This window comes from Curtobacterium sp. MCBA15_013 (assembly GCF_001865095.1).
Lineage (GTDB): Bacteria > Actinomycetota > Actinomycetes > Actinomycetales > Microbacteriaceae > Curtobacterium.
This window is the reverse complement of the sequence record NZ_MJGQ01000010.1, coordinates 153,916-202,634: the sequence shown is the minus strand read 5'-3', so window position 1 is coordinate 202,634 and position 48,719 is coordinate 153,916. Positions and strand designations below refer to the sequence as shown.

Below are 48,719 nucleotides of genomic sequence, written 5' to 3'. Positions count from 1 at the left end.
GCGTGGTTCCGACGGACTTTGGTTGTGCGAGCGCGCCGAGCGGGCCAGCGCGCGCCAGCGCGCCTACGCCGCGTCGAGCGCCAGGCGCTCGCGCACCACGGCCGCGAGCTCCTCGGCGATCCGCTCGGCATCGGCCTGGGAGGCCGCCTCGACCATGACCCGCACGACGGGCTCGGTGCCGGACGGCCGGAGCAGCACGCGCCCCGCGTCCCCGAGTGCGGCGGTCGCAGCGGCGACGGCGTCCTGCACGCCCTGGTCGGCCAGACCGTGCCGGTCCACCCCGCGCACGTTCACGAGCACCTGCGGGAACACCGTCATGCACGACGCGAGCTTCTCGAGCGTCTTGCCCGTCCGGGCCATCTCGGCGACGAGGTGCAACCCGGTGAGGATGCCGTCGCCGGTGGTCGCGAACTCGTTGAAGATGATGTGGCCGGACTGCTCGCCGCCGAGCGAGTACCCGCCCTCGGTCATCTTCTCGAGGACGTAGCGGTCGCCGACACCGGTCTCGAGCATCGTGATGCCCGCGTCCGCCATGGCCCGCTTCAGCCCGAGGTTCGACATGACCGTCGCGACGAGGGTGTCGGACGCCAGGCGCCCGCGCTCCTGCAGCGAGAGCGCGAGGATCGCCATGATCTGGTCGCCGTCGATCGCGTTGCCGGCGGCGTCGACCGCGAGGCAGCGGTCCGCGTCACCGTCGTGGGCGATGCCGACGTCCGCACCGTGCGAGAGCACCGCGCGGGCGAGGTTGTCGATGTGGGTGGAACCGACACCGTCGTTGATGTTCATGCCGTCCGGGTCGGCACCGATCAGGGTCACGCGGGCCCCGGCGTTGACGAACACCTCGGGCGAGACACCCGCGGCGGCGCCGTTCGCGCAGTCGAGCACGACGTGGATGCCGTCGAGCCGGTGCGGCAGCGTGCCGAGCAGGTGGACGACGTAGCGGTCCTCGGCGTCGGCGAACCGGGTGATCCGGCCGACGTCGCCACCGGTGGGGGTCGGTGCGGAGTGGTCGTGCATGGCCGCTTCGATGCGGTCCTCGACCTCGTCCGGGAGCTTCCGGCCGCCCGTGGCGAAGAACTTGATCCCGTTGTCGGGAGCGGGGTTGTGCGACGCGGAGATCATCACGCCGAAGTCGGCGTCGATGTCCGCGACGAGGAACGCCGCAGCGGGGGTGGGGATGACCCCGGCGTCGAGTACGTCGACGCCGGCGGAGGCGAGCCCGGCCGCGACCGCGGCACCGAGGAACTCGCCGGAGACGCGCGGGTCGCGCGCGAGGACCGCACGAGGGCGCGGTCGACCGGACGCCCGGCGGGCGTCCGCGTGGTGTCCGTGTGTGAGGACGGCCGCGCTCGCCTGGGCAAGACCCAGTGCGAGCGCGGCCGTCAGCTCGCCGTTGGCGAGACCACGAACCCCGTCGGTACCGAACAGACGCGGCATTGCGATCTTCAGCCGGTGACGACTAGCGCTTCGAGAACTGCGAAGCCTTGCGGGCCTTCTTGAGACCGGCCTTCTTGCGCTCGATGACGCGGGCGTCGCGGGTGAGGAAGCCGGCCTTCTTGAGGGTGGCGCGGTTGTTCTCGCGGTCGATCTCGTTCAGCGAACGGGCGATGGCGAGACGGAGCGCACCAGCCTGACCCGAGGGGCCACCACCGGTGATGCGGGCGACGACGTCGTAGGCGCCGAGCAGCTCGAGCACCTTGAACGGGTCGTTGATGAGCTGCTGGTGCAGCTTGTTCGGGAAGTAGTCCTCGAGCGAGCGGCCGTTCACGACGAACGAGCCGGAGCCCGGGACGAGACGGACGCGTGCGATGGCCTCCTTGCGGCGCCCGACGGCACCGCCCGAGACGTTGAGGATCTGACGGGGAGCGGCCTCGGAAGCGGCGGGTGCGCTCTCCGTGGTGAAGCTCTCCGGGGTCTGGTCGAGGGAGTCAGCGATCTGAGCCATGAGTTTTACCTAGTCCTTGGAAGTCGTCGTGGCCGGAACTACTGTGCGACCTGGTCGAAGGTGTACGCCTTGGGCTGCTGCGCCGAGTGCGGGTGCTCCGCGCCGGCGTAGACCTTCAGCTTCTTGAGCTGCTCGCGACCGAGGGTGTTCTTCGGGAGCATGCCGCGGATCGCCTTCTCGACGGCGCGGGTCGGGTGCTTCTCGAGCATCTCCGGGTAGGAGGTCGCCGTGAGGCCGCCCGGGTACCCCGAGTGGCGGTAGTAGACCTTCTTCGCGAGCTTCGAACCGGTCAGGGCGACCTTGTCGGCGTTCACGATGATGACGTAGTCACCCATGTCCATGTGCTGGGCGAAGGTGGCCTTGTGCTTGCCGCGCAGGAGCGCCGCGGCGTGGGTGGCGAGGCGGCCGAGGACGACGTCGGTCGCGTCGATGACGATCCAGTCGTGCTGGACGTCTGCCGGCTTCGGGGAGAACGTACGAGTCACAGTGGTGCTGCTTTCGTGTCGAGGTGAGGAGTCCGTGAATCCCGCTCCGGTGGGTGTTCACGTGGGAGAACCCGTGTGAACGGCCCGGTGGAGGGCTCATCTGACTGTCCGGCGCACAGAGCGCGCAGACCAAGGTGAGAGCCTACCCGACGCACGTGACGGCGGTCAAACGGAGACAGGACGGACGGGAGGCGCGGTGCCGGCTGGCACCGCGCCTCCCGTCCGGTGCAGCGAACGTCAGCCGAAGAGGCTCCGCAACCACGCGAGCAGGGCGGCGAGCGCCGCCAGCGCGTCCGCGACCGGACCGCCGTGGCCCGGGTTCCCGCCGTGTCCGGGGTCGCCGCCGTGGCCGGGGTCCCCGCCTCCCGGGGTGCCGACTCCCGGCAGGTCGATGCCCACCACGACCGGGTCGTGGTCGCTCGCCCGGTACACGTCGTCCTGGTACAGGTCCGTGACGTTGTAGTCGTACCGGCTGTACTCGAGGCCCACAGACTCGACCGAGTTGATGTTCCAGATGTCCACGCCGGTGACGGTCTCCAGTGCAGCAGGGGACGCGAACACGTGGTCGAGCGACCCGCTCAGCCCGCTGAAGACGTACGACCACTCGGACGCGTCCTCGGTCGGGCCGAGGTCCGTGTAGCCGGCGTCCTCGAGGGCGACGACCGGGTCCTCCTCGCTGTAGGCGTTGAAGTCGCCGAGCATGAACACCTTGTCGGTCCGCGCCTGGCGCTGCATCGCGGTCGAGAACGTCACGAGCGCCTTCGCCTGCTCGACGCGCGAGTGGTTCGACGCACCCTGCCCGTCGCCCTGGTCGGCGTCGACGCCCTCGCCCGAGCCCTTCGACTTGAAGTGGTTGGCGATGACCAGGAAGGTGTCCTTCGCGCTCGGCTTCTGCGCGCCCTTGCCCTTGCCGGGCTTCGCGACGACCGGGGCGAAGGCCTGCGCGAGCGGCTGGCGGGCGTTCGTGAAGGCCGTCGAGTCGGTGAGGATCGTCGACGAGCCGACCGGCTGCACGCGGTCCTTCTTGTAGATGAGCGCGAGGCGGATGACGTCCTCGCTCGACGGGAGCTTCGACGGGGACCCCGCGTAGGCCCAGGTGTCCTTGCCGGTCGCGGCGTTGAGCGCGGCCACGAGGGTCGCCACGGCCGCGTCACGGTCCTGGCCGAAGCGCGCCGAGTTCTCGATCTCCTCGAGGGAGACGACGTCGGCGCCGAGGCCGTTGATCGCCTTGACGATCTTCACCTGCTGGCGGGCGAGGTCGTCGGCGTTCGCGGCACCGCGGGCGTCGCAGCCACCCCGGACGGTCACCGGGTCGCCGTCGCGGTCGGTGTAGTAGGTGCAGCCGGTGAGCTGGTCGCCGGTCGTCGGGAAGTAGTTCAGGACGTTGAACCCGGCGAGGCGGATGTCACCGCCGACGTTCTCCGGCGCGGCGGTGCGGACGTCCGAGAACGACGCCGGCAGGTCGGCAGCCGGGGTGGCGCCGGTGATCGGCGACGTCGGCTGGAACTTCCACGAGTCGTTCCGGTAGTCGAGGACGACCGGCTCGCGGAAGGTCGCCGCGGCACCGACCGTGACCGGGCCCTGCGTGAGCCACGACACCGGGATCGACTGGTTCGCCGCGCTGAGGAAGTTCGTGCTCGCTCCGTCGTCGAGGACGACCTTGCGCGCCGCGTTGTCCGCGGTCACGGCGGCGGCCTCGGCACTGCCCGGACGGGCGACCTCGGTCGGCTGGAGCAGGCGCCGCTTCCCCGATGCGAGCACGACCTCGCCGTACTGGTTCGTCGTGTAGTTGTCCGCGACGGTGTAGTCGCCCTGCGGCGCCACGAGCATGCTCTCGAGCGACTCGCGCTGTGCGTCGGTGCGCGAGAAGGTCAGCGTGGCCGGGACCGGCTGGACGACCCCCGCGGCGGGGAGCTTCGTCAGGCCGGACGCGGTGGGCACGGTCAGCTCGGTCAGGCCGTTGAACTCGGACACCGTGCCGGTGAGGCGCACCGCGTCCCCGATCGCCACGCTGCCGACGGTCGCCGACGAGTAGACGAAGACGGCGTCGGAGGCGGTGTGCGTCCCGAGGTCGAGCGCGCCGCCGGTGCCGGCGGTCTGGACCGTGTAGCCGTTGAAGCCGCCGGTGGCGTACACCGCGGTGACGACGCCGTCGGTCGTGACGGTCTTCCCGGCGTACGGCGAGGCGTCGCCGGTGCCCTGCAGCTGCGCGATCGTGACCCGTTCGGCCGGGGTCGTGCCGCCGTCACCGGGGTCGGTGGGGTCCGTGGGGTCGGTCGGGTCCGTCGGCTGCGTGGTCTCGCCCGCGGCGTTCTCCGGCGTGACGGTCGTCGTCACCCGGAAGTCGGCGGCGTTCGAGTCGGTGTCGGTCGTGCCCTGACGGGTGAGCGCGTCCGGGACGGCGTTCGCCGTGCCGGTCGGTGCGACCGCGGTCTCGAAGGTGTTCGACGTGCCGTAGCCGAGCAGGTCGACGACGCCGGGGGTGCCCGTCGTCACGGCGCCGGCGGGGAGTGTCAGCGCCGTCACCTGGTCGGCGAGGACGAGGGTGCCGGTCGACCCGGAGGGGTTCAGCCCGGTGACGGCGTCCGGCTCGGGCAGCGCCTCGCCGTTCGTGCCGTTCGAGCCCATCTGCACGAGGTAGGTGCCGTGTGCGGGCACGGAGCCGGCGAGCTTGCCGACCGAGGGCGCTCCGGTACCGGTCGCCGCGCGGTACTGCACCGACCAGCCGTCGACGCTGACGGGGCTGTCGGTGGGGTTGCCGAGTTCGACGAACTTGTTCGTGAAGGGCTGGTTCGCGCTGCCGCCCTTGAGGTAGGCCTCGGCGATGACGAGCCCGGAGCCCTGGGGGTTCGCGGTGGCCGTGGAGACGGAGACGAGCGGAGCGGCGACGAGCGCGGCTGCAGCGGTGGCGCACAGCAGAGTGCGCCCGACGGATCTGTGCATGGTCGCACGGTACCGACCTGCGGGGCCCCTCAGGTTTCCGGCGGGTGAACGATCCGTTCCACCCCTGATCGGGGTGCAGGCGGCGGCGGTGCGCGGTGCCCGGGGATCAGGACCCGATCGGCCGCCAGGTGGACCCGACGCGGTGCACGGCCGGCCCGTGTCCGGGGAGCAGGACGTCCGGGATCGGCAGCGCCCGCGCGGACTCGAGCGCTCGTTCCTGGTCGGCCGTGAAGAACGACGTGATCATGCGCGGCCGCGGCTCCCACGACGACGGCTGCGTGTCGTGCCGGCTGACGACGGCGTCCCCGGTGACGATCGCGTTCGCGGCGGGCAGCAAGTAGGCCGTGGACCCGTCGGTGTGCCCGGTGGCCGGCAGCGGCGCGATCGCCCGACCGACGAAGTCCGCACCCGTGAACGCGCGGGCGGTCGGCACCGCGGTGGGTCGCAGCGCGTCGGAGCGCACTGCGCGGGCGAGCCACCGGAGGACCCGGGGCGCTGCCAGTCGTCCGCCGATCTCGGCCGGCGTCACCTGCTGCCGCGCGGGTCCGCGCACGTTGTCGAGCTCGTCGGCGTGGGCGAGCACCTCGACGTGCGGGTACCGCTCGAGGATCCCGGGGATGCCGCCGACGTGGTCGACGTGCCCGTGCGTGACGTACACCCGGCGCAGGTCGTCGAGCTCGTGGCCGGCGTACCGCACGGTGTCGAGCACGAGGTCGGTGTCGGCCGGGTAGCCGGCGTCGATCAGTGCGACACCGTCCTCCTCGGCGAGGACCACCCAGTTCGAGACGGGCCCCTCGACGAACACCACCCCGGGTGCGACGGACACGACGGAGCGGGGTTCGCGGGAGGTCATCCCCCGACGGTACCGCCGTCGTCGGGCGCTCCGCGTCGCGCGCGGGTCTGCGACGCGCGCGCCGCGAGGTCGTCGTCGGCCGGGTACCCGACCTCGGTCAGGGTGAGGCCCTTCGCCGGCGCGACCTTGAACTCGCTCGTCCGCGCCTCGGCGACCCGCAGTTCCTCGAGCCGGTCGGCGCCGAACCGGCCCTCGCCGACGGCGATCGTCGCCCCCACCATCGCGCGCACCATCGAGTGGCAGAAGGCGTCGGCCTGGAGGCGCGCCACCAGCACGCCGTCCGGCTCGCGGTCCCAGCGGAACTCTTGCAGCGTCCGGATGGTCGTCGCCCCCTCGCGCGGCTTGCAGAACGTCGCGAAGTCGTGCAGCCCCAGCAGCCGCAGCGCACCGCGCTCCATCGCCGCCGGGTCCAACCGCGTCGGGTGCCAGACCGTGTGCCCCCGTCGACGTGGATCGCGCCAGGCGTCGGCGTCCGCGATCCGGTACGAGTAGCGGCGCCACAGCGGCGAGAACCGGGCGTCGAACCCCTCCGGCGCGACCGAGGCCCGGGTGACGACGACGTCCCCCTCCGGCGCCGCGATGCCGTTCACGCGCTTGACGAGCCCGTCCAACGGCGAGCGCCCCGACCCCCGCTTGGCGGCCAGCGCGTCCCACTGCGCCGACGTGAGGTCGAGGTGGGCGACCTGCCCGGTGGCGTGCACGCCCGCGTCGGTGCGCCCGGCCACGGTGAGCAGCGGCGGCTCGCCCCACCGGGTGAAGACGGTGGCGAGCGCGGCCTCGAGCGCGCCCTGCACGGTCCGGAGACCCGGCTGCCGGGCCCACCCGGAGAACGCCGCACCGTCGTACGCGATGTCCAGCCGCAGCCGCACGCCGCCACCGTCACCGCCGCCCTGCGGGCCCGCCGTCTCGTCCACTAGGCCACCGTACCGGGGCCGGACCGCGCCTCCTGGCCCCCGTGCTGACACGCGCCCCGCCCCGGTGTCAGTGCGACGTCAGTGCCGCGTGAGCGGGCCGCGGCACCATCGTCCTCGACATCGACGAACCACGTCGAGTCACCACGAAAGGACCTGCGCGAATGACCACCACACCGCTCGCGGTCGAGGCCACCGGCCTCGTGAAGACCTTCGGGACGAACCGCGCAGTGGACGGTGTCGACCTCCGCGTGGAGGCTGGCACGGTCTACGGCGTGCTCGGCCCCAACGGCGCCGGCAAGACCACCACCATCTCCATGCTCGCGACGCTGCTCAAGGCGGACGCCGGCGAGGCCCGCATCTTCGGACGGGACGTCCGCCGTGAGGCGCAGGCCGTCCGCTCCCTCATCGGCGTGACCGGCCAGTACGCGAGCGTCGACGAGACGCTCAGCGCGACCGAGAACCTCGTCATCTTCTCGCGCCTGCTCGGCCTGGGCCGCGCCGAGTCGAAGCGGAAGGCCGCCGAGCTGCTCGAGCGCTTCGGGCTGACCGAGGCTGCGTCGCGTCCGTTGAAGAACTTCTCCGGGGGCATGCGTCGGCGTCTCGACCTCGCCGCGAGCCTCATCGCACAGCCGCCGCTGCTCTTCCTCGACGAGCCCACGACGGGTCTCGACCCCCGCACCCGCGCCCAGATGTGGGACACGATCCGGGAGCTCGTCGCGACCGGCTCCACCGTCCTGCTGACGACGCAGTACCTCGACGAGGCCGACCAGCTGGCCGACCGCATCGCCGTGATCGACCACGGCCGCGTCGTCGCCGAGGGCACGGGCGACGAGCTGAAGGCGTCCATCGGGTCGAGCTCGCTCCAGCTCCGGCTGGCCGACCCGCTCCGACTCGACGCCGCCCGCACCATCGTGCGGAACAGCCTCGGCGTCGACGCGGTGGCCAGCCCCGAGGGCTCGCGCCTCACCGCGCCGATGTCCGACCCGGACCGCGTGACCGACCTGCTCGTGTCGTTCCGCGACGCCGGCATCTCCCTCGCCGAGATGAGCGTGCAGAAGCCCACGCTCGACGAGGTCTTCCTGCAAATTACCGGCGAAGCGGTGGTCGCTGACGCGTCCGCCGCCGCCGAATGGAGCATCGCATGACCACCATCGCCCCCACCCCCACCTCGGCGCCACGGGTCGCCCCTCGCCCCGGCATCGGCGGCTCCGGACTCGGCGCGACCGTCCGGCAGTCCTTCACGATGGCGTACCGCGGCCTGGTGAAGGTCCGTCGCACGCCCGAGCAGCTGTTCGACGTGACGCTCATGCCGATCGTCTTCACCGTGATGTTCACGTACATCTTCGGCGGCGCGATCGCCGGCGACGTGTCCAGCTACCTGCCCGTCATCATCCCCGGCATCCTCGTGCAGACGAACATCACGTCCTCGATCGTCACCGGCGTCCAGCTCCGCGAGGACATGGACAAGGGCGTGTTCGACCGATTCAAGTCCCTGCCGATCGCCCGCATCGCGCCGCTCGCCGGTGCGCTGCTCGCCGACACGGTCCGGTACGCGATCGCCACCGCCATCACGTTCACGGTCGGCATCATCATGGGCCTCCGTCCCGAGGGCGGTGCCGCGGCGGTCGTGCTGGCCGGCGTGCTCGTCATCGTCGTCGCCTGGTCGATCAGCTGGATCTTCGCCTACTTCGGCGTGGTCGCTCGCACCGCGTCGAGCGTCTCCGGGATCGCCAACCTGGTGCTCTTCCCGCTGACGTTCCTGTCGAACGCGTTCGTCCCCACGGACACCCTGCCCGGCTGGCTGCGCTGGTTCACCGAGGTCAACCCGATCTCGCACCTCATCACCGCCGTCCGCGAGCTGATCAACCACGGCGCCGTCACGGGTGACCTCTGGATCAGCCTGCTCGGTGCCGCCGTGGTGGTCGCCGTGTTCGCGCCGCTGACGGTCCGCGCCTACATGCGGAAGGCGTAGCGGAGGTCCTCCAGCAGCGCCCTCGCCCGCGCGACGGCCTCGGTCCGGTCCCATCCGGCCGAGGCCGTCTCGGCGTCCGCGACGCGGGCCTCGCCGAGCGCGTCGACGAGGAGCGGTCGGAGCCGTCCGTGGGCGAGCACCGCGAAGTCCTGCCGGGTGCCGAACCGCATCGCGGCACCCCAGCACCGGGCCGCCTCGGCCGGACGGTCGCTGCGCGCCGCCGCGACCGCGAGTCCCGCCAGCGTCGTGCCGATGACGGGCAGGTCGAGCCACCACGGATGGACGCGGATCATCACGAGTGCGGCCTTCCGGATGCGGCGAGCGACCGCGCGTTCGTCGGCCTGGAGGCGCGGTGCGGCTCCGTCGGGCGCGCCGAGCGCCGCCTCGTCGACCGCTGCGATCCGCGCCGCGCCCGCCATCACGGTCCAGTGCGGTGTCGCCTTCCGGTGCGGCAGCACCCAGTCCCACGCGGCCGTGTACTGCGCGGCGGCAGCGTCGAGGTCGCCCTCGAACCGGAGGCACTCCGCGCCGATCGCGACCGCGAGCACGCCGATCTGGGAGCGGTCGCCGTCGAAGCCGCCCCGCCCCGCGACCGGTCGGTGCTGCAGCTCGGCGGCGATCGACCGGGCGGTGTCCACGGCGCCGGTCGCGGCCGAGCAGAGCCCGACGGTCCAGCCGATCTCGTACAGGTCGTCCTCGGCGCCGAAGCGCTCGAGCTGCTCACGGGCGCGGTCGGCGTTCGCGAGGGCGTCCGCGTACCGGCCGGTCTGGGCGAGGAGCTGCGTCATGGTGACGGCCACGGTGCCGATCGTCCACGCGTCGGCGGTGCGCTCCGCGAGCGTCTGCGCCCGGGTGGCGTACCGGAGGGCCGCCGCGAACTCGCCGTCGTTCTCGGCGAGGGGCGCGCTGAGCATGTTGGCGGTGCCGGCCACGCCCTCGTCGGGATCGTCGCGGAGGCGCGCGAGGAGCGCGGTGCCCGCCGCCGGACGCCCGAGCGTCAGGAGCAGGGCCGCCTGTGCGTCGAGCACCGGGAACCCCGTCGTCCCGATGCGGCGGAGGCGCCGGAGCGTGGAGATCGCCCACGCGGCGGTCCGGCGGTCGTCGAACGCCGAGGAGGCCCCGGCGACGACGAGTCCGACGTGCACCGCGGCGACGTCCTCGGCCGCGGGCGGACCCGAGCGCAGCACCGCGACCACGTCCGACGCGATCGCGGTGACCTCGCCGTGGGCGCCCCGGAGCGTCCAGTAGGCCCCGAGGGCGGCGAAGACGTGCGCGGTCGCCGAGGCGTCGTCGGCGCGGAGGCTCCAGCGGAGCAGGGTCACGAGGTTGTCGGCCTCGCGCTGGACCTCGTGGAAGCGGTCGAGCTGCTCCGGGCCGGTGAGCGTGAAGAGGTTCCTGGCGGCGGCGAAGTCCCGCCCCCAGCGGATCATCGCCGTGCGCACGGCCTCGGTGGCGCCGCGTTCGTCGAGCCGTGCGGCCCCGAACTCGCGGACGGTCTCGAGCAAGCGGTAGCGGACCGGCTCCCCCTCGACCTCGACGAGCTGCACGAGGGACTGCTCGACGAGTTCGGCGAGGTCGTCGAGCGCATCGTCCCGGCGGTCCGGCGCGGCCACGGCCTCGACGGCGTCGACCGCCAGGCCGTCCGGGAACAGTGCCAGGCGGGTCAGGAGGTCCTGCGCGCCCGCGTCGAGCAGGCGCCAGCTCCACTCGATGACCGCCAGGAGCGTGCGGTGCCGCTCCGGGGCGCTGCGGTCGCCGCCGCGGAGCAGCGCGAACCGGTCGTCGAGCCGGCGCTCGATCTCGTCGATGCTCATCCCCCGGATCCGCGCCGCGGCCAGCTCGATCGCGAGCGGCGACCCGTCGAGCCGCGTGCAGATGCGGCGGACGGTGTCCACGGGCAGCACGGCCCCGGGTCGGGCGGCCCGGGCGCGCTCGGTGAACAGCCGGACCGCGGCCCCGTCTGCCTCGACTGGGAGGGGCGCGAGGGGCGCCACGACCTCGCCGGCGATCGCGAGCGGTGCGCGCGAGGTCGTGAGGATCCGGAGGTCGGGGATGCTCGCGAGCAGGTCGGCGGCGAACCCGGCGACGTCACCGACGAGGTGCTCGCAGTTGTCCAGGACGAGGACCGTCGGGGCCTCCCCGAGCGCCCGCCCCACCCGCGCGCGCAGGTCGGCGACGACGACCTCCCGCAGCGCCCGGGCGGAGCGGAACTCGGCCACCCCGAGCAGGGCACCGAGCGCGGGGACGACGTCCTCGGCGGTGGCGATCGGCGCGAGCTCGAACACCACCACGCCGGTGGTCGGCGGCACACCGGCGGCGACCGCCTGCGCGAGGCGGGTCTTGCCGAGCCCACCCGCACCGAGGATCGTGACCAGCCGGTTGCGGGACAGGAGGTCCGTGACGGCGTCGAGGTCCTCCTGCCGCCCGACGAGCGTGTTCGGCGCGGCCCGCAGCCCGACCCGACGAGCACGACCGGAGTCGGCGGCGGACCGGCGGAGCAGATCGGCGTTCAGCCGCACCAGGTCGGCCGAGGGGTCCGCGCCGAGCTCGTCGGCGAGGCGGTCGCGGTGCGTCGCGAACGCGGCGAGCGCCTCGGCGTTCCGGCCGGCGGCGACCAGCGCGCGCATGCACCCGGCGACGGCGACCTCGTCGAACGGGTTCGCCTCGGACTCGGCGAGCCACAGCGCGGCCGCTTCGGCCGCGTCCCCGCGGTCGAGGAGGAGTTCGCCCAGCCGGCGTCGGAGCGCACGGCGGGCAGTGGCCGCGCGGTCGGCGAGCGCGGCGCCGAGGTCCCCGTCGACGTCCGCGCCGGGGTCGCCCCGCCAGCCGTCGAGTGCTGCCCGGACCACCGCGACGTCCGCGCTGGCAGCCGCGCGCTCGGCGGACGTCAGGTCGACCGAGCCGGGGTCGACCCCGAGTGCGTACCCGGTGCTGGTCGACACGACGACGCCGTCGGCCGTGCTGCGCCGGAGCCGGGAGACGAGGGTCTGCAGCGCTGCCCGGGCACCCCGCGGCTGGTCGTCGCCCCAGAGCTCGTCGATGAGCGCCTCGGTCGTCACGGCGTGTCCGCGCGCGAGCACCAGCGCGACGAGGAACGACCGCGAAAGGGCACCGGGCACCGCCGTCGGCGCTCCCGTCGGATCCGCGACGGTCACTGGCCCGAGGACGGCGACGCGCGGCAGTTCGGACACGGTACGAGTCTACGGACGACCGCACGCGTCCGGCCCGGGATCACGTGACCGGGTACCGCCGCCGGAGTTCGGCGTAGCGCGTGTCCCAGTCGAAGGCCGCGATGCCGTCGAGGTCCCCGGCGAGGTCGAGTTCGAGCAGCTCGAGGTACGTGTGCCACCCCGGTGCGTAGTCCCGGCCGCCGACACGGTCGTGCTCGAGCCGGAGGGCAGCACCGTCCTCGACCGGCTCGACCGTGACGGTGATCGTCGTCTCGTGCTCGTCGCGGGCGTGCCAGGTGGTCGTGAACGTGCGCGGAGCGTCGCACGCCGTGACGGTCCCCTCGGTGAAGACCGTGCCGTCGTCGTACCGCGCGAGCCAGCGGCCGCCGAGGTGGAAGTCGCCCTCGTACGGGGCCATCCAGCGCGAGAGCCGTTCGGGGTCGGTGATCGCGTCCCAGAGGTCCTCGACGGTCGTCGGGTAGGTCTGGGCGAAGCGGATGAGGTACCCGCCGGAGGGCGAGTCCTCGACGGTGCCGTCGGTGGTGCGCATGTCAGTGCTCCTCGGGGTGGACGTCGGCGGGGGCGCCCGGAGCACGTCGGCCCCGGGCGATCTCGGTCGTGAGGGCGTCGAGCCGCTGCCGCCAGAGGGCGCGGAACCGTTCGACGGCGCGGTCGAGTTCCTCGACGGCGCGGGGTTCCAGTCGGTAGACGCGTGCGGTCCCCCGCGGTGCCGCCGTGGCGAACCCGGCGTCGCGCAGGACGCGCAGGTGCCTGGAGACCGCGGGTTGGGAGATGCCGAACTCGGCCCTGATGACGTCGGTCAGCGCACCGGCCGTCCGGTCCCCCTCGGCGAGGAGTTCCGTGAGCCGGCGTCGGACGGGGTCACCGAGGACGTCGAACGCGTGCACGTCGACACTCTATAACTGCAGTGTTATGAAGTCGAGGGTCAGCCGCGGGCGTTCCGGAAGGCGGACGGCCCCGTGCGGGTGTCCAGGTCGTTCGTCGCCCGGCGCTCGGACTCCACGATGCCGCGCATCGCCACGAGTGCGGCGGACGTGACCGCGACGTGCGACGGGTTCTCGCGCGATGCGTCCAGCGCCCGCTCGACCTCGGCGATCGCGTCGTCGCCGGCCTCTTCGGGGCACTCGCCGCGGACCATGCACGCGAGCTCACGGAGGGCCGTCGCGAGCGGCTCGGCGAACTCGGGGTCCGGTCGCCCGAGCCCCTCCGACACCGGACCCGACCGGGCGACGAGCTCGGTGAGGTCCGTCGTGTACCAGGCGACCCGCTCGAGGGCACGGAAGCGGGCACCGTCCTGCTCGAGCCGTGCACGGGACCCACGGAGTGCTCCGCGCGGGTTCAGCCGCCGGCTCTCGTGCGCGATCGAAACCCGGGAGCGGACGTCGGCGATGGCACGGTCCAGTCGGTCCTGCTGACGGTCCCAGGCCTTCTCGTCGCGCTCGCCCCCTGCGAGGACCTCGGCGAGCCCGTCCAGGTGGTCCGCGAGCACCTGGTTGACCGCGTCGATCCGGTGCTCGGCGTCCCAGAAGCGCAGGGGCGGGAAGACGAGGAAGTTCACCAGCAGGCCCACCACGACCCCGACGGCCATCTGCACGAGGTACCCGAGCGAGTACCCCTCGGCGTGGGCGCCACCGACGAGCAGGACGAAGAGCGCGGCGGTGGACACCCAGGAGCTGCCCTCGCCGAGGACGCGGAACCCGCCGACGAGCACCCCGATGCCTACAGCGAGCGCGATCGCGAGGAAGCCCGGGTCACCGACCCACATCGTGAACCCGGCGATGACGATGCCGAGCGCGATGCCGACGAGCGTCTGGACCCCGCTCCGGATGCCCGCGAACACCGTCGTCTGCATCGCCACGACGGCACCGAGCGGTGCGTAGTACGGGTACTCCGCCGCGACCCCGGGCATGTGTCGCGCGATGAACCACGCGAGCACGGCTGCGACGGCGGCCTTCGCGGCGTGGAGCAGGCGCGGTTGCGTCCCGGAGGTCCGGCTCCACCGCCAGACCCGGGTCCCCACCCCCGCGATGTGCTCGAACTGCATCGGTCCCTCTCGTCGTGTCGGCCGGTCACGATACGGTGCCGCGCCTGTGAGACGGAGCCGGTCCGCGTTCTGCGGCTCGGCCGCCTGCGGTCCAGGAGGGACGTGGCGGGCCCGCACCGCGCCTCCAGGCCGCCGTCCGGTCACCCCCAGGACGCGACGAAGCCCCCGCAACGCGTGTTGCGGGGGCTTCGTCGTGGTGGGGCTGTGACTACTTGTCGTCCGACTTCTCGGCGGCGTCGGCCTCGACCTCGGCAGCTGCCTCGGTCTCGGTCTCCTCGGCGACGGGAGCGGACTCCTCGGTGGTCTCGGTCTCCTCGACCGGGGCCTCGTCGGTGGTGTCCTCGGCGGCGGGCTCCTCGACCGGAGCAGCAGCGGCCGGGGCCGCGTCGCGCTTGACCGGGGCCGGCGTGCTCGACACCGGCTCGAGGACGAGCTCGATCGACGCGAGGGGAGCGTTGTCGCCCTTGCGGAAACCGAGCTTCGTGATGCGGGTGTAGCCGCCCTGACGGTCCTCGACCTGCGGGGCGATCTCGGTGAACAGCGTGTGCACGACGGACTTGTCGCGCAGGATGCTGATCACGCGACGACGCGCGTGCAGGTCGCCACGCTTCGCGAACGTGATGAGACGCTCGGCGACGGGACGGAGGCGCTTGGCCTTCGTCTCGGTGGTCGTGATGCGACCGTGCGTGAAGAGGGCGTTGGCGAGGTTGCTCAGGAGCAGTCGCTCGTGGGCGGGGCCGCCACCGAGGCGGGGGCCCTTGGTGGGCTTCGGCATGTCAGTTCTCCAGTGGTGAAAGTGTTGCGCGCTGCGTCAGCGGCGCGCGTGCGCGTCAGCGCGAGGTCAGTTGTTGGACTCGTCCTCGTCGTACCCGCTGTAGAAGTGGGCGCCGTCGAATCCGGGGACGGTGTCCTTGAGGGACAGGCCGAGCTCGGTGAGCTTGTCCTTGACCTCGTCCACCGACTTCTGACCGAAGTTGCGGATGTTCATGAGCTGCGTCTCCGACAGGGCGACGAGCTCGGACACCGTGTTGATGCCCTCCCGCTTGAGGCAGTTGTAGCTGCGGACCGACAGGTCCAAGTCCTCGATCGGGGTCTGCAGCTCGTTCGAGAGCACGGCGTCGACCGGCGCGGGGCCGATCTCGATGCCCTCGGCCGCGGTGTTGAGCTCGCGGGCGAGCCCGAACAGCTCGACGAGCGTCCGACCTGCCGACGCGATGGCGTCGCGCGGCGTGATGGCCGGCTTCGACTCGACGTCGACGACCAGGCGGTCGAAGTCCGTGCGCTCACCGGCACGCGTCGCCTCGACGCGGTAGGTGACCTTGAGGACCGGCGAGTAGATCGAGTCGATCGGGATCTGACCGGCCTCGCTGAACTCCGAACGGTTCTGCGTCGCCGAGACGTAGCCACGGCCACGCTCGATCGTCAGCTCGAGCTCGAAGCGCGCGGTGTCGTTCAGGGTCGCGATGACGAGGTCCGGGTTGTGGATCTCGACGCCGGCCGGAGCGGAGATGTCCGCTGCGGTGACCTGACCGGCACCCTGCTTGCGCAGGTACGCCGTGATCGGCTCGTCGTGCTCGCTGGAGACGACCAGGCTCTTGATGTTGAGGATGATCTCGGTGACGTCTTCCTTGACACCGGGAACGGTGCTGAACTCGTGGAGGACGCCGTCGATGCGGATGCTGGTGACAGCCGCGCCGGGGATCGAGGAGAGGAGCGTGCGGCGCAGCGAGTTGCCGAGGGTGTAACCGAAGCCCGGCTCGAGCGGCTCGATGACGAAGCGCGAGCGGAACTCGGAGATCGTCTCCTCGGTCAGGGTGGGGCGCTGTGCAATGAGCACTGTGGGATTCCTTTCGGCGGAGTGTCCGCTATATGACACTCGGCGGTACGACGGGGCCGACCGGGCCCCGACGGGTCTGTTGAGTTGTGATCACGCGCACGCGCTTGCCAGGACGGCACGGCCTGCGCGATCGAACGACCAGGAATGGCCGCGGGCCCTGCTCGCTCCCGTCAGGGGACGAGCAGGGCGCGGCCGGTTGCTCCTCGCGTCAGACGCGACGGCGCTTGGGCGGGCGGCACCCGTTGTGCGCCTGCGGCGTGACGTCGTTGATCGAACCCACCTCGAGGCCAGCGGCCTGGAGCGAGCGGATCGCGGTCTCGCGGCCCGAACCCGGACCCTTCACGAAGACGTCGACCTTCTTGACGCCGTGCTCCTGCGCCTGACGCGCAGCGGACTCGGCGGCGAGCTGCGCCGCGAACGGCGTCGACTTGCGCGAACCCTTGAAGCCCACGGCACCCGAGGACGCCCAGCTGAGGACGGCACCCGACGGGTCGGTGATGCTGACGATCGTGTTGTTGAACGTGCTCTTGATGTGGGCCTGGCCCACGGCGACGTTCTTCTTCTCCTTGCGGCGCGGCTTGCGCGCGGCAGTCTTGGGGGTAGCCATCGGGGTCTCCTATCGAGCCTTCTTCTTGCCTGCCACGGTGCGCTTCGGTCCCTTGCGGGTACGCGCGTTGGTCTTGGTGCGCTGACCGCGCACCGGGAGACCACGACGGTGGCGAAGACCCTCGTAGCTACCGATCTCGACCTTGCGGCGGATGTCGGCTGCGACCTCACGGCGGAGGTCACCCTCCACCTTGAAGTTGCCCTCGATGAAGTCACGGAGGGCGACGAGCTGGTCGTCGGTCAGGTCCTTGACGCGGATGTCACCGGAGATACCGGTCTCGGCGAGTGCCTGGACCGCGCGGGTACGGCCGACGCCGTAGATGTACGTGAGTGCGATCTCCACGCGCTTCTCGCGCGGGATGTCGACGCCTGCTAGACGTGCCATGTGATGGCTGCTCCTGTTGTCGATGGAGGTGTGGAGCAGTACCGGTGCTCGGGCCTCCGACCCGAGGTGTCCCCGCTCGCGCGGATCTTGGTACTGCGTTCGATGTTGAGTTGTGGATCCTGCTCGCAGCCGCCCGAGGGCGATCGCGTCAGGCAGCCGGGACTAGCCCTGGCGCTGCTTGTGACGCGGGTTGCTCTTGCAGATCACCATGACGCGGCCCTTGCGGCGAATGACACGGCAGTGCTCGCAGATGGGCTTGACGCTGGGGTTGACCTTCATTGTTCTTTCCTCGTGCTCGCTGGCTTCGTGCTCGGCAGGGTTGCCGGGCCGTTCCTTTCCAGCTCGCGGATCACTTGTAGCGGTAGACGATCCGGCCGCGGGTCAGGTCGTACGGGCTCAGCTCCACGATCACGCGGTCCTCGGGGAGGATGCGGATGTAGTGCTGGCGCATCTTCCCGGAGATGTGCGCAAGGACCTTGTGTCCGTTGGTCAGCTCAACGCGGAACATCGCGTTGGGCAGAGCTTCGAGCACCGAGCCCTCGATCTCGATGACGCCGTCTTTCTTGGCCATAGCCTCACTGTCGCTTGGTTGGATTACCGGTGTGATCCCCGAGCCGGTCTGCGGGTCGGGCGCCACGCCCAGTAGGCATGACACACCAAAGATCGATCCTATGTGGTAAACCCAGGATTGCCAAGTGGAGACGGCGAAGTCCCCACGTCTGGGGCTTCACAGCGCTGTCTGAGCGTTCCACAGTGGTTTGACGGCGCGCTCCGGGGTCCCGTTGGTCACCGGCCCCTAGCGTGGCCGTCGCCCCCGCCCGTGCAGACCGCGCCGCACGGACCACCGAACGGAGACCACGTGCCCGACGCCACCCGACGCCCGTTCGCCCGCCACGGCCGCCTCCCGCGCCGCCGCGGATGGGGCACGCTCGCGTCGATCGTGGCGTCCACCCTCGCCGTCGTCCTCGTCAGCGGGACGAGCGTCGCCGCCATCGCGGGTGCGCAGCTCGCCACGGCGCCGAGGACGGTCAAGCTCAGCACGGACGACCAGAGCACCGCGCAGACGGCCGACATCACGGCCATCAAGGGCGGTGCGAACATCCTGCTCATCGGCAGCGACACCCGCATCGGACAGTTCGACTCGGACGAGGACGTCGAGGGCGCCCGCAACGACGTCACGATGCTCATCCACATCTCGCAGGACCACACCCAGCTGACCGCGGTGAGCTTCCCGCGCGACCTCATGGTGCCGATCCCGGCGTGCACGAACCCCGAGAGCGGGACCACGTACCCGGCGGCCACGTCCGCGCAGTTCAACACGGCGCTCGGGAACGGCGGGGTCTCGTGCGTCGTCGACACCGTCGAGAACCTCACCGGCCTGAGCATCCCGTACGCCGGGCTCATCACGTTCGACGGCGTCATCGAGATGTCGAACGCCCTCGGCGGCGTGGACGTGTGCGTCGCGGACCCGATCAACGACTCCTACACGAACCTGCACCTGACGGCCGGCTCGCACAAGCTCGAGGGCACGGACGCGCTCGCGTTCCTCCGCACCCGGCACGGTGTCGGCGACGGGAGCGACCTCGCGCGCATCAGCTCGCAGCAGGTGTTCCTGTCGGCCCTGCTGCGCAAGGTCACCTCGGACGGGACGCTCTCGAACCCGATCACGCTCTACAAGCTCGCCGGCGCCGCGCTGTCGAACATGACGCTGTCCGACGGCCTCGCCCAGGCGCGCACGCTCGTCGGACTGGCCGGGGCCCTGCGCGGGATGAGCACGGCGAACATGCTGTTCGTGCAGTACCCGGTCGCGGACGACCCCGACGACAGCGCGCGGGTGATCGTCGACCAGGACGCCGCCCACACCCTCAACGTCGCGCTGCAGAACGACCAGAAGACCTCGCTGAGCGACTCGAGCACGGGGCGTGCGTCGGAGGAGTCCTCCGGGTCGAGCGGAACGGCGACCGCTGCTCCGTCCACGGGGACCTCGACCGGGACGTCGTCGGCCGGTGGGTCCTCGGCCGGGACGTCCTCGGGGACCGCGGCCGGCACCGGCACGGCGTCCGGATCGGCATCCGGCACCGCCACGAGCGCCGCGACCGGTTCGGCGACGCCGCTGCCCTCGTCGATCACCGGACAGAGCGCGTCTGAGGAGACCTGCTCCGTCGGCAACGACTGAGACCGGCGCGCTGCGCCCGTCGCACGGCGTGCGCGGGTGCGCACGCTGACGACGAGTGCACGTGGTCCACACGGCGCAGACGTCGTGGACGTGCGCAGGTGCGGACCGGAGGCGCGTGGCGGGGCCGCACCGCGCCTCCTGGCCGTCCGACGGGACCGGACGCGACGGCGCTCACGCGCCGGGTCAGGCAGTGCCGCCCGCGGGAGACGCGACCGACGGGAGGCGCGACCTACGGGATCGGGACCGGCGTCACACCCAGCGGGGCGAGGCCCGCAGCACCGCCGTCGGCCGCCGTCAGCACCCAGATGCCGTCGGCGTGCACCGCGATGCTGTGCTCCCAGTGCGCCGCGTCGGAACCGTCGAGCGTGCGGACGGTCCAGTCGTCGTCGTCCGTCGAGCTGTCGATCGTGCCGGCCGTGACCATCGGCTCGATCGCGACCACGAGTCCGGGCTTGACCGCCGGACCGGCACCGCGGACGCGGTAGTTGAAGACGGGCGGGTCCTCGTGCATCGAGCGGCCGATGCCGTGGCCGGTGTAGTCCTCGACGATGCCCCACGCGCCGGTCTCGTCGATGGCGTCCTCGATGACGGCGCCGACCTCGTGCAGGTGCTTCGCGTGCGCGAGCGCAGCGATGCCGTGCCAGAGCGCGCGCTCGGTGGTGTCCGAGAGCGTCTGCCGGGCCGCACTGACACCGGCGTCACCACCCGGGACGACGACCGTGAAGGCACTGTCACCGTTCCAGCCGTCGACCTCGGCACCGGCGTCGACCGACACGACGTCACCGGGCTGGAGCACACGCTCCCCCGGGATCCCGTGCACGATCTCGTCGTTCACCGACACGCAGAGCGTGTGCCGGTAGCCCGGGACGAGCTGGAAGTTCGGGATGCCGCCGCCGTCACGGATGACCCGCTCGGCGATCGCGTCGAGCTCGCCCGTGGTGATGCCCGGACGGATCGCGTCGCGGACCGCCGCCAGTGCGTCGTGGGTCAGCAGACCCGGACGCACCATGGCGCGGAGCTCGTCCGGCGTCTTGTAGATCGAGGGCTTGCGGAACCGCACCACGCTGGCGTCAGACGCCCGCGGTCAGCCCACGCGACGACAGCGCGGCCTGGATCCGGTCGCCGACCTCGTCGATGCCACCGAGGCCGTCGACGTCGACGACGAGCCCACGCTCGCCGTACGCCGCCACGATCGGAGCGGTCTGCTCGGTGTAGACCTGCTGCCGACGACGGATGGTCTCCTCGTTGTCGTCGCTGCGGCCCTGTTCCTCGGCGCGCTTCAGGAGGCGGCCGACGAGCTCGTCCTGGTCAGCGACGAGCTGCACGACCGCGTCGATGCCGGTGCCCTGCTCGGCGAGGAGCGCGTCGAGGTACTCGACCTGCCCGACCGTGCGGGGGTAGCCGTCGAGCAGGAAGCCGTTCTCGGCGTCGGCCTCGTGCAGGCGCGACTTCACGAGCTCGTTCGTGAGCGAGTCGGGGACGTAGTCGCCCGCGTCCATGATCGCCTTCGCCTGGACGCCGAGCGGGGTGCCCTCTGCGACGTTCTTGCGGAAGATGTCACCCGTCGAGACGGCGGGGATCCCGAACGCGTCGGCGATGCGACCGGCCTGGGTGCCCTTCCCTGCTCCGGGAGGTCCGACGATGATGAGACGTGCGCTCAACGGAGAAGCCCTTCGTAGTGACGCTGCTGCAGCTGCGAGTCGATCTGCTTCACGGTCTCGAGGCCGACACCCACGATGATGAGGATGCTCGCGCCGCCGAACGGGAAGTTCTGGTTCGCACCGAAGAACGCCAGCGCCGCCAGCGGGATCAGGGCGATGAGACCGAGGTACAGGGAGCCGGGCAACGTCACCCGGGTGAGAACGTAGTCGAGGTACTCGGCCGTCGGACGACCGGCCCGGATGCCCGGGATGAAGCCGCCGTACTTCTTCATGTTGTCGGCGACCTCTTCGGGGTTGAAGGTGATCGCGACGTAGAAGTACGTGAATCCGACGATGAGCAGGAAGTACAGGACCATGTAGAACCAGTTGTCACCCGAGGTCAGGTTGTTCTGGATCCAGGTCACCCACGCCGCCGGCTCGCTGCCGTCGGAGGGCTGGTTGAACTGCGCGACCAGGGCCGGCAGGTACAGCAGCGACGAGGCGAAGATGACGGGCACGACGCCGGCCATGTTCACCTTGATCGGGATGTACGTGTTGTTGCCGCCGTAGGTGCGGCGACCGACCATGCGCTTGGCGTACTGCACGGGGATGCGCCGCTGCGACTGCTCGACGAACACGACGGCCATCATGATGACCAGGCCGACGAGGATGACGAACAGGAACAGCTCGAAGCCGTTCGACTGCTCGATCGCCCAGAGCGCCGAGGGGAACTGCGCCGCGATGGACGTGAAGATGAGGAGCGACATGCCGTTGCCGATGCCGCGCTCGGTGACGAGCTCGCCCATCCACATGATGAGGCCGGTACCGGCGGTCAGGGTGACGACCATGAGCATGATCGCGTACCAGCTGTCGTTCGAGATGATCGACGAGCAGGAGGCCGAGGCGTTGGTGCCGAACAGGGCACCGGAGCGGGCGACCGTGATCAGGGTGGTGGACTGCAGCACGCCGAGCGCGATGGTGAGGTAGCGCGTGTACTGCGTCAGCTTCGCCTGACCGGACTGCCCCTCCTTGTAGAGGGCGTCGAAGTGCGGGATGACCACGCGGAGCAGCTGCACGATGATCGACGACGTGATGTACGGCATGATGCCGAGCGCGAAGACCGAGAGCTTCAGCAGCGCGCCGCCGGAGAACAGGTTGATCAGGTCGTACAGACCCTGCTGCGACGAAGCGCTGGCGAGACAGGTCTGCACGGATGCGTAGTCGACGAACGGCGCGGGGATGTACGACCCCAGGCGGAACAGCGCGATGATCGCGAGGGTGAAGCCGATCTTCTTGCGAAGATCTGGGGTGCGCATGATGCGCGCGACCGCTCTGAACACGAGGACTCCGAACTTCTGGGACCGGCGGCCCGTCGAGGGGCCGTCACCGGTGTGGTCGGCAGGACCGACCTGGCCGGCGGACGCCGACCACTGTCAAGGAAACCGTAACGGCGGCCCGTGCGCAAACGCACGGGCCGCCGACGGGGTTACTGGGAGACGGTGCCGCCAGCAGCCGCGATCTTCTCGGCGGCGGACGCCGAGACCTTGTCGACCGAGACCGTGAGCTTCACGCTGATGTCACCCTGACCGAGAACCTTGACCTTCTCGTTCTTGCGGACGGCGCCCTTGGCGACCAGGTCCGCGACGGTGACGTCGCCACCGTTGGGGTAGAGCTCCGCGATCTTGTCCAGGTTCACGACCTGGTACTCGACGCGGAACGGGTTCTTGAACCCGCGGAGCTTCGGGGTGCGCATGTGCAGCGGCATCTGCCCACCCTCGAAGCCGACCTTGACCTGGTAACGAGCCTTCTGGCCCTTGGTACCACGGCCGGCGGTCTTGCCCTTGGAGCCCTCACCACGACCGACGCGGGTGCGAGCCTTCTTGGCGCCCTCTGCCGGACGGAGGTGGTGCAGCTTCAGGACCTGCACGCGCTCGTTCTTCTCGTCGCTCATGCGTCGACCTCCTCGACCTTCACGAGGTGCGCGACCGTTGCGACGTACCCGCGGTTCTGGGCGTTGTCCTCACGCAGGACCGTACGGCCGATGCGCTTGAGACCCAGGCTGCGGAGCGTGTCGCGCTGGTACTGCTTCTCGCTGATAACGGACTTCGTCTGCGTGATCTTCAGCATCGCCATCACGCACCTGCCTTCTCGGACGCGGCACGCAGAGCAGCGGCCTCGGCCTGGAGCAGACGGTCCGGGACGACCCGGTCGACGGGGAGACCGCGACGGCTTGCGACCGCACGGGGCTCCTCGAGCTGCTGCAGCGCCGTGACGGTCGCGTGCACGATGTTGATGGTGTTCGACGAACCGAGCGACTTGCTCAGCACGTCGTGGATACCGGCGCACTCGAGGACGGCGCGGACCGGACCACCGGCGATGACACCGGTACCGGCAGCGGCCGGACGGAGGAGCACGACGCCGGCAGCAGCCTCGCCCTGCACCGGGTGCGGGATCGTGTTGCCGACGCGCGGGACGCGGAAGAAGTTCTTCTTCGCTTCCTCGACGCCCTTCGAGATGGCGGTCGGGACCTCGCGGGCCTTGCCGTAGCCGACACCCACGAGACCGTTGCCGTCACCGACGACGACGAGCGCGGTGAAGCTGAAGCGACGACCACCCTTGACGACCTTGGAGACGCGGTTGATGGTCACGACGCGCTCGAGGAACTGGCTGTCGCCACCCCGACCGTTGCGGTCGTTGCCACGGCCGCCACCCTGCTGACGGTCGCGACCGCCACCACGGCGGCCACGGTTGTCGGCGGAGTCGCGGTTGTTCGATGCCGAACCGGCTGCGGTCTCGACGGGGCGCTCGACGACGGGGACCTCGGGCTCCTTGGCCGCGGGGGCCGTGGTGCTCGTGGCCTCGGCCTCGGTCGCCTCAGCGGCCTCGGTCGTTTCGACGTTGGCGTCTTCGTTCGTGTTCGCGATGTCGCTCACAGGTTCAGCCCTCCTTCACGGGCACCATCGGCGATCGCGGCGACGCGACCGGCGTACTTGCTACCACCGCGGTCGAAGACCACGGCCTCGACGCCAGCGGCCTTCGCGCGCTCGGCGAGGAGTTCGCCGACACGACGGGCCTTGGCGGTCTTGTCGCCGTCGAACGTACGGAGGTCGGCCTCCATCGTCGACGCGCTGGCCAGCGTGTGGCCCTTGGCGTCGTCGATGACCTGGACGAACACGTGACGCGCCGAACGGGTGACAGCGAGACGCGGACGGGCCTCGGTGCCGGTGATCTTCTTGCGGAGGCGGTTGTGACGGCGCGCCTTGGCGGCCGACTTGCTCTTGCCTCGTGTCTTGAGGAGACCCATGATCACTTACCTGACTTTCCGGCCTTGCGGCGCACGATCTCGCCGGCGTAGCGGACACCCTTGCCCTTGTAGGGCTCGGGCTTGCGCAGCTTGCGGATGTTTGCAGCGACCTCGCCGACGGACTGCTTGTCGATGCCGTTGACGGTCAGCTTGTTGTTGCCCTCGACGGCGAAGCTGATGCCCGCGGGCGGCTCGACCGTGATCGGGTGGGAGTAGCCGAGCGCGAACTCGACGTTGTTGCCCTTCGCCTGCACGCGGTAACCGGTGCCGACGACCTCGAGGCCCTTGGAGTAGCCCTGGGTCACGCCGACGATGTTGTTCGCGATGAGGGTGCGGGTCAGGCCGTGCAGCGCACGCGAGCTGCGCTCGTCGTCCGGACGGGTGACGAGGACCTGGTTCTCCTCGACCTTGGCCTGGATGGGCTCGGCGACGACGAGCGCGAGCTCGCCCTTCGGGCCCTTGACCGCGACGTTCTGACCATCGATGGAGACGGTCACGCCAGCGGGGATGTCAATGGGAAGACGTCCGATACGAGACATTGTCGATCACCACACGTAGGCGAGGACTTCCCCACCCACGCCCTTCTGCTCGGCTTCACGGTCGGTGAGCAGTCCCGACGAGGTCGAGAGGATCGCCACGCCGAGGCCACCGAGGACCTGGGGGATCTCCGTCGACTTCGCGTAGACCCGGAGACCGGGCTTCGAGACGCGCTTGATGCCGGCGATCGAACGCTCGCGCTCGGGGCCGTACTTCAGGTCGATCGTGAGGGTCTCGCCCACGCGGGCGTCCTCGATCTTCCACTCGCTGATGTACCCCTCGCGCTTGAGGATCTCAGCGATGTTCTTCTTCAGCTTGGAGCTGGGAAGCGAGACGGCGTCGTGGTGCGCCGAGTTCGCGTTCCGCAATCTGGTCAGCATGTCTGCGACCGGATCGGTCATCGTCATGATGGTCGTCCATTCTTCGCCTGGTTTCGACACCCGTTCCACGAATGCCGACCTGAGCGATCGGGTGATCCTGGGGCGATTCCCCTGGATCGGTGTGTTCGTGCGTGCGGGCCGGAGGACGTGAATCCTCCGGCCCGCACCGCCCGAAGTATCTTAGACCGTCTGCTCGGCAGAACGGAACGGGAACCCGAGCTGGCGGAGCAGCGCGCGGCCCTCGTCGTCCGACTTCGCGGTGGTCACGACGGTGATGTCGAAGCCACGCACGCGGTCGATGCGGTCCTGGTCGATCTCGTGGAACACGGACTGCTCCGTGAGACCGAACGTGTAGTTGCCGTTGCCGTCGAACTGCTTGTCGCTGAGACCGCGGAAGTCGCGGATGCGGGGCAGTGCGAGGGTCACGAGACGGTCGATGAACTCCCACGCGCGGTCACCACGGAGGGTGACGTGCGCGCCGATGGCCTGGCCCTCACGCAGCTTGAACTGCGCGATGGACTTGCGGGCCTTCGTGACCTGGGGCTTCTGACCCGTGATCGCCGTGAGGTCCTTGATGGCCCCCTCGATGATCTTCGAGTCGCGAGCGGCCTCACCGACACCGGTGTTCACGACGACCTTGACCAGGCCGGGGACCTGGTTGACGTTCGCGTACCCGAACTGCTCGGTGAGGGCAGCCTTGATCTCGTTCTTGTACTTCTGCTTGAGGCGCGGCTCGACCTTGGTCGCCGGCGCGGCAGTCGTGTCGGTCATCAGAGCTTCTCACCCGACTTCTTGGCGTAGCGGACTCGGACGGTCTTCTTGACGCCGTCCTTCTCCACCTCTTCGTTGCGGAAACCGACGCGGGTCGGCTTCTTGGTCTTCGGGTCGACGATGGCGACGTTCGACACGTGGATCGGAGCCTCGTGCTGCTCGATGCCACCGGTCTTCGAGCCGCGCTGCGTCTGGCCGACGCGGACGTGCTTCGTGACGAAGTTCACGCCCTCGACGACGACGCGGTTCTTGTCCTTGAGGACCTCGATGACCTTGCCCTGCTTGCCACGGTCACCGCCGCGCTCCTGCTTGGCACCCGTGATGACCTGGACCAGGTCACCCTTCTTGATGTTCGCCATGGCTTACAGCACCTCCGGCGCGAGCGAGATGATCTTCATGAACTTCTTGTCACGGAGCTCGCGACCGACCGGACCGAAGATGCGCGTGCCGCGCGGGTCGCCGTCAGCCTTGAGGATCACTGCCGCGTTCTCGTCGAACTTGATGTAGGAGCCGTCCTGACGACGGGTCTCCTTCTTGGTGCGAACGATGACCGCCTTGACGACGTCACCCTTCTTCACGTTGCCGCCGGGGATGGCGTCCTTCACCGTGGCGACGATGACGTCACCGAGACCGGCGTAGCGACGACCCGAGCCACCGAGCACGCGGATGGTCAAGATCTCCTTGGCACCCGTGTTGTCGGCGACCTTGAGGCGGGATTCCTGCTGAATCACTGCTGTCTCCTATTCCGAAGCAGGCCGGGGCCTACTTGGCCTTCTCGAGGATCTCGACCAGGCGCCAGCGCTTGGAAGCGCTGAGGGGACGGGTCTCGCTGATCACGACGAGGTCGCCGACACCAGCGGTGCCGAGCTCGTCGTGGGCCTTCACCTTGGACGTGCGACGGATGATCTTGCCGTAGAGCGCGTGCTTCACGCGGTCCTCGACCTCGACCACGATGGTCTTGTCCATCTTGTCGCTCGTGACGTAGCCACGACGCGTCTTGCGGTAGCCGCGAGCGGAGGCGGCGGAGGTCTTCTCTTCGTTCGCCATTACTTCTCCTCGGCGGTCTCGGCCTCGGCCGACTCAGCCGGCTTCTCAGCCTTCTTGGTGGTCTTCTTGGCCTTGGGGGCGGTCTCGACGGGCGCGGGAGTGGCACGGATGCCGAGCTCGCGCTCGCGGAGGACGGTGTAGATGCGAGCGATGTCGCGCTTGACGGCACGGAGACGACCGTGGCTCTCCAGCTGGCCGGTGGCCGACTGGAAGCGGAGGTTGAAGAGCTCCTCCTTGGCCTTCTTCAGTTCGTCAGCAAGACGCTCGTTCTCGAACGTGTCGAGCTCCGTCGGACGGAGCTCCTTGGAACCGATCGCCATTATGCGTCGCCCTCCTCGCGCTTGATGATGCGTGCCTTGAGGGGCAGCTTGTGGATTGCACGGGTCAGCGCCTCACGGGCGATGTCCTCGTTGACGCCGGAGAGCTCGAAGAGCACACGGCCCGGCTTGACGTTGGCGACCCACCACTCGGGGGAACCCTTACCGGAACCCATGCGGGTCTCGGCGGGCTTCTTCGTGAGCGGACGGTCCGGGTAGATGTTGATCCACACCTTGCCGCCACGCTTGATGTGACGCGTCATGGCGATACGAGCGGACTCGATCTGACGGTTGGTCACGTAGGCGGGCGTCAGCGCCTGGATGCCGTAGTCACCGAACGACACCTTGGTGCCACCGGTGGCCTGGCCCGAACGCTTCGGGTGGTGCTGCTTGCGGTGCTTGACTCGACGGGGAATAAGCATGGTTACGCCTCAACTCCTGCGCCGGCCGGCGCGTCCTGCGGGGCCTGCTGCTGACGGCCGCCACGGTCGCCGCCACGGCGGTCGCCGCGCTCGCCACGGGGGCCGCCACGACGCTCCGGGCGCGACGAACGCTGGTTCGCCTGCTCGCGAGCGAGCTCCTTGTTCGTGATGTCGCCCTTGTAGATCCAGACCTTCACGCCGATGCGGCCGAACGTGGTCCGGGCCTCGTAGAAGCCGTAGTCGATGTTCGCGCGGAGCGTGTGCAGGGGCACGCGGCCCTCGCGGTAGAACTCCGAGCGCGACATCTCGGCGCCGCCGAGACGACCCGACACCTGGATGCGGACACCCTTGGCGCCGGCGCGCTGTGCACCCTGCAGGCCCTTGCGCATGGCGCGACGGAACGCGACACGAGCGGAGAGCTGCTCGGCGATGCCCTGCGCGACGAGCTGGGCCTCGGTCTCGGGGTTCTTGACCTCGAGGATGTTGAGCTGGATCTGCTTCTTGGTGAGCTTCTCGAGCTCGCCACGGACGCGCTCCGCCTCGGCGCCACGGCGACCGATGACGATGCCCGGACGCGCGGTGTGGATGTCCACGCGGACGCGGTCACGGGTGCGCTCGAGCTCGATGCGGGCGACGCCGGCGCGGTCGAGGGTCTTCTTCAGGTACTCGCGCACCTTGATGTCCTCGGCCACGTAGTCGGCGTAGCGCTGACCCGGCTTCGTGCTGTCGGTGAACCAGTGCGAGACGTGGTCCGTCGTGATCCCGAGACGGAAGCCGTACGGGTTGACCTTCTGGCCCATTACTTGCTCGCCTTCTTGCTCGTCGCGGCAGCCTCGACCTCATCGGGCGTCGCGAGGACGACCGTGATGTGGCTGGTGCGCTTGTTGATGCGGAAGGCGCGGCCCTGGGCGCGCGGCTGGAACCGCTTCAGGGTCGTACCTTCGTCGACGAAGACGCGGCTCACGTAGAGGTCACGCTCGTCGAGGAAGCTGTTCGTCGAGTCCGCCTTGACCCGTGCGTTCGCGATCGCCGAGGCGACCAGCTTGTACACGGGCTCCGAAGCGCCCTGGGGGGCGAACTTCAGGATGGCGAGGGCCTCGTGGGCCTGCTTGCCGCGGATCAGCTCGATGACGCGACGGGCCTTCTGAGGCGTGACGCGGATGTGTCGCACGCGTGCGATCGACTCCACCATTTCGTTCCTCCTCTGCGTCGCCGCCTTAGCGGCGACGGCCCTTCTTGTCGTCCTTCACGTGACCACGGAAGGTGCGGGTCGGCGCGAACTCGCCGAGCTTGTGACCGACCATCGACTCGGTGACGAACACCGGGATGTGCTTGCGGCCGTCGTGCACGGCGATCGTGTGCCCGAGCATGTTCGGGATGATCATCGAGCGACGCGACCAGGTGCGGATCACGTTCTTGGTGTTGGCCTCGTTCTGCGTGACGACCTTGCGGAGCAGGTGCTCGTCGACGAAGGGGCCCTTCTTCAGACTGCGTGGCATCTTCTGAACTCCTACTTGCGCTTCTTGCCGGCGTTACGGCGACGGACGATGAGCTTGTCGCTCGGCTTGTTCGGCTTGCGCGTGCGACCCTCGGCCTGACCCCACGGGCTGACCGGGTGACGGCCACCGGAGGTCTTGCCCTCGCCACCACCGTGCGGGTGGTCGACCGGGTTCATCGCGACACCACGCACGGTCGGGCGGACGCCCTTCCAGCGCATGCGGCCGGCCTTGCCCCAGTTGATGTTCGACTGCTCGGCGTTGCCGACCTCGCCGATCGTGGCGCGGCAGCGTGCGTCGACGTTGCGGACCTCGCCCGACGGCAGACGGAGCTGCGCGTAGGGGCCGTCCTTGGCGACGAGACGCACCGAGGCGCCGGCCGAACGCGCGAGCTTGGCGCCGCCACCGGGGCGGAGCTCGATCGCGTGCACGACGGTACCCACGGGGATGTTGCGCAGCGGCAGGTTGTTGCCCGGCTTGATGTCCGCGCCGGCGCCCTGCTCGATGACGTCGCCCTGCTTGAGCTTGTTCGGCGCGATGATGTAGCGCTTCGTGCCGTCCACGTAGTGCAGGAGCGCGATGCGCGCCGTGCGGTTCGGGTCGTACTCGATGTGCGCGACCTTGGCGTCGATGCCGTCCTTGTCGTGACGACGGAAGTCGATCACGCGGTACTGACGCTTGTGGCCACCACCGATGTGACGGGTGGTGATGCGGCCGGAGCTGTTGCGGCCACCGGTCTTCGGCAGCGGACGAAGCAGCGACTTCTCCGGCGTCGAACGGGTGATCTCAGCGAAGTCGGCGACCGACGAGCCGCGACGACCGGGGGTCGTCGGCTTGTAGTTACGAATAGCCATGATTTATCCCTCTGGTCCTCAGCCGACAGCCGTGAAGATGTCGATCGAACCGGACTTGAGCGTCACGATGGCACGCTTGGTGTCCTTGCGCTTGCCCATGCCGAAGCGCGTGCGACGGGTCTTGCCCGGACGGTTCAGCGTGTTGATGCTCGCGACCTTGACGTCGAAGATCTTCTCGATGGCGAGCTTGATCTCGGTCTTGTTCGAACGGGGGTCCACGATGAACGTGTACTTGCCCTGGTCGATCAGGCCGTAGCTCTTCTCCGAGACGACCGGCGAGATGATGATGTCGCGCGGGTCCTTGTTGAAGCCGCTCATGCGGAGATCTCCTTCGCGGTCTTCGACGCGATGAAGGCGTCGAGTGCGCTCTTGCTGAAGACGAGCGCGTCGGCCTTGAGCACGTCGTAGGCGTTGAGCTGGCCGTACGAGAGCGCGTGGACGTTCGGCAGGTTGCGGATCGACTTGAGCGTGAGCTCGTCGTCCTGCTCGAGCACGACGAGCACGTGCTTGACGGGCGCGACCTTCTCGATGAGCGTGCGGGCGGTCTTGGTCGACGGCACCTCGGCCGAGACGAAGCCCTCCACAGCGGAGATGCGGCCACCGCGGGCGCGGTCCGAGAGCGAGCCGAGCAGAGCAGCGGCGATCATCTTCTTCGGGGTGCGCTGCGAGTAGTCGCGCGGGGTCGGTCCGTGGACGACGCCACCGCCGGTGTGCTCCGGAGCGCGGACCGAACCCTGACGGGAGCGGCCGGTGCCCTTCTGCTTGAACGGCTTGCGACCAGCACCGCGGACCTCGCCGCGGTTCTTGGTCTTGTGGGTGCCCTGACGCGCGGCTGCGAGCTGCGCGGTGACGACCTGGTGGATCAGCGGGACGTTGGTCTCGACGTCGAAGAGCTCGGCGGGGAGCTCGACGGTGCCGGACTTGACGCCCGATGCGTCGAGGACGTCGATCGTGGTTGCGGTCGTGGTGGCCATGATCACTTACCCTTCACGGCGGTGCGGACGAAGACGGAGCGACCGCGAGCACCGGGGATCGCGCCCTTGACGAGCAGCAGACCCTTCTCGGCGTCGACGGCGTGCACCGTGAGGTTGAGGACGGTCACACGCTCGCCACCCATGCGACCCGCCATGCGCATGCCCTTGAAGACACGCGACGGGGTCGACGAAGCACCGATCGAACCGGGCTTGCGGTGGTTGCGGTGGGCACCGTGCGAAGCGGACACACCGGCGAAGCCGTGGCGCTTCATGACACCGGCGAAGCCCTTGCCCTTGGAGGTGCCGACGACGTCGACCTTCTGGCCCGCCTCGAACGTGTCGACGGTGAGCTCCTGGCCGAGCGTGTACTCAGCGGAGTCGTTGGTGCGGATCTCCGTGAGGGTGCGGCGCGGGGTGACCCCGGCTGCCTCGAAGTGGCCGGCGGCCGGCTTGTTGACCTTGCGCGGGTCGATGGCGCCGGCGGCGATCTGGATCGCCTCGTAGCCGTCGCGCTCGACGTTGCGGATCTGGGTGACCACGTTCGGGCCGACCTCGATCACGGTGACGGGGATGAACTTGTTGTTCTCGTCCCACACCTGGGTCATCCCGAGCTTCTTGCCGAGGAGGCCCTTGACGGTCTTGGTTGAGTTCGCCATCAGTCCAGCCCCCTTACAGCTTGATCTCGATGTTGACGTCGGCCGGGAGGTCGAGTCGCATGAGCGAGTCGACGGCCTTCGGCGTCGGGTCGACGATGTCGATGACCCGCTTGTGCGTGCGCTTCTCGAAGTGCTCGCGCGAGTCCTTGTACTTGTGGGGAGAACGGATCACGGTGACCACGTTCTTCTCGGTGGGGAGCGGCACCGGGCCGACCACGGTCGCACCGGCACGGGTCACCGTGTCGACGATCTTCCGGGCCGACGTGTCGATGACCTCGTGGTCGTACGACTTGAGCCGGATGCGGATCTTCTGTCCCGCCATGTGTCTCTTTGTCCTCTCTGCGCCGCGCACCCTCGGGCCGCCTGACGCCGCCGCCACCGTGCATTCCTGCAGGGCTTGGCTGTTTTCTGTGAACCAACCGGCCGCATCCGCTGGGGATGACCGCTGTTCTCGTGTCAACCGCGCGGAGCGACCTGGGCCGTTCAGCGTGGGCATGTCGTCTCCCGCACGCTCTGGGCACAGCAGTGCCCGTCACGCTTGGTGGGGAGTCGATCGTGTTCTGCTGCCTGCGGCCCAACCCAGCCCTGCTGGACAGGGGGGTTGTGCACTGCCAGAGCAGTGATCCTGCGCACGCGAACGCGCGCGGAATTTCGGAACCGGACAAGTCTCGCATAGGCACGGCATCCGTGCAACCCGGGCGTGTCGCGAATCACGGGCGTGTCGGGATCGGCCCGCTTCCCCGGATCCACGCGGATCGAGGGCCAGGAGGCGCGGGTCGCCCCCGACGCACGACGTGCCCTCCGGAGCCGGTCCGGAGGGCACGTCGCAGGGGTCGGTCGGGGCTACTCCGCGACGACCGGGGGGACGAACCACGGGGGGAAGACCGCGACCCGGGGAGCGTGTCCGCCGTGGTCCTTGAGCACGGCCTTGACCGTCTGGCGGACGCGGTCGTTGGGGACACCGATGACCGCGACGGCGGAGAACGGCACGCTCGGGCCGGCGAGCAGCTCGAGGCCGAGCATCTCCGGGTCGGTGAAGTCCGTGCGACGGATGAGGTTCGTCGCGGCCTCGGGCCCGACCGCGAACCGGACGTCCTCGGCGTCGGCGTCCTGGTCGGCGACGATGACCGACGCCCCGAAGGCCGACACCGGCACGACGAGCATGATGTACTCCGTCGCCCGGGTCCGGCGGGCCGCGTCGGACCACCGCTCGCCCTCGGCGCCGGTGCGCAGCTCGTCCCAGCGGGTCGCGTCGGGCGACAGCGTGAACGGCACGTGCGCAGCGACCGGGGAGCCGTCGGGGGCGTGTGCCTCGGCGCGGGCGGCCCGGGCAGCGGCGGAGGCGACGTCGACGACCGGCGTCACGGCGTCCGACGCGAGGATCGCACCGGACCCCACGATGTCGTCGAGGTTGTCCACGTGCGTCACGTGGTGCGCGCGGAGCGAGGCGAAGTCACGCGCCTCGGGCAGGTCGGGCACCGGGGACCGCAGCGAGGACGCCGGGGTCGCCGCCTGGCCGGGCACGGTCCGGAGCGAGGTGGTGATCCGGGTGCGGCGCGGGGTCGGGGTGGTGGGGAGTTCTGCGGCCTCGCGCTGCCGTGGCGCGCAGATGTCGCAGAGTTCGGTGGGGAATCCGTGGATGCACTCGTCAGTCACGACTGGTGGGGTCCTTCCGTGCCCGGGTGGGGGTGTTCGGGCACGAGGTCCAACGGTACGTCATCCCGGCCCCTTCCCGGTCACTGTCGGTAGAGCAGTGCGCGGACCTCCGACTCGGCCGCGTGCGTGCGGTCGGGGTCGATGGTCTCGCCGTGGTCGTAGGCGTCGAGCAGGCGCGGGTCGATGTAGCTCTGCCGGCACACCGTCGGGGTGTTGCCGAGTTCCTCGCTCGCGACCTTCACCGCGTGCGACACCGCCTTCTTCCGTTTCGCCACGGACGACTGCGGTCCGGTCGCCGCGAGGTCGACCGCGGCGGCGACGGTGCCGTGCAGGGTGCGGAAGTCCTTCGCGGTGAACTCGTCACCGGCACGTTCCTTCACGTACTCGTTGATGTCCTCGGCGGAGAGGGGCTCCCACTCGGCGCCGCGGCGTGCACGGAACGAGAGCAGCCGGGCGTTCGGTCCGCGCCGCTTCATGCCCGCGATGACGGTCGCGAGGTCGGGGTCGTGGATCGAGGACGACCACTCCTGGCCGCTCTTGCCCGGGAAGTCGAGCTCGATGTCGTCGCCGGAGACGTGGGCGTGCGCGCACAGCAGGGTGGACAGGCCGCGGCTGCCGTGCTCGGTGGCGTACCGCTCCGACCCGACCCGCAGGGACCCCTGGTCGAGCATCCGGAAGGCCGCCGCGAGGGCACGCTGCCGGTCGGGCTCCGGCCGCCGGAGGTCCATCGTGACCCCGCGTCGTGCGACCGGCAGCGATTCGGCGAGCGCCAGGGCACGGTCGTACTTGATGCGGTCCATCCGTTCGCGCCAGGACGGGTGGTACATGTACTGCCGCCGACCGGCGCCGTCGACGCCGGTCGCGAGCACGTGCCCGTTGTCGTACGGCGAGATCCACACGTCGTCCCACGCGGGCGGGATGACGAGGTCCTCGAGACGCTGCCGGACCGCGGCGTCGGTGACGGTGGTGCCGTCCGGGTCGCGGTAGGAGAAGCCACGCCCGCTGCGGACGCGGTGGTAGCCGCGACCGTTGGTCGCGGAGCGGCGGAGACGGGTCACGCTCTCGATGCAACTCGCCACCGCCTGTGACCCGGCCCGGCGACGGACGGGAGGTGGGCCCCACCCGCCGGTTCCGGCGCACCGCGCCAGCGGGGTGACGGCCGAGACGGGAGGGACGGTGCCAGCCGGCACCGCGCCTCCCGTCCGTCAGGTGGTCACGCTCGGCGACGTCGGCGCGTCACCAGCAGGACGCCACCGGCCGCCATCGCGAGGAGCGCGATCAGCGCACCGATGCCGAGTCCGGCCGCACCCGTGAAGGCGAGCTCGCTCGCCGACTCCGGTGCGTCGCGCACCGGGGCCGGGTCGCTGGCGCGCATCGGGTCCGTCGGGCTGGCGGATCCCGCGACCGGCACCACCTGCGTCGTCGGCGACTCGACCATGGCGACGTTCGTGATGCGGTCCGGTGCGTCCGTCGCGACCTTCGCCGTGACCTGGAACGCGACCTTCCCGTCGACGGCGAGCGGACCCGTCAGGGTGCAGGTGACGGTCTGCCCGGTGGTGCAGGTCGCCGCCTTCGCGTCGTTCACGCTCACCAGGGTGAGGCCGGCCGGCAGACGGTCCGTGACGACCACGGGGCCCGGGTCCTCGGTGGGGCCGTCGTTGCGCACCGTGATGGTGTACCCGACGGTCTCCCCGCGGACCAGCTGCCCGGTGTGCGTCTTCGTGACCGCCAGGCTCGACGCGGGGTCGACGGCCAGCTCGTCCGAGTCGTCGTTGTCGGCGAGCGTCGTCTCGGTCGTGCTCGTCGCCACGGTCGCGCTCGGCTGCACGCCCGGGTAGGCGGCGGCCGTCGGCGTCTGGTGCACCGTGATCGCCGGGGCGAGCGAGCCCGCCGGCAGCGTGCCCGCGAGGGCGAACGACACCGTGGTCGAGCCGTCGGCGTTCTTCGTGACGGACGTGACGGTCCACGCGGGGTCGGCCTCGGCCCCGACGTACGTCAGGCCCTTCGGCAGCGTGTAGGTCGCGGTGACCGCCGCGGCGTCGGAGAGGCCGACGTTCCGGACCCGGATCGTCTCCGGCAGGTCCTTGCCGATCACCGCGGTGCCGTCGTGCCCGATCGTGATGGCCACGTTCGCCACCTCGTCGACGTCGAGGGGGCTCGTCACCGGCTCGTCGTTCGTCCCGACCGGCGGGGTGGTGCCCTGGCCGGTGATCACCGCGCGGTTCTCGATCGTGCCGGCGGTGTGGCCGGACGCGAGCTTCGTGGTGATCCACAGGCCGGGGGCGTCCGTCCCGGCGACGATCGTCGTCGGGAGCGAGCACGTCACCAGGGTCGGGTCGGTCGTGCCGTCGCAGGTCCACACCGCTCCGTCGCTCGAGGCGCCGGTGAACGTCAGCCCCTCGGGCAGCTGGTCGGTGACGACCGTGGTGGGCTGCTCGTCCGACGGACCCTCGTTGCTGACCTGGAGCAACCAGGTCTGCTCGGCGCCGGCGGTGACGCGCTTCGCGGCCGTCGTCGACCCGGGCTTCTCGACCGGGGTCTTGGTCAGGCGGAGCGCAGCGTGCGTCGTCACCGTGACGTCGTCACCGGCGGTGTCGTTCGTCGGGTCCGTGTCGGGCGTCGCACTCGACACGACCGCGGTGTTGCGGAGCGTGCCGGCCGGAGTGCCGGACGCGATCGAGGCGGTCACGTGGAACACCGTGGTCGCACCGTTCGCGACCACGTCGGTCGACCAGGTGCTCGGATCCGCGCCCTGTTCCCAGGCCGTGTCGTCCGTCGTGACCTTCGTGACCGTCATCCCCGCGGGCGGTGTGTCGGTCCACGTGACGTCCTGCGCGTCCGAGGGGCCGTCGTTCGTCACGGTGACGTCGTAGGTGACGGTCGTGCCGGCGTCGGCGCTCGGGGCGCTCGTGCGCTGCTTCGTGATCGACAGGTCGGCGTGCGTGGTGACGTCGACGGTCGCCTCGTCGTGCGCGGTCGGGCCGGTGGCCGTGACGGGCGCCGCGGTCGCGGTGTTGACGATCGACGATCCGCGGAAGGACGCCGGCACGTGCACGGTCAGGACGATCGTGTTCGGGTCGGTCGCGCCCGCCGCGATCCCGTCGGCGCTCGACAGGGTGAGCACGCCGTCCTCGTTCGACTCGAGCGTCCAGTGCTGCTGGGTCGCCGCGGTCAGCCCGCGGAACTCCACGCCGGCCGGGAGGGTGTCCTGGACGCGGACGCTCGGCGAGGTGCCGTCACCGGCGGGCAGGTCGGACGGGCCGGTCGGGTTCGCGACCGTGATCGTGTAGGTGACGTCCTTCCCGGCGTCGACCGTCTCGACGTCCGCGGTCTTCGTCACCGACAGGCCGGCGGTCTGGGTGGCGTCGCTGCGGCCCTGCGCCTCGGCGGGCGCCGCGTTGTCGGCGGTCACCACGGCCGTGTTCAGCAGGGTGCCGGACATCGACGACGGGGTCGTCACCGTGATGGTGAACGTCGTGCTCTTCCCGGCGGCCAGGGTGCCGTCGAGCTTACAGGTCACGTCGTTCCCGTCGGCGGCGGGTGCGGTGCAGGTCCAGGCGCCGTCCGTCTGGGTGATCGTGTCGGTCGCCTCGTCGACCGGCCCGTCGGCGCGGAGCCGCGTGCCGGACTCGAGCGTGTCCGAGACCCGGACCGTGCGTGCATCGGCCGTGCCGGTGTTGGTGACCCGGATGGTCCAGTCCGCGGACTCGCCCGCGACCAGGGCCGCGCGCTCGGTCGCGTCCGGCGCGGTCTGCGCCGTCGAGCCGAACGCCTTGGCGATCGTCAGCGAGGTCGTGTCGTCCACGCCGGTGGTCGCCTCCGCGTCGTCGTTCGACGAGGTCGGGTCCGTCGTGCGCGTCGGGTCGACCGCGACGCCCGCGGTGTTCACGATCGACTGCGAGGCGGTGACGTCCGGGTGCACGGTCGCGGTGACGGTGATCGCGCCGGCGGTGGTGCCGTTCGCGAGGCCGTCGCGCGTGCAGGTCACGGTGTCGTCGTCCGTGGCGCAGGTCCACGCGGGGTCGTCCGAGGTCGCACCCACGAGGGTCACCGTGTCGGGCAGCGTGTCCGTGACGGTCACCGTGCCACGTGCGTCCGAGACGCTCTGGGTCGTCGGGTCGCTGCGGTTCTCGACGGAGAGGTTCCACGAGATCGTCCGGCCGGCCTGCACCGTCCCGGAGGGACCGGTCTTCGTGATCGCGAGGTCGGCGATCGCGACCGGGGTCACGCTCGCGGTGTCGCTGTCGTTCCCGCTCTCCGGGTCGAAGGTCTGGCCCGTGCCCTGGTGGATCGTGGCGGTGTTCCGGACGGCGGTGAGCGGCGCGTTGGCCGGCAGCGTCAGCGCGACGTCGAGCTCGGGGAACGAGTCGCCCGCCGCGACGGTGGCGCCGTTGACGCAGGACCACGTGCCGTCGTCCGGCGTGCAGGTCCAGCCGCTGCCCGTGAAGGCCAGCGTCGCACCGGTGGCCAGGCCCGTCGGGGCGTCCACGACGGTCGTGCCGTGCGCGGCGTCGGGGCCCGTGTTGGTCACCCGGATGGTCCAGGCCTTCGCGGTGGTGGCACCGGCGACGACCTTCGACGTCGTGGCGGTCTTCGTCAGGGCGAGGTCGGCCGCCGCGATCCGTGCGGTCGCGGTGGCGTCGTCACCGCCGTTCGGGTACGAGACGAAGGAGCCCTTCGCCGAACCGGTACCGCCCGATGCGCTCGTCACCGTCGCCGTCACGTGGTTCGTGTGGGCGATCGAGGTACCGGCGCCGGGGTCCGTCGTCGCACCGGTGCCGGGGACGGCGCGGTAGTGCAGCACGAGGGACCGGTCGGCACCGAGCGCGCCGAGGTCCGCCCACGTGAGGGTCGTCCCGCCGCCGCTGCGCGTCGGGTCGGCCACGGCGGACGCGGCACCACCGTCACGTGCGACCGTCGCGCTGCCGGACACGTACGACCAGTTCGCCGGCAGGACGTCCTGCACGCGCACCGACGCGGCAGCGCTCCCGGTGTTCGAGAACGTCACGCTGAAGTCCGAGGCGACGCCCACGTAGGACAGTCCGCCGATCGTGTCGTTCGACTTCGTCACGGCCACGCGGGGGAACGACGGCGTGACGCTCGCGGTCGCCCGCGCTGCGGCGTAGTCCGCTCCGCCCGCGGCGAGCGAGTGGTAGACGCCGGTCGACGCCGTGTTCACCAGCGGGCTGCCGGAGAGGGTGGCGTCCTCGGCGAGCTTCGCCGTGTAGGTGTGGGTGACCGTCGCGCCGGCACCGATGACCGCCGTCGGCCAGGTGATCCGCCCGCCGCCGCAGTCCGCGTCGGCGGCGATCTCCGCGCCGTCGGCGGTGAGCGACGCGGGGTCGACCGTGATGCCGTTCGGCACGCAGTCGGTGACCGGGGTGCCGTAGGCCGGCGAGCCCGAGTTCGTCACGGTCACCCGGTAGGTGATCGTCTGGCCCGGCTCGACGTTCATCGTCGTGGACGTCTGCGAGCCCACCGTCGCGGTCTTCGCGATCGCGAGCGACGGCGCGACGACACTGCCGTTCGCAGCGTTCGACGTGACCGACGCGTCGGTCGGCGCCGCGCCCTTGCTCGTCCGGTTCCACGCGAGCGTGGCGGTGTTCGCGAGCCCCGTGCCCGCGACCTGGTCGGTGCCGACCGTGACCGGGATCGCCGTCGTGATCGTCACCGGGTGGTCGATGCCGGTCGGGATGTCCGACAGCCGGACCACGACGGAGGCACCGTCGACCGAGGGGGTCGCGGTCACGGCGTCGTCGGAGCTCGTCGCGGTCGGCGTGCCGGTCGCGGCGGTGCCCGCGGGCAGGACGTCCGTGATCCGGGCGTCGTAGAGCGCGACGTTCGCCGGGATGGTGGTCGTGATCGTGTAGGTCGCGCCGTCACCGGGGCGGACCTGCAGCGCAGCGGTGTCCGACGGGTCCGTGCTGGCGGTGCCGGTCGACGCCCCCGTCCCGGGGTTCCACGTCGGTGCCGTCAGCCGCTTGGTGACGGAGGGACCGGTGACGGTGACGTCGTCCGTGTCGCTCGCGAGCTGCACGTACGAGCTGTTCGCCGTCGCGTAGTCGGTCGTCAGGCTCGACGCCAGCACGCGCGCGGTGTTCCGGTAGGTCTGGCCGGCGGGAGCGTCCTGCTTGACCGTCGCGACGACCGTGATGGTGGCGGACGCTCCGGCGGCGAGGACGCCGTCGCTCGTCGCGTTCCACACGTGCAGCGTGGTGCCGGTCGGGCAGCTGCCGAACGCTGCGCGCTGCGCGGAGGTCGGGGTGGTCTCGGCCGCCGAGCTCGACGTGAGCGTCAACGCGTCCGGGAAGCAGTCGCCGACGAGGGTGGACCGTGCGTCCGCGCTCGTGGCCGTGTTCGTCGTCCTCAGGGTCCACGTGACGGTGTCGCCACCGGCGACCGTGCGGCCACCGAGGTCGTCGGACTTGTCGATCGCGACGGCCGGGGCCTGCACGGTCACCGTCTTCGACGCGGTCGCGGTGTACGCCGTGACGCCGGAGGGCTTCGAGGTGAAGGTGGCCGTGTTCTTCGGTGCCGCGGTCGTGAAGCCCGTGCCGTCCGACGCCGGGTACGTCCCGACGCCCGCGGTCGCGCGGAGCCCGGTGACGACGACCTCGAACTTCACCGGCGCACCGGTCGTGTTGTCGAACGTCGCCGGGAAGAGGACGGCGCCGGCACCGTTGGCGTTGCCGGTCCCGGTGAGCGTGAACGTCTGCCCGCCGTACGTCCCGGTGACGTCGGTGCCCTGCGCACTCGCCGGCACCGTGATGGTCGTCGCATCCGGGAAGGTGAGGGTCCACGAGGTGGCAGCCGTCCGGCCGACGCCCGTCGGCAGCGGGTCGGTGAGGGTCGCGTTCGCGGCGCTCGTGCGGTCCGCGATCGTCGCCGAGTACTTGTACCCGAGCGTCTGACCGGGGGCGGCCGCGTCACCGGACAGGTTCGTCAGCGTCGAGTCCGCGACCGCTGCCCCGGACTTCGCGACCGTGACAGCGGGGATCGCGACCGAACGGTTCGCGTCGGCCTGCGGTGCGGTGCCCTGACCGGCCGCCGGGGTGGAGGACGCGGTGGCGTTGGTCCCGCGCTTCGGGATCCACGTGGTCGTGGCACCGGAGTCCGTCGCGGTCGTGAAGGAGACGACGGAGGAGTAGTTGGGGAACGTGGTCCCGACGTAGCCTGGTGACGGGGTCTGGACGTCGTACGTCAGGCTCTTCGTCGTGCTCGCGGCGATCGACGGGATCGTCCAGGTGAGGTACTGCACACCCGTGAACTTGGTCGCCGCCCCGGTGGGCGCCGCACCGCAGGCGCCTTGGTCGGAGATGTTCGTGACCATCGCACAGGTCACCTTCGACGGCAGGGCGTCCCAGACGGTGACGCTCCCGATGGCCGACGTCGTCCCCGTGGCCGGGGTGTTGCCGACGTTCAGCCGGTAGCTGAGCACCTGGCCCTCGGTGGTGGTGGTGGGGTTGGACACCGTGGTGCCGTCCGCCTTGACGATGTCCTTCGCGAGCGTCGCGGTCGGGGTGCCGGCGACCGTGTAGCCGACCGAGGACCGCAGGCTCGTCACGGAGCCCTTCGTGTTCTGCTGCGCGAACTTCATGAGGTTGTCGACGAGGTCGACCTTCGTGCTGCTCGAGCCCTGCGTGCTGATGGTCGCCGCGACGTAGAGGACGAGGCGCACCGCCTGGCCGTCACCGTCGACGTAGGTGCCACTCGCGCCGGACATCGTGTGACCGACCGCGAACGACGCCGTGGTCGCGCTCGAGGACTTGAGCGTGACGTCCGATGCGGGGACGGAGCTCTCCGACCCGTAGGTCCAGTCGGTGCCCTCCGTCCACGTCCCACCGGCCGCGGTGGTACCGACCGGGAGCATGTCGGTGATCGTCGCGTTGCGGCTCTGGACACCGGCCGGGAAGTCCACCTGCAGTCGGAAGCAGACGACGTCGCCGAGCTGGAACGGGGCGGTGGGGGTCGTCGTCTGGTACCCGGTGCGCGTCGTCGCGGTGCAGTCGGCGGAGTTCCGCACGCCGTCGCTCGACGCGCGCGGCAGCACGGACTTCGCGATGCTCGGGGAGTTCGACACGATCGTCGCCGCGGAGTCGTCGACGACCGCCGTCGAGCCGGTGTCGCCGTGGACACCGGTCGAGGTCCCCGCGATCCGGACCTTGTTCGTGAAGTCGTCGCCGGCGGCGGTCGGGCCGCCCGAGCCGGTGACCGAGTACTTGTCCCGCATGAGCGCCTTGTACGAGACCGTGACCGAGCCGTCGGTGGCCAGGTCCGCGACGTGGAAGGTCATCGTGAACGTGCCCGCCGCGGCGTCGTAGGCGACCTGGTCGACCGTCCCGTTCGTCATCGGCTGGTTCAGCGCGCTGACGGTGTTCGGGTCGCAGTCCGCGGGGATGGTCCCGGTGGTCTTCGTCCCGGCGGGGAACGCCGGGCAGAGTCCGTCCGGGATCGTGTCGGTCAGCGTGATGCCGGCGGACGACTCGTACTCGCTCGTGCGGATCAGGAGCGAGTACGTGGCCTGCTGGCCCGCGGCGAAGACGTTCCCGTCGACGGGCGTGGTCACGGACTTCGCCACCGCGAGGTCCATCGCCTCGACGGTCATCGACGCCGTCGAGCTCTGCGCCGACGTCGCCGTTCCGTCGACCTTGCCGGTGTACGTGCCGGCAGCGGTGACCGTGTTCGTCTGGCCGCGGCCGTTCGACGTCGTGTCCGAGGTGTTCTGCCTGGTCGACGCGCCGGTGTTGTTGTCGAGGTTCGCCGTGCTGGCCAGCGCCGCCGTGGTCGGAGCGGCAGGCGTCTGGCTGCCGGTGGCGAAGGTCATGGTGTTCTCGCGCAGCGGCACGGCGGCGAGGTACTGGATCGTCACGGGCGCGTTCGTCAGCTGACCGAGGTTCCAGACCACCTTCGTGAAGACGGCCGTCCCCTTGCCCGGGACGTTGTTCACGGTCGTGACGCTCTGGGGCGTGAGGCAGTTCGCCGGCGTCAGGGTCCCGGACGCCTTCGCCGCGGTCGCTGCCGTGAGGTCGGGCGCCCCCGCGTACTCCGGCCCGGAGGTCGTGTTGTCGACCGCGCCGCACTGCAGGAACTCGAGGCCCGCCGGCAGGTAGTCCGTGACGGTCACGCCGTTGCTCGGCGCGGTCGAGGTGTTCTGCACCGTCAGCGTGTAGACCGTCGGGTGGTCGTGGACGCCGCGGACCAGCTCGTTCTCCGGGCTGGCCTCGGCCTTCGTGACCTTGATCGCGGCGATCGCGGTCGTGGTCGACTTCGCCGTGGCGGCGTTCGTCGCGTTGGTCGCCGGGGCACCGGTCGTCGGGTCGAACGTCGGCACGTTCCGCGCGTTCCCGCTGCCGGCGACCTGGACCGTCCCGGCGAACGACGAACCCACCGGGTAGGTCGTCGTCGAGGGCTGGACCTGGAAGGTGATCGACTTCTCGTCACCCGCGACGAGGTCGGACACGTTCGAGAAGACCAGGAGCAGCCCGCCTGCCGTCGGGGTGCTCGTGGTCGGGTCCGGCAGCGCGACGCCCGATGCCTTCGCTGAACCGGCGACGTAGGTCACTCCGGCCGGCAGCAGGTAGGAGTACCCGAGGTTGTAGAGCGGTGTCCCGCCCGACGCCGGCGTGCTGTTCGTCGCGGTGAGCGTGACGTTCACCGGGTCCCCGCTCAGCGCCGTGGCCGGAGCCTTCGCGGTGACCGTCACGACCGAGTCCGCCGCCGCGGGCTGCGCGACCGCCAGGACCGCGAGGAGTCCGGCGAGGAGCGCCGTCACGACGAGCATCGCCAGGGCGCGCGGACGGGCGGGGAACAGGGCAGGACGCATCGGGTGTGCTCTCGGGTCGTCGTCGGGCGACGCCGAGCACAGCGCAGCGATGCGGCACCGTCCGGGCAGGGATCCCTGGGCGCGCGTGCGTGGGTGTTCGGGTCACCACGAGAGGCCGGGTCGGCCTCGCGACTCCACGGTATCGAGTCGCGGGAAACCGCAACAACACCCCGAGTGGGGTACATCGCGTCCCACCTTGTGGGGACAACTGCGTCGGCTTCCGGAAGGCCGACGGCACGTCTACGCTGCCGCCATGGCGTCGTACACCGTACGTCCTCTCGACGCGTCCACGTGGGACGCCTTCGACGAGCTCTGCCGCACGAGCGACGGCTTCCCGAGCGGCTGCTTCTGCATCGGCTTCCACGACGAGGGGCCGACACGGGACGCCGCGTGCAACCGGGAGCGCAAGCACGCCCGCGTCCTCGCTGGCACCACCCACGCCGCGCTCGTCCTCGACGGGGAGCGGTGCGTCGGCTGGTGTCAGTACGGGCCGGTCTCCGAGGTCGTCCGCATCAAGAACCGTCGCGAGTACGACCGGTCGCAGGTCGGTCCGGATCCGGCCTGGCGCATCGGCTGCAACTACGTCCGCGCCGGGTACCGCCGCCGCGGAGTCGCCACCGAGGCGCTCGGCGGTGCGCTCGCCCTCATCGCCGCTGCCGGTGGCGGGATCGTCGAGGGCTACCCGGAACCCGCCGGAGCGGTCCCGGCCGGCTTCCTCTTCCACGGCGCGCTCTCGACCTTCGAGCGGTTCGGGTTCGCGCGCCAGCGTGCGATCGGCAAGCACCGCTGGGTCGTCGCCACGACGGTCGAACCGGCCTGACGATCGGGCCGGCCTGTCGATCGGGCCGGGCCCGAGACGGCACTGGAGGCGCTGCGCACGTCGTGCGCAGCGCCTCCAGTCCGGCGTCGGCGTCGGACCTACTCGCCGTTGTTGCCGATCTTGTCGTCCAGGTCCTGCGCGGTCTTGTCGATCTGCTCGTCGAACTTGCCGCCCGTGACCTTCTTGATGCCGTCGGCGAGGCCGTGGATGATCTTGTCGGAGACGTCCTCCGCCTTGTCGCTCTGCAGCGCCTCCTCGATCTTGTCCTTGTTCTCGTCCACGAACGCCTTCGCCCGGTCGGTGACCTCCTCCGCCTTGGCGGAGACGTTCTTCTGGATGTCGTCGAAGCCGGCCATGCTGCCTCCCTGCCGGCCGGAGGTGACCCGGCCGCTCGATGGCCGGTCGATCCGGCCGCTTGGCCCACATCGTGCTCCGATCCCCGCGATCTGTCCGCCGAACGCGAGCGAACTCCCGGGAAACGGAAAGCGGGGCCGGACCCGAAGGTCCGACCCCGCTGACGCGTGGTAACCGGAGTTACTTGACGATCTCCTCGACCGTACCGGCGCCGACCGTACGACCACCCTCACGGATGGCGAAACGGAGACCCGGCTCCATGGCGATCGGCTGGATCAGCTCGACGGCCATCGACACGGTGTCGCCGGGCATGACCATCTCGGTGCCCTCGGGCAGCGTGATGACGCCGGTGACGTCCGTGGTGCGGAAGTAGAACTGCGGACGGTAGTTCGCGTAGAACGGGTTGTGACGCCCGCCCTCTTCCTTGGTCAGGATGTAGGCGTTCGCCTTGAACTCGGTGTGCGGCGTGACCGAACCCGGCTTCACGACGACCTGGCCGCGCTCCACGTCCTCGCGCTTGAGGCCACGGATGAGCAGACCGGTGTTGTCACCAGCCTCGGCCTTGTCGAGCAGCTTGCGGAACATCTCGATGCCCGTGACCGTGGTCTTCTGCGTCGGGCGGATGCCGACGATCTCGACCTCGGAGTTGAGGTCGAGCGTGCCACGCTCGACACGACCGGTGACGACCGTGCCACGACCGGTGATCGTGAAGACGTCCTCGATCGGCATCAGGAACGGCTGGTCGGTGGCGCGCACCGGGTCCGGCACGTGCTCGTCGACCTGGGCCATGAGGTCCTGGACGGACTTGACCCACTTCTCGTCGCCCTCGAGCGCCTTGAGCGCCGAGACCTGCACGACGGGGGCGTCCTCGTCGAACTCCTGCGAGCCGAGGAGCTCACGGACCTCGAGCTCGACGAGCTCCAGGATCTCCTCGTCGTCCACCATGTCGGACTTGTTCAGCGCGACGACGATGTAGGGGACGCCGACCTGGCGGGCGAGCAGCACGTGCTCACGCGTCTGGGGCATCGGACCGTCGGTGGCGGCGACCACGAGGATCGCGCCGTCCATCTGCGCCGCACCCGTGATCATGTTCTTCACGTAGTCAGCGTGACCAGGAGCGTCGACGTGCGCGTAGTGGCGCTTCTCGGTCTGGTACTCGACGTGCGAGATGTTGATCGTGATGCCGCGCTCACGCTCCTCGGGAGCGTTGTCGATCTGAGCGAAGTCACGGGCCTCGTTGAGGTCCGGGTACTGGTCGTGCAGAACCTTGGTGATCGCCGCCGTGAGCGTGGTCTTGCCGTGGTCGACGTGACCGATGGTTCCGATGTTGACGTGCGGCTTGGTCCGCTCGAACTTGGCCTTGGCCACTGTGGGTCCTCCTCAGGACTCGGAGAGCATGCCCCCGGTTCGTGAACCGTTGGCGTGCAGTGTGTGTCTTTACTGTACTTGGTGGCGAGGGGCCCGTCGCCGGGCGCCCCCGCCTGTGGAGAGACGCTGGAGCGTCACTCCCCCGCGTTCTTCGCGATGATCTCCTCGGCGACCTTGGCCGGGACCTGGCTGTAGGTCTCGAAGGTCATCGAGTAGACCGCACGACCAGAGGTCTTCGACCGCAGGTCGCCGACGTAGCCGAACATCTCGGACAGCGGCACGCTCGCGCGGACCACCTTGACGCCCGAGGCGTCCTCCATCGAGGCGATCTGGCCACGACGGGAGTTCAGGTCACCGATGACGTCGCCCATGTACTCCTCCGGAGTACGGACCTCGACGGCCATGATCGGCTCGAGGATCGCCGGACCGGCCTTGCGGGCCGCTTCCTTGTAGGCGATCGAACCGGCGATCTTGAACGCCATCTCGGACGAGTCGACGTCGTGCGCCGCGCCGTCCTTGAGGATGGCCTTCACGCCGACGGTCGGGTACCCGGCCAGGATGCCGACCTGCATGGCGTCCTGGATACCGGCGTCGACCGACGGGATGTACTCACGCGGGACGCGACCACCGGTGACGGCGTTCTCGAACTCGTAGACCTTCTCGGCCGTGACTTCCATCGGCTCGAGGGCGATCTGCACCTTCGCGAACTGGCCGGAACCACCGGTCTGCTTCTTGTGCGTGTAGTCGTAGCGCTCGACGACCTTGGTCAGGGTCTCGCGGTAGGCCACCTGGGGCTTGCCGACCGACGCCTCGACCTTGAACTCGCGCTTCATGCGGTCGACGAGGATGTCGAGGTGGAGCTCGCCCATGCCCTTGATCGTCGTCTGACCGGTCTCGGCGTTGAGCTCGACGCGGAACGTCGGGTCCTCTTCGGCGAGCTTCTGGATGGCCGTGGAGAGCTTCTCCTGGTCGGCCTTCGTGTTCGGCTCGATGGCGACCTCGATGACCGGCTCCGGGAACGTCATCGACTCGAGGACGACCTGGTTGGTCGGGTCGCACAAGGTGTCACCGGTGGTGGTGTCCTTGAGACCGATGACCGCGTAGATGTGGCCGGCGGTCACGTTGTCGACCGGGTTCTCCTTGTTGGAGTGCATCTGGAAGATCTTCCCGATGCGCTCCTTCTTGCCCTTGGTCGAGTTGATGACCTGGGCACCCGACTCGATCGAGCCCGAGTACACGCGGACGTAGGTGAGACGACCGAAGAAGGGGTGCACCGCGACCTTGAACGCGAGGGCCGAGAACGGCTCCGACGCGTCGGGCTTGCGGATGATCTCCTTCTCCTCGTCCTTGACGTCGTGGCCGATCATCGGCGGCACGTCGAGCGGGGACGGGAGGTAGTCGATGACGGCGTCGAGCATCGGCTGGACACCGCGGTTCTTGAAGGCCGAGCCGCACAGGACGGGGTAGACCTCGGACGCGATCGTGAGCTTGCGGATCGCAGCCTTGATCTCGTCCTTGGTGAGCTCCTCGCCGCCGAAGTACTTCTCGAGCAGGGCGTCGTCGGTCTCGGCGACGCGCTCGATCAGCTTGGCGCGGTACTCGTCCGCACGGTCCTTGAGGTCCGCGGGGATCTCCTGGACCTCGTACTGGGCGCCCATGGTGACATCACCCTTGGAGTCGCCCGGCCAGACCTTGGCGTGCATCTCGATGAGGTCGACGATCCCGACGAAGTCGTTCTCGGCGCCGATCGGGAGCTGGAGCACGAGGGGCTCCGCGCCGAGGCGGTTGATGATGGTGTCGACCGTGAAGTAGAAGTCGGCGCCCAGCTTGTCCATCTTGTTGACGAAGCAGATGCGCGGGACGTCGTACTTGTCGGCCTGACGCCACACGGTCTCGGACTGGGGCTCGACGCCCTCCTTGCCGTCGAAGACGGCGACCGCACCGTCGAGCACGCGGAGCGAACGCTCCACCTCGACCGTGAAGTCCACGTGACCGGGGGTGTCGATGATGTTGATCTGGTTGTTGTCCCAGAAGCAGGTCGTCGCGGCCGACGTGATCGTGATGCCGCGCTCCTGCTCCTGCGCCATCCAGTCCATCGTGGCAGCGCCGTCGTGGACCTCACCGATCTTGTGCGTGATGCCCGTGTAGAACAGGATGCGCTCGGTCGTCGTGGTCTTGCCGGCATCGATGTGCGCCATGATGCCGATGTTGCGGACCTTGTTCAGGTCGGTGAGCACGTCCTGTGCCACAGGGTTCCTCCGGAAGAGTTGTAGGAGAGGTTGGCGTCCGTGCGGGCGCCGGGGTTCATGACCACCGGCGCCCGGACGGTGCCGGGACTACCAGCGGTAGTGGGCGAAGGCCTTGTTCGACTCGGCCATCTTGTGCGTGTCCTCACGGCGCTTGACCGCGGCACCGAGACCGTTCGACGCGTCGAGGATCTCGTTCATGAGACGCTCGGTCATCGTCTTCTCGCGACGGGCCTTGGCGTACGAGGTCAGCCAGCGGAGCGCGAGGGTGTTCGCGCGGTGCGGCTTGACCTCGACCGGGACCTGGTAGGTCGAGCCACCGACGCGGCGGCTGCGGACCTCGAGGGTGGGACGGACGTTGTCGAGCGCCTTCTTGAGCGTCGCGACGGCGTCCTGCTGGTTCTTGGCGGAAACGCCTTCGAGGGCACCGTAGACGATGCGCTCTGCGAGGCCCTTCTTGCCGTCGAGCAGGATCTTGTTCACGAGCTGCGAGACGATCGGTGCGCCGTAGACCGGGTCTGCGACGACGGGACGCTTGGGGGCGGGACCCTTACGAGGCATTGGCTCAACCCTTCTTCGCGCCGTAGCGGCTACGTGCCTGCTTACGGTTCTTCACGGCCTGCGTGTCGAGCGCACCGCGGATGATCTTGTAGCGGACACCGGGGAGGTCCTTCACACGACCGCCGCGCACGAGCACCATCGA

The 48,719-nt window shown here is 70.1% G+C and carries 51 protein-coding genes (1 of these 51 running past the window's edge); 4 read left to right on the top strand and 47 right to left on the bottom strand.

The features are described 5' to 3' along the window. Positions 1-63 precede the first annotated feature (63 nt). The 6 genes from glmM to truA form a co-directional block, all read right to left on the bottom strand. Positions 64-1,437: a phosphoglucosamine mutase gene (gene glmM, locus BIV01_RS08285; protein WP_071302497.1), complete on the bottom strand. Its 1,374-nt coding sequence runs from the start codon at positions 1,435-1,437 to the stop codon at positions 64-66. Positions 1,438-1,459: 22 nt separating this feature from the next. After that, positions 1,460-1,945: a 30S ribosomal protein S9 gene (rpsI, locus tag BIV01_RS08280; protein ID WP_022906971.1), complete on the bottom strand. Its 486-nt coding sequence runs from the start codon at positions 1,943-1,945 to the stop codon at positions 1,460-1,462. Between the two features lie 38 nt (positions 1,946-1,983). Then, positions 1,984-2,430 carry a 50S ribosomal protein L13 gene (gene rplM, locus BIV01_RS08275; protein WP_022906970.1) on the bottom strand — a complete coding sequence of 149 codons (447 nt, stop codon included), beginning with the start codon at positions 2,428-2,430 and terminating at the stop codon, positions 1,984-1,986. Between the two features lie 237 nt (positions 2,431-2,667). Next, entirely contained in the window at positions 2,668-5,373 is a 2,706-nt protein-coding gene (locus BIV01_RS08270; RefSeq protein WP_071302496.1) for an ExeM/NucH family extracellular endonuclease, read from the bottom strand. 106 nt (positions 5,374-5,479) lie between these two features. Then, entirely contained in the window at positions 5,480-6,226 is a 747-nt protein-coding gene (locus BIV01_RS08265) for an MBL fold metallo-hydrolase (RefSeq protein WP_071302495.1), read from the bottom strand. Then, positions 6,223-7,140: a tRNA pseudouridine(38-40) synthase TruA gene (gene truA / locus BIV01_RS08260; protein ID WP_254791802.1), complete on the bottom strand. Its 918-nt coding sequence runs from the start codon at positions 7,138-7,140 to the stop codon at positions 6,223-6,225. The genes BIV01_RS08265 and truA overlap by 4 nt, the downstream gene beginning before the upstream one ends. A gap of 161 nt (positions 7,141-7,301) precedes the next feature. Here truA and BIV01_RS08255 point away from each other — a divergent pair, with 161 nt between their 5' ends. Together BIV01_RS08255 and BIV01_RS08250 are read left to right on the top strand one after the other, a co-directional pair. Beyond that, positions 7,302-8,285, top strand: a complete 984-nt coding sequence (locus BIV01_RS08255) for an ATP-binding cassette domain-containing protein (RefSeq protein ID WP_071302494.1) — start codon at positions 7,302-7,304, stop codon at positions 8,283-8,285. Then, positions 8,282-9,112, top strand: coding sequence for an ABC transporter permease (locus BIV01_RS08250; protein ID WP_070417694.1), 831 nt, complete (start codon positions 8,282-8,284; stop codon positions 9,110-9,112). The genes BIV01_RS08255 and BIV01_RS08250 overlap by 4 nt, the downstream gene beginning before the upstream one ends. Here BIV01_RS08250 and BIV01_RS08245 read toward each other — a convergent pair. From BIV01_RS08245 to infA, 10 genes are all read right to left on the bottom strand, one after another. Then, positions 9,094-12,303 carry a BTAD domain-containing putative transcriptional regulator gene (locus BIV01_RS08245; protein ID WP_071302493.1) on the bottom strand — a complete coding sequence of 1,070 codons (3,210 nt, stop codon included), beginning with the start codon at positions 12,301-12,303 and terminating at the stop codon, positions 9,094-9,096. The genes BIV01_RS08250 and BIV01_RS08245 overlap by 19 nt on opposite strands. 40 nt (positions 12,304-12,343) lie before the next feature. After that, a complete protein-coding gene (locus BIV01_RS08240; RefSeq protein WP_071302492.1) occupies positions 12,344-12,832 on the bottom strand; it encodes an SRPBCC family protein in 489 nt (162 codons plus the stop codon). Position 12,833: 1 nt separating this feature from the next. Next, positions 12,834-13,190 (bottom strand): ArsR/SmtB family transcription factor, encoded by a 357-nt coding sequence (locus BIV01_RS08235; RefSeq protein ID WP_071302491.1) that lies wholly within the window; start codon positions 13,188-13,190, stop codon positions 12,834-12,836. 38 nt (positions 13,191-13,228) lie between these two features. Further along, a complete protein-coding gene (locus tag BIV01_RS08230; RefSeq protein ID WP_071295212.1) occupies positions 13,229-14,347 on the bottom strand; it encodes an FUSC family protein in 1,119 nt (372 codons plus the stop codon). Between the two features lie 208 nt (positions 14,348-14,555). Then, positions 14,556-15,122 (bottom strand): 50S ribosomal protein L17, encoded by a 567-nt coding sequence (gene rplQ, locus BIV01_RS08225; RefSeq protein ID WP_070417691.1) that lies wholly within the window; start codon positions 15,120-15,122, stop codon positions 14,556-14,558. 66 nt (positions 15,123-15,188) lie between these two features. Then, entirely contained in the window at positions 15,189-16,184 is a 996-nt protein-coding gene (locus BIV01_RS08220) for a DNA-directed RNA polymerase subunit alpha (RefSeq protein WP_022906362.1), read from the bottom strand. Between the two features lie 208 nt (positions 16,185-16,392). Then, complete coding sequence (gene rpsK / locus BIV01_RS08215) at positions 16,393-16,791, bottom strand: 30S ribosomal protein S11 (RefSeq protein WP_017885507.1); 399 nt, start codon at positions 16,789-16,791, stop codon at positions 16,393-16,395. A 9-nt stretch (positions 16,792-16,800) separates the two neighbouring features. Continuing rightward, entirely contained in the window at positions 16,801-17,175 is a 375-nt protein-coding gene (gene rpsM / locus BIV01_RS08210) for a 30S ribosomal protein S13 (RefSeq protein WP_058728274.1), read from the bottom strand. A gap of 162 nt (positions 17,176-17,337) precedes the next feature. Next, positions 17,338-17,454: a 50S ribosomal protein L36 gene (gene rpmJ / locus BIV01_RS18945; protein WP_022903266.1), complete on the bottom strand. Its 117-nt coding sequence runs from the start codon at positions 17,452-17,454 to the stop codon at positions 17,338-17,340. A gap of 70 nt (positions 17,455-17,524) precedes the next feature. Then, positions 17,525-17,746: a translation initiation factor IF-1 gene (gene infA / locus BIV01_RS08205; protein WP_017885509.1), complete on the bottom strand. Its 222-nt coding sequence runs from the start codon at positions 17,744-17,746 to the stop codon at positions 17,525-17,527. A gap of 288 nt (positions 17,747-18,034) precedes the next feature. Here infA and BIV01_RS08200 point away from each other — a divergent pair, with 288 nt between their 5' ends. Continuing rightward, positions 18,035-19,351: an LCP family protein gene (locus BIV01_RS08200; RefSeq protein ID WP_071302490.1), complete on the top strand. Its 1,317-nt coding sequence runs from the start codon at positions 18,035-18,037 to the stop codon at positions 19,349-19,351. A 229-nt stretch (positions 19,352-19,580) separates the two neighbouring features. On the opposite strand, the gene map is transcribed toward BIV01_RS08200, so the two are convergent. From map to BIV01_RS08070, 26 genes are all read right to left on the bottom strand, one after another. Next, entirely contained in the window at positions 19,581-20,360 is a 780-nt protein-coding gene (map, locus tag BIV01_RS08195) for a type I methionyl aminopeptidase (RefSeq protein WP_070419353.1), read from the bottom strand. Between the two features lie 61 nt (positions 20,361-20,421). Further along, positions 20,422-21,012: an adenylate kinase gene (locus BIV01_RS08190; protein ID WP_070417689.1), complete on the bottom strand. Its 591-nt coding sequence runs from the start codon at positions 21,010-21,012 to the stop codon at positions 20,422-20,424. Beyond that, positions 21,009-22,331 carry a preprotein translocase subunit SecY gene (gene secY, locus BIV01_RS08185; protein WP_022906357.1) on the bottom strand — a complete coding sequence of 441 codons (1,323 nt, stop codon included), beginning with the start codon at positions 22,329-22,331 and terminating at the stop codon, positions 21,009-21,011. Before secY ends, BIV01_RS08190 begins: the two co-directional genes overlap by 4 nt. 146 nt (positions 22,332-22,477) lie before the next feature. Then, complete coding sequence (gene rplO / locus BIV01_RS08180; RefSeq protein WP_022906356.1) at positions 22,478-22,942, bottom strand: 50S ribosomal protein L15; 465 nt, start codon at positions 22,940-22,942, stop codon at positions 22,478-22,480. Next, positions 22,939-23,124 (bottom strand): 50S ribosomal protein L30, encoded by a 186-nt coding sequence (rpmD, locus tag BIV01_RS08175; protein ID WP_022906355.1) that lies wholly within the window; start codon positions 23,122-23,124, stop codon positions 22,939-22,941. Before rpmD ends, rplO begins: the two co-directional genes overlap by 4 nt. After that, the gene (gene rpsE, locus BIV01_RS08170; protein WP_070417687.1) at positions 23,124-23,924 is read right to left on the bottom strand and encodes a 30S ribosomal protein S5; all 801 of its coding nucleotides are present in this window, start codon (positions 23,922-23,924) and stop codon (positions 23,124-23,126) included. Before rpsE ends, rpmD begins: the two co-directional genes overlap by 1 nt. Further along, positions 23,921-24,295, bottom strand: a complete 375-nt coding sequence (rplR, locus tag BIV01_RS08165; RefSeq protein WP_031261773.1) for a 50S ribosomal protein L18 — start codon at positions 24,293-24,295, stop codon at positions 23,921-23,923. The genes rpsE and rplR overlap by 4 nt, the downstream gene beginning before the upstream one ends. A gap of 2 nt (positions 24,296-24,297) precedes the next feature. Continuing rightward, the gene (gene rplF / locus BIV01_RS08160) at positions 24,298-24,834 is read right to left on the bottom strand and encodes a 50S ribosomal protein L6 (protein ID WP_031261772.1); all 537 of its coding nucleotides are present in this window, start codon (positions 24,832-24,834) and stop codon (positions 24,298-24,300) included. Between the two features lie 6 nt (positions 24,835-24,840). After that, on the bottom strand, positions 24,841-25,239 hold the full coding sequence (gene rpsH, locus BIV01_RS08155) for a 30S ribosomal protein S8 (protein ID WP_022906351.1): 399 nt from the start codon (positions 25,237-25,239) through the stop codon (positions 24,841-24,843). A 153-nt stretch (positions 25,240-25,392) separates the two neighbouring features. Beyond that, positions 25,393-25,983: a 50S ribosomal protein L5 gene (gene rplE, locus BIV01_RS08150; RefSeq protein ID WP_022906350.1), complete on the bottom strand. Its 591-nt coding sequence runs from the start codon at positions 25,981-25,983 to the stop codon at positions 25,393-25,395. Continuing rightward, positions 25,983-26,342, bottom strand: coding sequence for a 50S ribosomal protein L24 (gene rplX, locus BIV01_RS08145; protein WP_022906349.1), 360 nt, complete (start codon positions 26,340-26,342; stop codon positions 25,983-25,985). Before rplX ends, rplE begins: the two co-directional genes overlap by 1 nt. A gap of 3 nt (positions 26,343-26,345) precedes the next feature. Beyond that, the gene (rplN, locus tag BIV01_RS08140; RefSeq protein WP_017885523.1) at positions 26,346-26,714 is read right to left on the bottom strand and encodes a 50S ribosomal protein L14; all 369 of its coding nucleotides are present in this window, start codon (positions 26,712-26,714) and stop codon (positions 26,346-26,348) included. Between the two features lie 31 nt (positions 26,715-26,745). Beyond that, positions 26,746-27,030, bottom strand: a complete 285-nt coding sequence (rpsQ, locus tag BIV01_RS08135; protein WP_022906348.1) for a 30S ribosomal protein S17 — start codon at positions 27,028-27,030, stop codon at positions 26,746-26,748. Then, positions 27,030-27,350 (bottom strand): 50S ribosomal protein L29, encoded by a 321-nt coding sequence (gene rpmC / locus BIV01_RS20350; protein WP_022906347.1) that lies wholly within the window; start codon positions 27,348-27,350, stop codon positions 27,030-27,032. The genes rpsQ and rpmC overlap by 1 nt, the downstream gene beginning before the upstream one ends. Further along, on the bottom strand, positions 27,350-27,769 hold the full coding sequence (rplP, locus tag BIV01_RS08125) for a 50S ribosomal protein L16 (protein ID WP_022906346.1): 420 nt from the start codon (positions 27,767-27,769) through the stop codon (positions 27,350-27,352). Before rplP ends, rpmC begins: the two co-directional genes overlap by 1 nt. Positions 27,770-27,771: 2 nt before the next feature. Continuing rightward, positions 27,772-28,569 (bottom strand): 30S ribosomal protein S3, encoded by a 798-nt coding sequence (gene rpsC, locus BIV01_RS08120; RefSeq protein ID WP_022906345.1) that lies wholly within the window; start codon positions 28,567-28,569, stop codon positions 27,772-27,774. Then, positions 28,569-28,961, bottom strand: coding sequence for a 50S ribosomal protein L22 (gene rplV / locus BIV01_RS08115; protein WP_022906344.1), 393 nt, complete (start codon positions 28,959-28,961; stop codon positions 28,569-28,571). Before rplV ends, rpsC begins: the two co-directional genes overlap by 1 nt. A 25-nt stretch (positions 28,962-28,986) precedes the next feature. Continuing rightward, entirely contained in the window at positions 28,987-29,268 is a 282-nt protein-coding gene (gene rpsS / locus BIV01_RS08110) for a 30S ribosomal protein S19 (protein WP_022906343.1), read from the bottom strand. A gap of 11 nt (positions 29,269-29,279) precedes the next feature. Next, positions 29,280-30,119, bottom strand: coding sequence for a 50S ribosomal protein L2 (gene rplB / locus BIV01_RS08105; protein ID WP_070417686.1), 840 nt, complete (start codon positions 30,117-30,119; stop codon positions 29,280-29,282). A gap of 18 nt (positions 30,120-30,137) precedes the next feature. After that, positions 30,138-30,437 carry a 50S ribosomal protein L23 gene (rplW, locus tag BIV01_RS08100; protein WP_022903283.1) on the bottom strand — a complete coding sequence of 100 codons (300 nt, stop codon included), beginning with the start codon at positions 30,435-30,437 and terminating at the stop codon, positions 30,138-30,140. Further along, entirely contained in the window at positions 30,434-31,093 is a 660-nt protein-coding gene (gene rplD / locus BIV01_RS08095; RefSeq protein WP_071302489.1) for a 50S ribosomal protein L4, read from the bottom strand. The genes rplW and rplD overlap by 4 nt, the downstream gene beginning before the upstream one ends. Before the next feature lie 2 nt (positions 31,094-31,095). Beyond that, positions 31,096-31,749 (bottom strand): 50S ribosomal protein L3, encoded by a 654-nt coding sequence (gene rplC / locus BIV01_RS08090; protein WP_070417684.1) that lies wholly within the window; start codon positions 31,747-31,749, stop codon positions 31,096-31,098. Positions 31,750-31,762: 13 nt separating this feature from the next. Further along, positions 31,763-32,071, bottom strand: a complete 309-nt coding sequence (gene rpsJ / locus BIV01_RS08085) for a 30S ribosomal protein S10 (RefSeq protein WP_022903286.1) — start codon at positions 32,069-32,071, stop codon at positions 31,763-31,765. Positions 32,072-32,592: 521 nt separating this feature from the next. Next, complete coding sequence (locus BIV01_RS08080) at positions 32,593-33,405, bottom strand: DarT ssDNA thymidine ADP-ribosyltransferase family protein (RefSeq protein WP_070417683.1); 813 nt, start codon at positions 33,403-33,405, stop codon at positions 32,593-32,595. 80 nt (positions 33,406-33,485) lie between these two features. Continuing rightward, a complete protein-coding gene (locus tag BIV01_RS08075) occupies positions 33,486-34,463 on the bottom strand; it encodes a DNA topoisomerase IB (RefSeq protein ID WP_071295234.1) in 978 nt (325 codons plus the stop codon). A 155-nt stretch (positions 34,464-34,618) separates the two neighbouring features. Next, positions 34,619-43,228 (bottom strand): DUF11 domain-containing protein, encoded by an 8,610-nt coding sequence (locus tag BIV01_RS08070; RefSeq protein ID WP_071302488.1) that lies wholly within the window; start codon positions 43,226-43,228, stop codon positions 34,619-34,621. Positions 43,229-43,481: 253 nt separating this feature from the next. Between BIV01_RS08070 and BIV01_RS08065 the strand changes: the two genes are divergently transcribed. Then, a complete protein-coding gene (locus BIV01_RS08065) occupies positions 43,482-44,048 on the top strand; it encodes a GNAT family N-acetyltransferase (RefSeq protein ID WP_071302487.1) in 567 nt (188 codons plus the stop codon). Between the two features lie 98 nt (positions 44,049-44,146). On the opposite strand, the gene BIV01_RS08060 is transcribed toward BIV01_RS08065, so the two are convergent. The 5 genes from BIV01_RS08060 to rpsL all read right to left on the bottom strand — a co-directional run. Further along, on the bottom strand, positions 44,147-44,404 hold the full coding sequence (locus tag BIV01_RS08060) for an Rv0909 family putative TA system antitoxin (protein WP_071295208.1): 258 nt from the start codon (positions 44,402-44,404) through the stop codon (positions 44,147-44,149). A 178-nt stretch (positions 44,405-44,582) separates the two neighbouring features. After that, a complete protein-coding gene (tuf, locus tag BIV01_RS08055) occupies positions 44,583-45,770 on the bottom strand; it encodes an elongation factor Tu (RefSeq protein ID WP_070417678.1) in 1,188 nt (395 codons plus the stop codon). A 134-nt stretch (positions 45,771-45,904) separates the two neighbouring features. Then, positions 45,905-48,019, bottom strand: a complete 2,115-nt coding sequence (gene fusA, locus BIV01_RS08050) for an elongation factor G (RefSeq protein WP_070417677.1) — start codon at positions 48,017-48,019, stop codon at positions 45,905-45,907. An 87-nt stretch (positions 48,020-48,106) separates the two neighbouring features. Beyond that, entirely contained in the window at positions 48,107-48,577 is a 471-nt protein-coding gene (gene rpsG, locus BIV01_RS08045; RefSeq protein ID WP_022903294.1) for a 30S ribosomal protein S7, read from the bottom strand. Positions 48,578-48,581: 4 nt separating this feature from the next. Beyond that, positions 48,582-48,719, bottom strand: the final stretch of a protein-coding gene (gene rpsL / locus BIV01_RS08040; RefSeq protein ID WP_017885540.1) for a 30S ribosomal protein S12. The gene runs 231 nt beyond the window's last position; 138 of the gene's 369 nt are visible here — the last part of the coding sequence; the start codon falls outside the window, past its right edge; it ends in the stop codon at positions 48,582-48,584.

Bases quoted from the DNA above. Each gene is read 5' to 3' on its own strand.
- BIV01_RS08065 (WP_071302487.1), top strand. From the start codon at position 43,482: ATGGCGTCGTACACCGTACGTCCTCTCGACGCGTCCACGTGGGACGCC.
- rplR (WP_031261773.1), bottom strand. From the start codon at position 24,295: ATGGGTCTCCTCAAGACACGAGGCAAGAGCAAGTCGGCCGCCAAGGCG.
- rpsS (WP_022906343.1), bottom strand. From the start codon at position 29,268: ATGCCACGCAGTCTGAAGAAGGGCCCCTTCGTCGACGAGCACCTGCTC.
- rplP (WP_022906346.1), bottom strand. From the start codon at position 27,769: ATGCTTATTCCCCGTCGAGTCAAGCACCGCAAGCAGCACCACCCGAAG.
- rpmD (WP_022906355.1), bottom strand. From the start codon at position 23,124: ATGGCGATGCTGAAGATCACGCAGACGAAGTCCGTTATCAGCGAGAAG.
- rplB (WP_070417686.1), bottom strand. From the start codon at position 30,119: ATGGCTATTCGTAACTACAAGCCGACGACCCCCGGTCGTCGCGGCTCG.
- rplE (WP_022906350.1), bottom strand. From the start codon at position 25,983: ATGACCGACACGACTGCCGCGCCGGCGACCAAGGTCGAGCCGCGCCTC.
- rplO (WP_022906356.1), bottom strand. From the start codon at position 22,942: ATGAGCGACGAGAAGAACGAGCGCGTGCAGGTCCTGAAGCTGCACCAC.
- rpsQ (WP_022906348.1), bottom strand. From the start codon at position 27,030: ATGGCGAACGAAGAGAAGACCTCCGCCGCCTCCGCTCGCGGCTACCGC.
- rpmJ (WP_022903266.1), bottom strand. From the start codon at position 17,454: ATGAAGGTCAACCCCAGCGTCAAGCCCATCTGCGAGCACTGCCGTGTC.
- rplV (WP_022906344.1), bottom strand. From the start codon at position 28,961: ATGGTGGAGTCGATCGCACGCGTGCGACACATCCGCGTCACGCCTCAG.
- rplX (WP_022906349.1), bottom strand. From the start codon at position 26,342: ATGGCGAACATCAAGAAGGGTGACCTGGTCCAGGTCATCACGGGTGCC.
- BIV01_RS08270 (WP_071302496.1), bottom strand. From the start codon at position 5,373: ATGCACAGATCCGTCGGGCGCACTCTGCTGTGCGCCACCGCTGCAGCC.
- infA (WP_017885509.1), bottom strand. From the start codon at position 17,746: ATGGCCAAGAAAGACGGCGTCATCGAGATCGAGGGCTCGGTGCTCGAA.
- rpsI (WP_022906971.1), bottom strand. From the start codon at position 1,945: ATGGCTCAGATCGCTGACTCCCTCGACCAGACCCCGGAGAGCTTCACC.
- rplW (WP_022903283.1), bottom strand. From the start codon at position 30,437: ATGAGCGGCTTCAACAAGGACCCGCGCGACATCATCATCTCGCCGGTC.
- rpmC (WP_022906347.1), bottom strand. From the start codon at position 27,350: ATGGCGATCGGTTCCAAGGAGCTCCGTCCGACGGAGCTCGACACGTTC.
- BIV01_RS08255 (WP_071302494.1), top strand. From the start codon at position 7,302: ATGACCACCACACCGCTCGCGGTCGAGGCCACCGGCCTCGTGAAGACC.
- map (WP_070419353.1), bottom strand. From the start codon at position 20,360: ATGGTGCGTCCGGGTCTGCTGACCCACGACGCACTGGCGGCGGTCCGC.
- BIV01_RS08250 (WP_070417694.1), top strand. From the start codon at position 8,282: ATGACCACCATCGCCCCCACCCCCACCTCGGCGCCACGGGTCGCCCCT.
- rplC (WP_070417684.1), bottom strand. From the start codon at position 31,749: ATGGCGAACTCAACCAAGACCGTCAAGGGCCTCCTCGGCAAGAAGCTC.
- BIV01_RS08240 (WP_071302492.1), bottom strand. From the start codon at position 12,832: ATGCGCACCACCGACGGCACCGTCGAGGACTCGCCCTCCGGCGGGTAC.
- BIV01_RS08265 (WP_071302495.1), bottom strand. From the start codon at position 6,226: ATGACCTCCCGCGAACCCCGCTCCGTCGTGTCCGTCGCACCCGGGGTG.
- glmM (WP_071302497.1), bottom strand. From the start codon at position 1,437: ATGCCGCGTCTGTTCGGTACCGACGGGGTTCGTGGTCTCGCCAACGGC.
- BIV01_RS08070 (WP_071302488.1), bottom strand. From the start codon at position 43,228: ATGCGTCCTGCCCTGTTCCCCGCCCGTCCGCGCGCCCTGGCGATGCTC.
- BIV01_RS08230 (WP_071295212.1), bottom strand. From the start codon at position 14,347: ATGCAGTTCGAGCACATCGCGGGGGTGGGGACCCGGGTCTGGCGGTGG.
- rpsH (WP_022906351.1), bottom strand. From the start codon at position 25,239: ATGACGATGACCGATCCGGTCGCAGACATGCTGACCAGATTGCGGAAC.
- rpsM (WP_058728274.1), bottom strand. From the start codon at position 17,175: ATGGCACGTCTAGCAGGCGTCGACATCCCGCGCGAGAAGCGCGTGGAG.
- rpsJ (WP_022903286.1), bottom strand. From the start codon at position 32,071: ATGGCGGGACAGAAGATCCGCATCCGGCTCAAGTCGTACGACCACGAG.
- BIV01_RS08060 (WP_071295208.1), bottom strand. From the start codon at position 44,404: ATGGCCGGCTTCGACGACATCCAGAAGAACGTCTCCGCCAAGGCGGAG.
- rplQ (WP_070417691.1), bottom strand. From the start codon at position 15,122: ATGCCGAAGCCCACCAAGGGCCCCCGCCTCGGTGGCGGCCCCGCCCAC.
- rpsC (WP_022906345.1), bottom strand. From the start codon at position 28,569: ATGGGCCAGAAGGTCAACCCGTACGGCTTCCGTCTCGGGATCACGACG.
- rplF (WP_031261772.1), bottom strand. From the start codon at position 24,834: ATGTCTCGTATCGGACGTCTTCCCATTGACATCCCCGCTGGCGTGACC.
- rpsK (WP_017885507.1), bottom strand. From the start codon at position 16,791: ATGGCTACCCCCAAGACTGCCGCGCGCAAGCCGCGCCGCAAGGAGAAG.
- rplD (WP_071302489.1), bottom strand. From the start codon at position 31,093: ATGGCCACCACGACCGCAACCACGATCGACGTCCTCGACGCATCGGGC.
- rpsG (WP_022903294.1), bottom strand. From the start codon at position 48,577: ATGCCTCGTAAGGGTCCCGCCCCCAAGCGTCCCGTCGTCGCAGACCCG.